This window comes from Streptomyces sp. NPDC102514 (assembly GCF_055584525.1).
In genome coordinates this window covers 230,975-273,185 of sequence record NZ_JBVJLW010000014.1, presented here as the reverse complement: position 1 = coordinate 273,185, position 42,211 = coordinate 230,975, and the positions used below count along the sequence as shown (strand labels likewise).

The 42,211-nt window shown below is 71.5% G+C and carries 35 protein-coding genes and 1 pseudogene (1 of these 36 only partly in view); 24 read left to right on the top strand and 12 right to left on the bottom strand.

From position 1 onward, the window contains the following. Nucleotides 1–918, bottom strand: a 918-nt coding sequence (locus ACZ60E_RS31910) for a HAMP domain-containing protein (protein WP_453793838.1), incomplete at its 3' end; no start/stop codon positions are given. Nucleotides 919–1,726: 808 nt separating this feature from the next. On the opposite strand from ACZ60E_RS31910, the gene ACZ60E_RS31905 reads away from it, so the two are divergent. Together ACZ60E_RS31905 and hemW are read left to right on the top strand one after the other, a co-directional pair. After that, nucleotides 1,727–3,640, top strand: a complete 1,914-nt coding sequence (locus ACZ60E_RS31905; protein ID WP_469444985.1) for a SpoIIE family protein phosphatase — start codon at nucleotides 1,727–1,729, stop codon at nucleotides 3,638–3,640. 55 nt (nucleotides 3,641–3,695) lie between these two features. Beyond that, nucleotides 3,696–4,928: a radical SAM family heme chaperone HemW gene (hemW, locus tag ACZ60E_RS31900; protein ID WP_384816236.1), complete on the top strand. Its 1,233-nt coding sequence runs from the start codon at nucleotides 3,696–3,698 to the stop codon at nucleotides 4,926–4,928. Nucleotides 4,929–5,075: 147 nt separating this feature from the next. Here hemW and ACZ60E_RS31895 read toward each other — a convergent pair whose 3' ends face one another. Together ACZ60E_RS31895 and ACZ60E_RS31890 are read right to left on the bottom strand one after the other, a co-directional pair. Further along, the gene (locus ACZ60E_RS31895) at nucleotides 5,076–5,879 is read right to left on the bottom strand and encodes a DUF3097 domain-containing protein (protein ID WP_384816582.1); all 804 of its coding nucleotides are present in this window, start codon (nucleotides 5,877–5,879) and stop codon (nucleotides 5,076–5,078) included. Between the two features lie 83 nt (nucleotides 5,880–5,962). Further along, on the bottom strand, nucleotides 5,963–6,745 hold the full coding sequence (locus tag ACZ60E_RS31890) for an MBL fold metallo-hydrolase (protein WP_469444914.1): 783 nt from the start codon (nucleotides 6,743–6,745) through the stop codon (nucleotides 5,963–5,965). Nucleotides 6,746–6,994: 249 nt separating this feature from the next. On the opposite strand from ACZ60E_RS31890, the gene hrcA reads away from it, so the two are divergent. The 9 genes from hrcA to ACZ60E_RS31845 all read left to right on the top strand — a co-directional run bounded on the left by hrcA (nucleotide 6,995) and on the right by ACZ60E_RS31845 (nucleotide 17,828). Further along, nucleotides 6,995–8,011 carry a heat-inducible transcriptional repressor HrcA gene (gene hrcA / locus ACZ60E_RS31885; RefSeq protein WP_107016317.1) on the top strand — a complete coding sequence of 339 codons (1,017 nt, stop codon included), beginning with the start codon at nucleotides 6,995–6,997 and terminating at the stop codon, nucleotides 8,009–8,011. Beyond that, complete coding sequence (gene dnaJ, locus ACZ60E_RS31880) at nucleotides 8,012–9,151, top strand: molecular chaperone DnaJ (protein ID WP_107016318.1); 1,140 nt, start codon at nucleotides 8,012–8,014, stop codon at nucleotides 9,149–9,151. Between the two features lie 109 nt (nucleotides 9,152–9,260). Further along, a complete protein-coding gene (locus tag ACZ60E_RS31875) occupies nucleotides 9,261–10,346 on the top strand; it encodes a nitronate monooxygenase (protein ID WP_384816576.1) in 1,086 nt (361 codons plus the stop codon). After that, a complete protein-coding gene (locus tag ACZ60E_RS31870) occupies nucleotides 10,343–11,089 on the top strand; it encodes a 16S rRNA (uracil(1498)-N(3))-methyltransferase (protein WP_384816573.1) in 747 nt (248 codons plus the stop codon). Before ACZ60E_RS31875 ends, ACZ60E_RS31870 begins: the two co-directional genes overlap by 4 nt. Nucleotides 11,090–11,462: 373 nt before the next feature. Beyond that, a complete protein-coding gene (locus ACZ60E_RS31865) occupies nucleotides 11,463–11,993 on the top strand; it encodes a hypothetical protein (RefSeq protein WP_384814801.1) in 531 nt (176 codons plus the stop codon). An 80-nt stretch (nucleotides 11,994–12,073) separates the two neighbouring features. After that, nucleotides 12,074–15,343 (top strand): S41 family peptidase, encoded by a 3,270-nt coding sequence (locus ACZ60E_RS31860; RefSeq protein ID WP_469444911.1) that lies wholly within the window; start codon nucleotides 12,074–12,076, stop codon nucleotides 15,341–15,343. 134 nt (nucleotides 15,344–15,477) lie between these two features. Next, nucleotides 15,478–15,831, top strand: a complete 354-nt coding sequence (locus ACZ60E_RS31855) for a histidine triad nucleotide-binding protein (RefSeq protein WP_384814796.1) — start codon at nucleotides 15,478–15,480, stop codon at nucleotides 15,829–15,831. A gap of 30 nt (nucleotides 15,832–15,861) precedes the next feature. After that, entirely contained in the window at nucleotides 15,862–16,767 is a 906-nt protein-coding gene (locus ACZ60E_RS31850) for a ribonuclease Z (RefSeq protein ID WP_469444908.1), read from the top strand. A 20-nt stretch (nucleotides 16,768–16,787) separates the two neighbouring features. Continuing rightward, nucleotides 16,788–17,828, top strand: a complete 1,041-nt coding sequence (locus ACZ60E_RS31845; protein ID WP_469444907.1) for an adenosine deaminase — start codon at nucleotides 16,788–16,790, stop codon at nucleotides 17,826–17,828. A 17-nt stretch (nucleotides 17,829–17,845) separates the two neighbouring features. Here the strand turns inward: ACZ60E_RS31845 and ACZ60E_RS31840 are convergent, their stop codons facing one another. Then, nucleotides 17,846–19,177: an MFS transporter gene (locus ACZ60E_RS31840; protein WP_469444905.1), complete on the bottom strand. Its 1,332-nt coding sequence runs from the start codon at nucleotides 19,175–19,177 to the stop codon at nucleotides 17,846–17,848. A gap of 333 nt (nucleotides 19,178–19,510) precedes the next feature. Between ACZ60E_RS31840 and ACZ60E_RS31835 the strand changes: the two genes are divergently transcribed. The 6 genes from ACZ60E_RS31835 (at nucleotide 19,511) to ACZ60E_RS31810 (ending at nucleotide 25,544) form a co-directional block, all read left to right on the top strand. Then, on the top strand, nucleotides 19,511–20,620 hold the full coding sequence (locus ACZ60E_RS31835) for a carbohydrate kinase family protein (RefSeq protein WP_469444903.1): 1,110 nt from the start codon (nucleotides 19,511–19,513) through the stop codon (nucleotides 20,618–20,620). Between the two features lie 213 nt (nucleotides 20,621–20,833). Next, nucleotides 20,834–22,972 (top strand): PhoH family protein, encoded by a 2,139-nt coding sequence (locus ACZ60E_RS31830; protein WP_469444901.1) that lies wholly within the window; start codon nucleotides 20,834–20,836, stop codon nucleotides 22,970–22,972. Nucleotides 22,973–22,984: 12 nt separating this feature from the next. Then, nucleotides 22,985–23,482, top strand: a complete 498-nt coding sequence (gene ybeY, locus ACZ60E_RS31825; protein ID WP_210882729.1) for an rRNA maturation RNase YbeY — start codon at nucleotides 22,985–22,987, stop codon at nucleotides 23,480–23,482. Continuing rightward, nucleotides 23,479–24,792, top strand: coding sequence for a hemolysin family protein (locus ACZ60E_RS31820; protein WP_469444899.1), 1,314 nt, complete (start codon nucleotides 23,479–23,481; stop codon nucleotides 24,790–24,792). Before ybeY ends, ACZ60E_RS31820 begins: the two co-directional genes overlap by 4 nt. Beyond that, the gene (locus ACZ60E_RS31815; protein WP_469444897.1) at nucleotides 24,789–25,148 is read left to right on the top strand and encodes an MmcQ/YjbR family DNA-binding protein; all 360 of its coding nucleotides are present in this window, start codon (nucleotides 24,789–24,791) and stop codon (nucleotides 25,146–25,148) included. The genes ACZ60E_RS31820 and ACZ60E_RS31815 overlap by 4 nt, the downstream gene beginning before the upstream one ends. 33 nt (nucleotides 25,149–25,181) lie before the next feature. Next, entirely contained in the window at nucleotides 25,182–25,544 is a 363-nt protein-coding gene (locus ACZ60E_RS31810; RefSeq protein WP_384814776.1) for a cytidine deaminase, read from the top strand. Nucleotides 25,545–25,646: 102 nt separating this feature from the next. Here ACZ60E_RS31810 and ACZ60E_RS31805 read toward each other — a convergent pair whose 3' ends face one another. Both ACZ60E_RS31805 and ACZ60E_RS31800 read right to left on the bottom strand, forming a co-directional pair. Further along, nucleotides 25,647–26,057, bottom strand: coding sequence for an ester cyclase (locus ACZ60E_RS31805; RefSeq protein WP_384814773.1), 411 nt, complete (start codon nucleotides 26,055–26,057; stop codon nucleotides 25,647–25,649). A gap of 37 nt (nucleotides 26,058–26,094) precedes the next feature. Further along, a complete protein-coding gene (locus tag ACZ60E_RS31800) occupies nucleotides 26,095–26,835 on the bottom strand; it encodes an SDR family NAD(P)-dependent oxidoreductase (protein WP_385838685.1) in 741 nt (246 codons plus the stop codon). 720 nt (nucleotides 26,836–27,555) lie between these two features. Between ACZ60E_RS31800 and ACZ60E_RS31795 the strand changes: the two genes are divergently transcribed. The 3 genes and pseudogenes from ACZ60E_RS31795 to ACZ60E_RS31785 all read left to right on the top strand — a co-directional run. Beyond that, complete coding sequence (locus tag ACZ60E_RS31795; protein WP_384814769.1) at nucleotides 27,556–28,029, top strand: hypothetical protein; 474 nt, start codon at nucleotides 27,556–27,558, stop codon at nucleotides 28,027–28,029. 261 nt (nucleotides 28,030–28,290) lie between these two features. Next, nucleotides 28,291–29,616 (top strand): WxL domain-containing protein, encoded by a 1,326-nt coding sequence (locus tag ACZ60E_RS31790; protein WP_469444893.1) that lies wholly within the window; start codon nucleotides 28,291–28,293, stop codon nucleotides 29,614–29,616. 97 nt (nucleotides 29,617–29,713) lie between these two features. Beyond that, nucleotides 29,714–30,787 (top strand): annotated as a pseudogene (locus tag ACZ60E_RS31785) (hypothetical protein); the annotation flags it as partial. Here ACZ60E_RS31785 and ACZ60E_RS31780 read toward each other — a convergent pair. Then, nucleotides 30,684–31,022: a P-II family nitrogen regulator gene (locus tag ACZ60E_RS31780; protein WP_210882736.1), complete on the bottom strand. Its 339-nt coding sequence runs from the start codon at nucleotides 31,020–31,022 to the stop codon at nucleotides 30,684–30,686. The pseudogene ACZ60E_RS31785 and the gene ACZ60E_RS31780 sit on opposite strands and share 104 nt — an antisense overlap. Continuing rightward, entirely contained in the window at nucleotides 31,019–32,296 is a 1,278-nt protein-coding gene (locus tag ACZ60E_RS31775) for an ammonium transporter (protein WP_469444983.1), read from the bottom strand. Before ACZ60E_RS31775 ends, ACZ60E_RS31780 begins: the two co-directional genes overlap by 4 nt. A gap of 286 nt (nucleotides 32,297–32,582) precedes the next feature. Between ACZ60E_RS31775 and era the strand changes: the two genes are divergently transcribed. Then, nucleotides 32,583–33,542 (top strand): GTPase Era, encoded by a 960-nt coding sequence (gene era, locus ACZ60E_RS31770; RefSeq protein WP_384814760.1) that lies wholly within the window; start codon nucleotides 32,583–32,585, stop codon nucleotides 33,540–33,542. Nucleotides 33,543–33,706: 164 nt separating this feature from the next. On the opposite strand, the gene ACZ60E_RS31765 is transcribed toward era, so the two are convergent. The 4 genes from ACZ60E_RS31765 to ACZ60E_RS31750 all read right to left on the bottom strand — a co-directional run bounded on the left by ACZ60E_RS31765 (nucleotide 33,707) and on the right by ACZ60E_RS31750 (nucleotide 37,817). Next, nucleotides 33,707–34,972 carry an MFS transporter gene (locus ACZ60E_RS31765; RefSeq protein WP_469444890.1) on the bottom strand — a complete coding sequence of 422 codons (1,266 nt, stop codon included), beginning with the start codon at nucleotides 34,970–34,972 and terminating at the stop codon, nucleotides 33,707–33,709. Then, complete coding sequence (locus ACZ60E_RS31760; RefSeq protein WP_469444889.1) at nucleotides 34,969–36,336, bottom strand: GH1 family beta-glucosidase; 1,368 nt, start codon at nucleotides 36,334–36,336, stop codon at nucleotides 34,969–34,971. The genes ACZ60E_RS31765 and ACZ60E_RS31760 overlap by 4 nt, the downstream gene beginning before the upstream one ends. 99 nt (nucleotides 36,337–36,435) lie before the next feature. Next, complete coding sequence (locus ACZ60E_RS31755) at nucleotides 36,436–36,702, bottom strand: protealysin inhibitor emfourin (protein WP_384814750.1); 267 nt, start codon at nucleotides 36,700–36,702, stop codon at nucleotides 36,436–36,438. A gap of 44 nt (nucleotides 36,703–36,746) precedes the next feature. Then, nucleotides 36,747–37,817 carry a M4 family metallopeptidase gene (locus tag ACZ60E_RS31750; protein WP_384814747.1) on the bottom strand — a complete coding sequence of 357 codons (1,071 nt, stop codon included), beginning with the start codon at nucleotides 37,815–37,817 and terminating at the stop codon, nucleotides 36,747–36,749. Between the two features lie 703 nt (nucleotides 37,818–38,520). On the opposite strand from ACZ60E_RS31750, the gene leuA reads away from it, so the two are divergent. The 3 genes from leuA to ACZ60E_RS31735 form a co-directional block, all read left to right on the top strand. Further along, nucleotides 38,521–40,242, top strand: coding sequence for a 2-isopropylmalate synthase (gene leuA / locus ACZ60E_RS31745; RefSeq protein ID WP_384814745.1), 1,722 nt, complete (start codon nucleotides 38,521–38,523; stop codon nucleotides 40,240–40,242). 173 nt (nucleotides 40,243–40,415) lie between these two features. Then, nucleotides 40,416–41,126 carry a tellurite resistance TerB family protein gene (locus ACZ60E_RS31740; protein WP_469444885.1) on the top strand — a complete coding sequence of 237 codons (711 nt, stop codon included), beginning with the start codon at nucleotides 40,416–40,418 and terminating at the stop codon, nucleotides 41,124–41,126. A gap of 551 nt (nucleotides 41,127–41,677) precedes the next feature. Beyond that, on the top strand, nucleotides 41,678–42,211 hold the 5' portion of the coding sequence (locus ACZ60E_RS31735; RefSeq protein ID WP_469444883.1) for an MMPL family transporter. It continues 1,599 nt past the right edge of the window; 534 of the gene's 2,133 nt are visible here — the first part of the coding sequence; it begins with the start codon at nucleotides 41,678–41,680; its stop codon lies off the right edge, out of view.

The window sequence follows — 42,211 nt, the reverse complement described above, 5'->3', positions numbered from 1 at the left end:
CTTCAGCTCCAGGATCTCGCCCTGGGCGCTGACGGTGATCTTCTGACTCAGATCGCCGTTGGCGACGGCCGTGGTCACCTGGGCGATGTTGCGGACCTGGGAGGTGAGGTTCGAGGCCATGAAGTTGACGTTGTCGGTGAGGTCCTTCCAGACCCCCGACACACCGCGCACCTGGGCCCGGCCGCCCAGCTCGCCCATCGTGCCGACCTCGCGCGCCACGCGGGTGACCTCGTCGGCGAACGCGGAGAGCTGTTCGACCATCGTGTTCACGGTCAGCTTCAGTTCGAGCAGCTCACCGGTCGCCTCGACCGTCACCGTGCGGGTCAGATCGCCGCGCGCCACCGCCGTGGTCACCAGGGCGATGTCACGGACCTGCGCGGTCAGCCGGGACGCCATCGTGTTGACCGCCTCGGTCACGTCCCGCCAACTGCCCGACAGACCGGTCACCTTCGCCCGGCCGCCGAGCCGGCCCTCGGTGCCGACCTCACGCGCGACCCGGGTCACCTCACCGGTGAAGAGGGACAGCTGATCGACCATCTTGTTGACGGCCCGCCCGAGGCGGCGCAGATCGCCCCGCAGCTGCCGGTTGCCGTCGTGCAGATCGACCCGCTGGGTCAGATCGCCGCCCGCCACCGCGTCCAGGACCCGGGTCGCGTTGGCGGCCGGGGCCACCAGGGCGTCGAGCAGCTGGTTCACGTCGTTGATCCTGGTCGTCCAGTGGCCCTGGCCCGGGCTCGCGGCGAGCCGCTCGTCCAGCCGGCCGTGCCGCACGATCTCGCGGCGGACGCGCTGGGCCTCCGCGTTGAAGTGCGTACTCCGGTCCACGATCTGGTTGAACACCATGCCCAGCTCGGCCACGATGCCGTGCCCCGTCGTCTCGGGCACCTTGCTGAAGTCGCCGTCCCGGGCGGACGTCATCGCGGCCAGGAGAGGGCGCAGATCCGATACGCGAATCTGTGCGTCTCCGAGCACATGCATAGCACTGTTCTCACTCATGGAGGCCCACTTCGGTAACTCGGTGCTTATGGGCGTAGCCAGTCTGTCACTCTGTCTGCATCGCTTGGGGCGTATTCGTCCGAACTGCTCAGGGAGACGCACAGTGGGGGCCATTCCGACGCAACGGGAGTCAGCGTCCCGTGCTCCTGGGGACGTGGCACGCCCGCACACGGTGGCCCGTACATCCTTCCCGGGCAACTCCCTCGCACCGGGCGCGGCCCGCAGGTTCGTCCGCGCGACGCTCGCGGGCTGGGCCGAACTCGGCGTGCCCGGCGCGGAGTTGGTCACCGATCAGCTAGTCGGGGACGCGATGGTGGTCGTCAGTGAACTGGTCACGAACGCCGTCGTACACGCGGGCACGGACGTGGAACTGCTGTGCCGCCTCGACAACTGCACGGAGGACTGCGCGGCGGGGATCCCGGGCGACTCGGGTCCTCTGACGGCGGCGCCGACGGTACGGGTACTGGTGCCGGGTACGGAGTCGGTAAACGGGTCGGGCGACGCGCCGGGCAACGGGTCGGGCTCGGCGCCCGGCGCCGTGCCGGACGGCGGACCGGGCCCGGCGTCGGGCGGCGCGGCGGGAACTGCGCCCGGCGTGGTGCCGGACGCCGTACCGGGCCCCACGTCGGACGGCGCGCCCAGCCCTGTGCCGGGCCTCGCACCAGGTGCCGTGCCGGAGGCTGCCGCGGGGCTCCGGCAGGCGGCGGCTCCTGGCGGCGCGGCGGGCGTCATGTCGGACGCGTCGGACGTCGTGCCGGAGGCTGCGCCGGACAGCGTGCCGGCCCGCACGTCCGGCCTTGTGCCGGCCCCGGCGCCGGGGACCGTGCCGGACAGCGGGCCGGGCCCCACGCCGGCCCTCACGCCGGCCCTCACGCCGGCCCTCACGCCGGCCCTCACGCCGGCCCTCACGCCGGCCCCCACGTCGGTCCCCGCACCGAGCGCCGTGCCGAGCGCCCCGCCAAGCCCAGCGGCAAGCGCCGTGGCAAGCGCCGTCGCAGGGGGCAACGGTGGGAGCCGGGACCCTGGGCCCGTCGTGGAGCGTCAGCGTGCTCTCGTCATAGAAGTGTCCGATCATCATCCCGAGCGGGTCGTGCGGGACGACAGTGCCGGGCGGCCGTACGACGCCATCGAGTACGGCCGTGGCCTGCGGCTCGTCTCCGCGCTCTCCGACGCATGGGGCATCACGTACCGCACCGGCACCAAGACCGTGTGGGCGCGGCTGCCCGCGGAGACGATCCCGACCGCCGAGGCGGCGGAGGCCTACGAGGGCGAGCGCGCGCTGCGGCGCGGGCAGCGGGCCGCCGAGATCCTCGCCCCCGCACCCCGGCGCAGCGTCCAGGACCAGGACTGGCTCAACCGCGGCGCCCTCTCCTTCCTCGCCGAGGCCTCCGACCTGCTCGGCGGGCAGCTCGACGAGGACCTGGTCGCCGCCCTCACCGGACAGCTGGTCGTGCCGCGGCTCGCCGACTGGTGCGCGGTGTGGCTGGAGGACGAGGCACCGGGCCGCTCCGACGGAGGCCTCGTCGGCGGACCGCGCCTCGCCCGCGTCTGGCACGGCAGCGAGAACCGCATGGAGGAGCTGCGCCGGCTGCTGGAGAAGGACCCGCCCGAACTGCCCGAGTCGGCGCGCTCCGGGCCCGTACCGATGCCCTGGCCCGCCGAGGCCCTGGGCGCGAAGGCGGAGGACGGATCGGCCCTCGCGTTCCGGCTGATCGCGGGCGGCAGACCGCTCGGCGCCCTCGTCATCGGACGGGCCGGACAGGACCACTTCCCCGACGAGATCACCGGACTCGTCGAGGACCTCAGCCGCCGCGTCGCGCTGGCCATCGGGGCGGCCCGCCAGTACGCCCGCCAGGCCACCATCAGCCGCGTACTGCAGCGCGGCCTGCTGCCCGGGGCGGTCGCCGAGATCCCCGGGGTGCGCAGCGCGCTCGTCTACGAGCCCTGCGACAAGGGCGGCCCGAGCGGCGACTTCTACGACCTCTTCCCCGCGGGCGACGGACGCTGGTGCTTCGCCCTCGGTGACGTCCAGGGCAAGGGCCCCGAGGCGGCCGTCGTCATCGGCCTCGCCCGGCCCTGGCTGCGCCTGCTGGCCCGCGAGGGGTACGCGGTGCCGGACGTCCTGGACCGGCTCAACCAGCTCCTCCTCGACGACGCCACCGAGACCGCGGACGCGGCGGCCCGCGCCCTGGTGGCGGAAGGCGGCCGGGGGCTCCCCGACGAGGGCCCGCAGAACCGGTTTCTCTCCCTCCTCTACGGCGAGCTCGTCCCCGTCGAGGGCGGCGTGCGCTGCACCCTGGCCTCCGCCGGACACCCGCTGCCGCTGCTCCTCCAGCCCTCCGGAGAGGTCCGCGAGGTGGCCCAGCCGCAGACCCTCCTCGGGGTCTTCGAGGACGCCAGCTACGGCTGCGGGACCTTCGAGCTGCGCCCCGGCGACAGCATCCTGTGCGTCACGGACGGCGTCACGGAGCGCCGCAACGGACACCGCCAGTTCGACGACGAGGACGGACTCGCCGCCGCACTCACCGGCTGCGCCGGACTGAACGCCGAACTGATCGCCGAGCGCATCCGCCGACTGGTGCACGAGTTCGGCGGAAAGCCGCCGGAGGACGACCTGGCGCTGCTGGTGCTGCAGGCCGAGTGACGGCCCTCCGGCCGCGCGGAGGGGGCACCTGCGTGCGTGCGGGACAATGGAGGACATGCCTTCCGCACTCCCCGACGGCGAGCCCGTCCCCGACGACGGGGCGCTGCCCGCGCACGCCCTCGCCGACGCGGCCGACCGCCCGCTCGGGTTCTATCTCCACGTCCCGTACTGCGCGACCCGCTGCGGCTACTGCGACTTCAACACGTACACGGCGACGGAGCTGCGCGGCTCGGGGGGCGTGCTCGCCTCCCGCGACAACTACGCCTCGACCCTCATCGACGAGGTCCGTCTCGCCCGCAAGGTCCTCGGCGACGACCCGCGGCCCGTCCGCACGGTCTTCGTCGGCGGCGGTACGCCCACCCTGCTGGCCGCCGACGATCTCGTACGGATGCTGGGGGCCGTCCGGGACGAGTTCGGGCTCGCGGACGACGCGGAGATCACCACGGAGGCGAATCCGGAGTCGGTGGACCCCGGGTATCTGGCCACGCTCCGGGCCGGCGGGTTCAACCGGATCTCCTTCGGGATGCAGAGCGCGCGCAAGCACGTGCTGCAGATCCTCGACCGCACCCACACCCCCGGCCGGCCCGAGGCCTGCGTCGCCGAGGCCCGCGCGGCCGGCTTCGACCATGTGAACCTCGACCTCATCTACGGCACCCCCGGCGAGAGCGACGACGACTGGCGGGCCTCGCTCGACGCGGCGATCGGCGCCGGGCCCGACCACGTGTCGGCGTACGCGCTGATCGTCGAGGAGGGGACGCAGCTCGCCCGGCGCATCCGGCGCGGCGAGGTCCCGATGACCGACGACGACGTCCACGCGGACCGCTACCTGATGGCCGAGGACCGACTGTCGCAGGCGGGGTTCTCCTGGTACGAGGTCTCCAACTGGGCCACCTCGGAGGCCGGGCGGTGCCTCCACAACGAGCTGTACTGGCGTGGGGCCGACTGGTGGGGGGCCGGGCCCGGGGCGCACAGCCATGTGGGCGGGGTGCGGTGGTGGAACGTCAAGCATCCGGGCGCGTACGCGGGGGCGTTGGCGGGTGGGCGGTCGCCCGGCGCCGGGCGTGAGCTGCTGTCCGAGGAGGACCGGCGGGTCGAGCGAATTCTGCTGGAGCTGCGGCTGGTGACGGGGTGTCCGTTGTCGCTGCTGCGGGCGGATGGGCTGGCGGCGGCTTCGCGTGCGCTGGCTGGGGGGTTGTTGGAGGCGGGGCCCTTCGGGGAGGGGCGGGCCGTGCTCACCCTCCGGGGGCGGTTGCTGGCGGACGGGGTGGTCCGGGACCTGGTGGATTAGCGGGCTTTCCCCCGCCCCCGCCGCCCCTGCCCGTTCCCGTCCACGCATGGGGCTGCGCCCCTCGCCCCCTTTGTCCTCAAACGCCGGACGGGCTGAAAGGCATCTTTCAGCCCGTCCGGCGTTTGAGGACAAAGGGGGGAAGTGTTTCTACTCCGGGGCCGTGACGAAGTCGATCAGTTCTTCCACTCGGCCCAGGAGTTCCGGCTGGAGGTCGCGGTACGAGTGGACCGAGTCCAGGATCCGCTGCCACGCCGCTCCCGTGTTTTCCGGCCACCCCAGAGACCGGCAGACACCCGTCTTCCAGTCCTGCCCGCGCGGCACCCGCGGCCAGGCCGCGATGCCCACGGACGACGGCTTCACGGCCTCCCAGACGTCGATGTACGGGTGGCCCACGACCAGCGCGTACTCGCTCGTCACGGCCTCCGCGATACGCGATTCCTTCGTGCCGGGGACCAGGTGGTCGACCAGGACCCCGAGCCGCGCGTCGGGCCCGGGGGCGAACTCGTCGACGATGGCGGGCAGGTCGTCGATGCCCTCCAGGTACTCGACGACGACGCCCTCGATGCGCAGGTCGTCGCCCCAGACCCGCTCGACGAGTTCGGCGTCGTGGCGGCCCTCCACGTAGATGCGTCCCGCACGGGCCACCCGGGCCCGCGCCCCGGGCACGGCGACCGATCCCGACGCCGTGCGCGTGGGGCGTACCGGCGCGGCCGACGGGCGTACGAGGGTCACCACGCGCCCTTCCAGGAGGAAGCCGCGTGGCTCCAGCGGGAACACCCGGTGCTTGCCGAAGCGGTCCTCCAGCGTCACCGTCCCCGCCTCGCAGCGGATCACGGCACCGCAGAACCCGGTGCCGGGCTCCTCGACCACGAGCCCCGGCTCCGCCGCGACCTCGGGCACGGGCTTGGGCTTCTTCCACGGAGGGGTGAGATCCGCTGAGTACTGGCGCATTCGGATGACGATAGGAGAAGCCCGGGCCCCGCACGTACACCGACACCCCGGAGCGGCGCTCGCGGCAGGACTTGCGGCACGACTCACGGCACGTCGAAACGCCGTGCCAGCGCCTCCCGTTGGGCCCGTACGAACGTCGCGTCCACCACCGCCCCGTGCCCGGGCACGTACAGCGCGTCCTCGCCCCCGAGGGCCAGCAGGCGGTCCAGCGCGGCGGGCCACCGGGAGGGCACGGCGTCCGGTCCGGCCTGGGGTTCGCCGGACTCCTCGACCAGGTCGCCGCAGAAGACGATCTCAGGCGAACCGGGCCCGGCGACCAGGACCGCGAGGTCGTGGCCGGTGTGCCCGGGGCCCACGTTCGCCAGCAGGACCTGCCGGCCACCGCCCAGGTCGAGCGTCCACTCGCCGGAGACGAGATGCCGGGGCCGCACCAGGAGATCCGCCGCCTCGGCCGCCTCCGCGGGATCGGCGCCGTTGCGCACCGCGTCCGCGAGCAGTTCCTCCCGCCCCTCGCCCAGGACCCTCCCCCAGTCCCGGCCTCGCTCGACCGGGGGGACCCCCACGGCGCCCGCCGCGGCGAACACCTCGGCCCCCGTGAACGCCGCCGCCCCGAAGACATGGTCGAAGTGCGGATGCGTGAGCGCGAGGTGCGTGACGCGCCCGCCCCCGAGCAACTCGTGCGCCCGCGTGCGCAGCCGCGCGCCCTCCCGCACGCTCGATCCCGCGTCGATCATGAGCGCCGCGTCCTCGCCGACCACGAGCCCGGCCGTGCAGTCCCACCCCGGGAGCCGGCAGCGCCCCGCGTACGGGGACAGCTCCTCCCAGCCGGTCCCGTCGCGCCCGGACCCTTCCCATGTCACGTTCATGCGCCGACGCTAACCCCGTCGGCCGCGCCTGCATGTTCCCGACAGAGCGGGACACCCTCGTACACGTCGCCTGTCCGATGTGCCCGGCGTCACGACATCGCAGGCCCGCCCTTGCCCGGCCCGTACCCACCGGCCGTACACTTGGCGCGGGGATGCTGGCACTCGCGCGCGCTGAGTGCCAGGCGACACCGCCGATGACGACCGACTGACGACCGATGACCGCGCGGAAGACCACGGGAGGTGTGCGCGATGCTCAGTGAACGCAGGCTCGAAGTGCTGCGCGCCATCGTCCAGGACTACGTGGGCACGGAGGAGCCGGTCGGCTCGAAGGCGCTCACGGAGCGCCACCGGCTGGGGGTGTCACCGGCGACCGTCCGCAACGACATGGCGGTCCTGGAGGACGAGGGGTACATCGCGCAGCCGCACACCAGTGCGGGGCGCATCCCCACGGACAAGGGCTACCGCCTCTTCGTAGACAAGCTCGCGGGCGTCAAGCCGATGACCGCGCCCGAGCGGCGGGCGATCCATCACTTCCTGGACGGTGCCGTCGACCTCGACGACGTCGTGGGGCGGACCGTGCGGCTCCTCGCACAGCTCACCCGCCAGGTGGCCGTCGTCCAGTACCCGTCACTGACCCGCTCGACCGTGCGTCATGTGGAGCTGCTCGCGCTGGCCCCGGCCCGCGTCATGCTCGTCCTGATCACGGACACCGGGCGGGTCGAGCAGCGCATGGTGGACTGCCCGGCCCCCTTCGGGGAGGTCTCCGTGGCAGATCTGCGCGCGCGGCTCAACAGCCGGATCACGGGGCGCCGTTTCGCGGATGTCCCCCAACTGGTGCAGGATCTCCCCGACGCCTTCGAGTCGGAGGACCGGGGGACGGTCACGACCGTGCTCTCCACCCTCCTGGAGACTCTTGTCGAGGAGACCGAGGAGCGGCTGATGATCGGCGGCACCGCCAATCTGACGCGCTTCGGACATGATTTTCCCCTCATGATCCGTCCGGTGCTCGAAGCGTTGGAGGAGCAGGTCGTGCTCCTCAAACTCCTGGGCGAGGTCAACGATTCGGGCATGGCCGTACGGATCGGTCACGAGAACGCCCATGAGGGACTCAACTCCACTTCTGTGGTCTCGGTCGGCTACGGTTCGGGCGGCGAAGCAGTCGCCAAACTCGGCGTGGTCGGACCGACGCGCATGGATTACCCCGGAACGATGGGAGCGGTACGAGCGGTGGCACGGTACGTAGGACAGATCCTGGCGGAGTCGTAAGTGGCCACGGACTACTACGCCGTACTCGGCGTGCGCCGCGACGCGTCCCAGGACGAGATCAAGAAGGCATTCCGGCGGCTCGCCCGCGAGCTGCACCCGGACGTCAATCCCGATCCGAAGACGCAAGAGCGCTTCAAGGAGATCAACGCCGCGTACGAGGTGTTGTCGGACCCGCAGAAGAAGCAGGTCTACGACCTCGGCGGCGACCCGCTGTCCCAGGCGGGCGGCGGTGGCGCGGGCGGCTTCGGAGCCGGCGGCTTCGGCAACTTCTCGGACATCATGGACGCGTTCTTCGGCACGGCGTCGCAGCGTGGACCCCGGTCCCGCACGCGGCGCGGCCAGGACGCGATGATCCGGCTGGAGATAGAGCTCGACGAGGCCGCCTTCGGCACGACGAAGGACATCCAGGTCGACACGGCCGTCGTCTGCACCACCTGCAGCGGTGAGGGCGCGGCCCCCGGCACGTCCGCGCAGACCTGTGACATGTGCCGCGGTCGCGGCGAGGTGTCCCAGGTCACGCGGTCCTTCCTGGGCCAGGTCATGACGTCCCGCCCGTGTCCCCAGTGCCAGGGCTTCGGAACGGTCGTCCCGACGCCGTGCCCCGAGTGCGCGGGCGACGGACGGGTGCGCTCGCGCCGGACCCTGACCGTGAAGATCCCCGCCGGTGTCGACAACGGCACCCGGATCCAGCTCGCGGGCGAGGGCGAGGTCGGCCCCGGCGGCGGCCCCGCAGGCGACCTGTACGTGGAGATCCACGAGCTGCCGCACAACATGTTCCAGCGGCGCGGCGACGATCTGCACTGCACGGTCACCATCCCGATGACCGCGGCGGCACTCGGCACCAAGGTCCCGCTGGAGACGCTCGACGGGCTCGAAGAGGTCGACATCCGCCCCGGGACGCAGTCCGGGCAGTCGATCCCCAAGCACGGGCGCGGCATCACCCATCTGCGGGGCGGCGGACGCGGCGACCTCATCGTGCACGTCGAGGTCATGACGCCCACGAAACTCGATCCCGAGATGGAGCGGGTCCTGCGGGAGCTGGCCCAGATGCGCGGCGAGGAGCGGCCCACCGGGCAGTTCCAGCCCGGTCAGCAGGGCTTGTTCTCCCGGCTGAAGGACGCCTTCAACGGCCGTACCTGACGGGCGAACCGCTGGTGACCGCCGGGCGTGCCACAGGATGATTCCTGTGGCTTATGCCCGGCGGACGGCCGGATTCGGACTTGTAGGGAGGACGTGACAACATGCCGTCATGTCCTCCGCGCTGACCGATCTTTTCCCTCTCCCGATCGTGCAGGCCCCGATGGCGGGCGGCGTCTCCGTGCCGCAGCTCGCCGCGGCCGTGTCCGAAGCCGGAGGGCTCGGGTTTCTCGCCGCCGGCTACAAGACCGCCGACGGCATGTACCAGGACATCAAGCAGCTGCGCGGGGCCACCAGCAGGCCGTTCGGCGTGAACCTCTTCATGCCGCAGCCCGAGTACGCCGACCGGTCGGCCGTCGAGGTGTACGCCCACCAGCTCGCCGGTGAGTCCTCCTGGTACGAGACCGAACTGGGCGACCCCGACAGCGGACGCGACGACGGCTACGACGCCAAGCTCGCCGTCCTCCTCGACAACCCGGTGCCGGTCGTCTCCTTCCACTTCGGCTGCCCCACCCGTGACGTCCTGGACTCCCTGAGCCGGGCCGGCACGCTCACCCTCGTCACCGCGACCACCGCCGAGGAGGCGCAGGCCGTGCAGTGGGCGGGCGCCGACGCGGTCATCGTGCAGGGCGTCGAGGCCGGCGGCCACCAGGGCACCCACCGCGACAACCCGGAGACGGACGGCTCCGGCATCGGACTGCTGTCGCTCGTCGCGCTGGTCCGCGAGACCGTGCAGATCCCGATCGTCGCGGCCGGCGGCATCATGCGCGGCAGCCAGATCGCCGCGGCGCTGGCCGCCGGCGCGAGCGCCGCCCAGCTCGGCACCGCCTTCCTCGCCACCCCCGAGTCCGGGGCCAACGCCCTCCACAAGCAGGCGCTGACCAACCCCCTCTTCGTGCGTACGCAGCTGACGCGGGCGTTCTCCGGCAGGCCCGCGCGCGGGCTGATGAACCGCTTCATGCGCGAGCACGGGCCGTACGCGCCCGCCGCCTATCCCGAGGTGCACCACCTCACCTCCGCGCTGCGCAAGGCCGCCGCCAAGGCGGGGGACGCGCAGGGCATGGCGCTGTGGGCGGGACAGGGGCACCGGCTCGCCCGCGAACTGCCCGCCGGACAGCTGGTGGAGGTGCTGGCCGCCGAACTCGCCGCCGCCAGGACAGCGTTGTCGGCCGAGCAGGGCGGGGGCGTCGGGCGATGACCGCGCCGGTGTTCGTGGTCGACGAGGTGCCCGGCGGGCCGCAGTTCGTGCTCGACGGGCCCGAAGGGCGGCACGCGGTGTCCGTGAAACGGCTGCACACCGGTGAGGACGTCGTCCTCACCGACGGGCGGGGCCGCTGGGCCGAGGGCGTCGTCATGACGGCCGAGGGCAAGGACCGGCTCGTCGTGGCGGACCTCCACGTCGTGCACGAGGAGCCGCCGCCCGCGCCCCGTATCACCGTCGTGCAGGCGCTGCCCAAGGGCGACCGGGGTGAACTCGCCGTCGAGACCATGTCGGAGACCGGCGTCGACGCGATCGTCCCCTGGGCGGCGTCGCGTTGCATCACGCAGTGGAAGGGCGAGCGGGGGCTCAAGGCACTGGCGAAGTGGCGGGCGACCGCGCGTGAGGCGGGCAAGCAGTCGCGGCGGGTGCGGTTCGCGGAGGTCGCGGACGCGATGTCGACGAAGCAGGTTGCGGCGTTTCTCGCCAAAGCGGAGTTCGCTGCGGTGCTGCACGAGGACCGGGGGTACCCCGGTGAGCCCCTCGCCACCGTCGAGTTGCCCGCCGCCGGGTCGATCGTGCTGGTCGTCGGGCCCGAAGGGGGTGTCTCCCCGGAGGAGTTGGCGACGTTCACCGAGGCCGGGGCGCGGGCCTGCCGGCTGGGACGCAGCGTGTTGCGGACGTCCACGGCGGGGACGGCAGCGGTGGCGCTGCTGCTGGGCCGGACGGGGCGCTGGTCGTAGCACCGGCCCGGCTGCGGGCCCGGTGGGCGTGGGCGTACGTGATTGCGCAGTTCCCCGCGCCCCTGGGTACCTCGGCCCGTCCGGGGTTCGCGGTGCGGCGAGTTGGGGAACTGCGCGATCAGCCCCCACCGGCGCGCAGTCGACAGTGAACGGTGCGGTGGGGGCGGGCCTCAACGATTGCGCAGTTCCCCGCGCCCCTGAACCCCCGCGCCGTCAGGCGCTCAGGGGCGCGGGGAACTGCGCGGCCAGCCCTCGTCGGCCCGCAGTCGGCAGTGAGTCGTGCCGCGGGGGTTCGGGGGCCGCGTCCCCGGGAGGGTGAGCGTGGCCGCATGGGGGCTACCGCGGGGGCGTCAGTGGTGGCACGCTGCCGTGCATGGGGGCACTGAGGCGTATACGGCACCGCGGCCCGGCGATCGCACTGACCGCCGTCTCGGCCGTGTTCGCGCTGGTCGCGTGTGAACCGGGCGACGGCCTGAACACCGCGGCCGTCGCGATCACCACCGACCAGAAGGGCACGAGCGAGCTGGAGAAGCGGGGCATCGACGTGCAGTGGCTCACCTGCACCGCCTCGTACGGCGACAAGGGCGAACCCACTCCCTCGGCGAGCGTCCACAGCGTGGCGTCCGTCGACTGCACGGGCGAGACCAAGGACGGCCAGGACATCAGCATCAAGGGCCAGGTGACCCAGGAGGTCAACGGCACCTGCGTACGCGGCGATCTCACCGCGACGGTGGGCGGCAAGGAGGTGTTCCGGCTGAACGTCCTCGGCAATTGCCAGGCGAATACACCGCCCGCCAACAACCCGACGACCCCGCCGCCCGACCAGCCGGGGGCGACCGTCACCGTCACCCGGACCGTGACCGTGTATCCGAACCCGAGTTGCTCCTGCATCTCGGGAAAGTGATCAATGCGACGAAGCGGCCGGCCCGGGGAAGTGATCGAAAGCTCTGGTCGCGGCCGGGGACGGCTGCATAGGGTGATCGGGTGACACAGCCTGCATCCGCCGCATCCGCATCCGCCGCATCCGCCGCGACCTCCGCGTATCTCCGGTATCCGCACCTGCACGGTGAGTTGATCGCCTTCACCGCCGAGGACGACGTCTGGGTGGCGCCGCTCGACGGCGGCCGTGCCTGGCGGGTCAGTGCCGACAACGTTCCCGTGAACCATCCACGGATCTCCCCGGACGGCGCGACCGTCGCCTGGACCTCGACCAGCGACGGCGCCCCCGAGGTGCACATCGCCCCCGTCGACGGAGGCCCCGCCAAACGCCTCACGTACTGGGGCAGTTGGAAGACCCAGGTGCGCGGCTGGACACCCGAGGGCCAGGTGCTCGCGCTCAGCACGCAGGGCCAGGCCAGCCTGCGCCGCAGCTGGGCCCGCGCGATCCCGCTCGACGGCGGACCCGCGACGACCCTCCCGTACGGGCCCGTCGGCGATGTGGCCCACGGCCCCGGCGGCACCGTACTGCTGTCAGCGCCCATGGGCCGCGAGGCCGCCTGGTGGAAGCGCTACCGGGGCGGCACGGCGGGCAAGCTGTGGATCGACCGGGCGAGCGACGGGGAGGGGGAGCGCGGCGAGTTCGTACGGCTGCACGCCGACCTCGACGGGAACCTCGAATACCCCTCGTGGGTCGGGGAGCGGGTCGTCTTCCTCTCCGACCACGAAGGCGTGGGAGCCGTGTACTCGTCCCTCGCCGACGGGTCGGACCTGCGGCGGCACACCGGGATCGAGGGCTTCTACGCCCGGCACGCCTCCACCGACGGGACCCGCGTCGTGTACGCGTCCGCCGGTGAGCTGTGGATCCTCGACGACCTCGACGGGGCCGAGCCGCGCCGGCTCGACATCCGGCTCGGCGGACAGCGCGTCGACCTGCAGCCCCATCCCGTGAACGCCGCCCGCTGGTTCGGCGCCGCCGCGCCCGACCACACCGGACGCGGCAGCGCGGTCGCCGTGCGCGGAGCCGTCCACTGGGTCACCCACCGCTCGGGACCCGCCCGCGCGCTCGCCGCCGAACAGGGCGTACGGGCCAGGCTGCCCCGCACCTTCCGCGCCGACGGCGAGGAACACGTGGTGTGGGCGACCGACGCGGAGGGCGACGACGCCCTGGAGTTCGCCCCGGCGACCGGCGTGGCACCCGGCGCGACCCCGCGCAGGCTCGCCGCCGGACAGCTCGGCCGCGTCCTCGGACTCGCGATGGCACCCGACGGCAGCCGGGCCGCGGTCGCCTCGCACGACGGTCGTGTCCTGCTCGTCGAACGCGAGACCGGCGAGGTCCGCGAGGTCGACCGCAGCGAGGACGGCGAGGTCTCCGGGCTCGTCTTCTCACCCGACTCGGCCTGGCTGGCCTGGTCGCACCCCGGCCCGCGCCCGCTGCGCCAGCTCAAGCTCGCCAACACCGCCGACCTGTCGGTGACCGAGGCGACACCGCTGCGATTCCGCGACTACGCGCCCGCGTTCACCCTCGACGGGAAGCATCTGGCCTTCCTGTCCGCACGGTCCTTCGACCCCGTCTACGACGAGCACGTCTTCGACCTCGCCTTCGTCGGGGGCTCCCGGCCGCACCTCATCACTCTCGCCGCCACCACCCCCTCGCCCTTCGGACCCCAGCGGCACGGACGGCCCTTCGAGGCCCCCGACAAGGACGAGACCCCCGACAGCGAGGGCTCCCCGGCCACCCGGATCGATCTCGAAGGGCTCGGCGACCGCATCGTGCCGTTCCCCGTCGAGGCCGCCCGCTACACCGGGCTGCGCGCCGCCAAGGACGGGCTGCTGTGGCTGCGGCACCCCGTGCGCGGTGTACTGGGCGCCTCCCGTGCCACCCCCGACGACCCGGACCCCAAGACCGACCTGGAGCGTTACGACCTCGCCCAGCAGCGCATCGAGCACCTCGCCTCGGACGCCGACGGCTTCATGGTCACCGGCGACGGCAAGCGGATCCTCCTCTGGACCGACAGCAAACTGAAGGTCGTACCGAGCGACCGGCGCGCCTCGAACGACGACGAGAGCGACACCAACATCACCGTCGACCTGTCGCGCATCCGCCAGAGCGTCGACCCGGCCGCCGAGTGGCGCCAGATGTACGACGAGACCGGCCGCCTCATGCGCGACAACTTCTGGCGGCCCGACCTGGGCGGCACCGACTGGGACGGCGTACTGGACCGCTACCGGCCCGTCCTCGAACGGGTCGCCACCCACGACGACCTGGTCGACCTCCTCTGGGAGGTGCAGGGCGAACTCGGCACCTCGCACGCGTACGTCATGCCGCGCGGCGGATTCGGGCACGGCGATCGGCAGGGGCTGCTCGGCGCCGACATCTCCCGCCACGACGACGGTCCGCAGGGGGCGCCCCTGTGGCGTATCGACCGCATCCTGCCGTCGGAGACCTCCGACCCCGACGCGCAGTCGCCGCTCGCCGCACCCGGGGTCGCGGTCCGCGCGGGCGACGCGATCGTGGCCGTCTCCGGGCAGCCCGTCGACCCGGTCGCGGGACCCTGGCCGCTGCTCGTCGGCACGGCCGGCAAGCCCGTCGAGCTGACCGTCTCCCCGGCGGGCGGCGGTGATCCGCGGCACGCGGTGGTCGTGCCGATGTCCGACGAGGAGCCGCTGCGCTACCACGCGTGGGTCGCCGACCGGCGTGCCTACGTGCACGAGAAGTCCGGCGGACGGCTCGGCTATCTGCACGTGCCCGACATGCAGGCGCCGGGTTGGGCGCAGATCCACCGCGATCTGCGGATCGAGGTGGCGCGGGAGGGGCTCGTCGTGGACGTCCGCGAGAACCGTGGCGGGCACACCTCGCAGCTCGTCGTCGAGAAGCTCGCCCGGCGGATCGTCGGCTGGGACCTCGCGCGCGGGATGCGGCCGACGAGTTACCCCGAGGACGCGCCTCGCGGGCCCGTCGTGGCCGTCGCCAACGAGTTCTCCGGGTCGGACGGGGACATCGTGAACGCGGCGATCAAGGCGCTGGGGATCGGGCCCGTCGTGGGCACGCGCACGTGGGGCGGGGTCGTCGGGATCGACAGCCGGTACCGGCTGGTCGACGGGACGCTCGTCACCCAGCCCAAGTACGCGTTCTGGCTCGAGGGATACGAGTGGGGGGTGGAGAACCATGGCGTCGACCCTGACGTCGAGGTCGTCCAGGCTCCTCAGGATTACGCCGCCGGGCGTGATGCCCAGCTTGACGAGGCCGTCCGGATCGCGCTGGCGGCGCTCGCCGACAACCCGTCGAAGGTGGCTCCGGAGTTGCCGGGGGCGTGACGGGTGGTCGTCGGGTGCGGGTGCGTGGGGGCCGGCCGCGCATTTCCCCGCGCCCCTGATGGGGCGCCCCTTACGGGGCACCCTCCCTCGGTACCATGCCGGGGCATCGATCAACTCAGGCCGAGGAGGCTGTGATGGCAGGGGAACCGCAGGACGACTGTCTGTTCTGCAAGATCGTCGGGGGGAAGATTCCGGCGACCGTCGTGCGCGAGACCGGGACGACGCTGGCCTTCCGCGACATAAATCCGCAGGCGCCCACCCACATCCTGGTGATCCCGAAGGTCCATCACCCGGACGCCGCCTCCCTCGCCGCCGCCGAACCGGCGATCCTCGCCGACGTCGTGCGCGAGGCCGGCGAGGTCGCCGCCGAGGAGAAGCTCGACAGCTACCGTCTCGTCTTCAACACGGGGAGTGGAGCCGGGCAGACCGTCTTCCACGCGCACGCCCACGTACTGGGCGGTCGCGGTCTGCAGTGGCCCCCCGGATAGTCGGACAGCGAAGAAGCCGGATAACTCGACGTGTCCGTACGTGAATTGGTGGTCCTCGGGACCGCCAGCCAGGTTCCCACCCGGCACCGCAACCACAACGGCTATCTGCTGCGCTGGGACGGCGAGGGCATCCTCTTCGATCCCGGCGAGGGCACGCAGCGGCAGATGCTGCGGGCCGGGGTGGCCGCGCACGACCTGCACCGGATCTGCGTCACGCACTTCCACGGCGACCACTCGCTGGGTCTGGCCGGGGTGATCCAGCGGATCAACCTCGACCGGGTGCCGCACGGGATCAGCGCGCACTACCCGCGCTCCGGGCAGAAGTTCTTCGACCGGCTGCGGTACGCGACCGCCTACCGCGAGACGGTCGCGCTCACCGAGGCCCCGGTGGACGCCGACGGGGTGCTCGCCACCTCGACGGCGTACACGCTGGAGGCCCGGAAGCTGTCGCATCCCGTCGAGTCGTACGGCTACCGGCTCGTCGAGCCCGACGGGCGGCGGATGCTGGGCGACCGGCTCGCCGCGCACGGGATCAAGGGCCCGGACGTGGGGCGGATCCAGCGGGAGGGGGTCCTCGGGGACGTCCTGCTGGACGACGTCAGTGAGGTGCGGCGCGGCCAGCGGTTCGCGTTCGTCATGGACACCCGGCTGTGCGACGGCGTGTACGCGCTCGCCGAGGGCTGCGACCTGCTCGTCATCGAGTCGACCTTCCTGGACGAGGACGTGCGGCTCGCCGTCGATCACGGGCACCTGACCGCCGGGCAGGCGGCCACCGTGGCGCGGGACGCGGGCGTACGGCATCTGGTGCTCGCGCACTTCAGTCAGCGGTACTCCGATCCGGCGGAGTTCGAGCGGCAGGCGCGGGCCGCCGGGTTCGAGGGGGAGCTGACCGTGGCGCACGATCTGCTGAGAGTGCCGGTTCCGAAGCGTCGGTGAAACACCCGTACCATGCTTCGATGCCCCTCCCCAAAGCTGAACTGCACCTGCACATCGAAGGCACGCTGGAGCCCGAGCTGGCTTTCGCCCTGGCGGCCCGCAACGGGATCACGCTCCCGTACGCGGACACGGACGAGCTGCGCAAGGCGTACGAGTTCGCCGATCTGCAGTCGTTCCTGAACCTGTACTACGGGCTCATGGCCGTGCTGCGGACCGAGGACGACTTCGCGGACCTCGCCGACGCGTATCTCGCGCGCGCCGCCGCCCAGGGAGTGCGGCACGCGGAGATCTTCTTCGATCCGCAGGCGCACCTCGCGCGGGGCGTCGGCATCGGGACGGTGGTGGAAGGGCTCGGGAGGGCGCTCGACCGATGGGGGTCCCCCCGCTCGAGCGAAGCCGAGAGCGGGGGAGAGGCCGCGCACGGCATCTCCACCCAGCTGATCATGTGCTTCCTGCGCGACGAGTCCGCCGGGTCCGCGCTGGAGACCCTGGAGGCCGCGAAGCCGTACCTGGCGCCGCACGGCCCGATCGTCGGCGTCGGACTCGACTCCGCCGAGGTCGGGCACCCGCCGGCGAAGTTCCGCGAGGTGTACGAGGCCGCCGCCGCGCTCGGCCTGCGACGGGTCGCGCACGCGGGCGAGGAGGGGCCGCCCGCGTACGTCACCGAGGCGCTCGACGTGCTCGGGGTCGAGCGGATCGACCACGGACTGCGCTGCATGGAGGACCCGGAACTGGTGGCCCGGCTGGTGCGGGAGCAGGTGCCGCTGACGCTGTGCCCCCTGTCCAACGTACGGCTGAGGGCCGTCGACGTGCTGGCGGAGCACCCGCTGCCCGCGATGCTCGACGCGGGACTGCTGTGCACGGTCAACTCCGACGATCCCGCGTACTTCGGCGGGTACGCCGGGGACAACTTCGACGCCGTGCGGGAGGCCCTCGGGCTCGCCCCCGAGCGGCTGCGTGAGCTGGCCCGGAACTCGTTCACCGCGTCGTTCCTCGAACACGACGAGGAACGACGGGCCCGGTACCTCGCCGAGGTGGAGGCGTACGAGTTCGGGGCCTGACCGTGGTGGGTGGTCGTTCAGGGCGCGGGTGCCGACGGTGACGTGCCCGAGTTCTGGGGGCCCGCCGTGTCGAACTCCTGCCGCGCGGGCTGCGGGTGGTCCACGGTGATCTCCACCACCGGCTGCTCCACGGGGTGCTGTACCTGTTGCGCCGGCTGCTCCGCGGGGCCACCGCGCAGGACCGGTTCCGGGCCCCGGAGCACCGGGCCGCCCGTGGTGCGTACGGCCACCGCGGCCAGTGGTACGGCCAGCAGGAGCAGGGCCGTCGCGAGGACCCAGCCCATCGCGGGATAGCCCGCCGCGGCCGACAGCAGGCTGCCCGCCAGGGGGCCGCACGCCGTGCCGAGCGAGGACGCCGAGCCCGCCAGAACGGCCCAGCGGCCGTGCGGGTCGAGCGACGCGGCCAGGCTGATCAGGTAGGAGAGGACCACCGGGTAGAGGGCGTTCCAGGCGATCTCGCCCACGGCGAAGCTCGTCAGACCGTCCGCGCCCGCGCTGACCACGATGCAGACCGCGATCAGGACGGTGCCCGCGCCGACGGGCAGCGTCCGGCCGATCCGGGGTCCGAGCGCACCCGCGCACAGCACGCCGAGCAGGCCCGCCCCGAGCGCCGCCGCGAAGACCACCCCGACCGTCGCCTCGCCCAGGCCCGCCTGCCGGGTCCCGATGTGGCTGCTGACGCCCCAGAGGGAGTTCTGGGCCAGGGACCAGCAGAGCATGGCCGCGGCGAGCACCAGGCCGGGCCGGCGGTACGGCAGCGGGGGCGGAGGCGTCGCAGCGGGGCGGTGCGCGGTCGCCCGGACCGCACCGGAGCCGGTGGGCAGCTGGGCCGTCGCGGGCCATACGAGGGCCGCGGTGAGCGCGACCGCCGCAAGGGGCAGACCGTGGCCCGGGCCCAGGTGGGGGACCGTCAGATAGACGGTCGCCGCGAGGGCGGAGACGCTCAGCAGACCGAGGGTCGTGGTGCGGTGGGGGTCCCGCCGGGCGGCCGTGCCGGCCGCGGCGACCGTGGTGGCCGTACCGGAGCCGAGACCGCCGACGAGCGCGCCGGCGATGACGACGGGCACGCTGGTCGACAGCGCGGCCGTGCCGTAGCCGAGCACGGCGAGCAGCAGACCCGCGCGGGCCAGCCGCCGGGCGCCCAGCCGGTGGATCCGGGATGCGAGGGCGAAACCCGCCGCGGCCGAGCTGAGCAGCAGCAGACTGCCGACGGCACCGGCCTGGGTGGCGGAGAGGGGGAGGGCCGCGTCGAGTCTGCCGACGGTGGTGGGCAGCAGGTACGGGGCCAGATAGCCCGCCGTGAAAAGGGCGACGAGGGGCCAGGACGGAGCGGTGGTGCGGGCGGACACGGGCGTTCCCTGGGCGTGCGGACGGAAAGGGGGGCCAAGCGAAGGGGAGTTGGTGCGGCCGTCGACGGACAGGAACGCGCGGGCAATTTGTATCAAGCGGAAGGGTGGATTCGATAAGGGAGAAGGTGTGATCTGGACCACTTGTTGTTTGGGAGATGGCGGCCCGGGTAGCAGAGCGCGATTTCGACCCGTCCTGAGCCTGAACCGGAGCCCGGACGAGAGCGGGAACCGGCCTGTTGCCGACGGGACGCGAGGGCCCGGCGTGACCCTCCCCGCCCTGAAGAGCGTTTGGTGCACACTGGCCTGAATCCGCACCACTCAGGGGAGCGCACCGTGACCGCGTCCAACGGGAAGGGACCGTACCGACAGGCCCAGTTCGACCCACTCGCCGAACTGCGCCGCTCCGACGACCCGCCCTGGGACGTCTACCTCACCGGCACCGTCTTCCTCGACATCATCTTCACCGGACTCGACTCCGCCCCCGTCCGCGGGACCGAGTCCTGGGCCCGCGGCATGGGGTCCAGCCCCGGCGGCGTCGCGAACATGGCGACCGCGCTGGCCAGGCTCGGCCTGAAGACCTCGCTCGCGGCGGCCTTCGGGGACGACCACTACGGGGAGTACTGCTGGGACGCCCTGGAACAGGGCGAACGCATCGACCTCTCCGCGTCCCGCACCGCGCCCGGCTGGCACTCCCCGGTGACCGTCTCGATGGCGTACGAGGGCGAGCGGACCATGGTCAGCCACGGCCACGAACCGCCTCCCGAGGAGCCCGCGCCCGACTGCTCGCCCCGCGCGCGGGCGGCCGTCGCCTCGCTGACGCCGGGCACGAGCGCGCACTGGATCGCCGGGGCGGCACAGCGGGGCACCCGGATCTTCGCCGACGTGGGCTGGGACGACACCGGCCGCTGGGACCTCGCCGGGCTCGCCGACCTGCGGCACTGCGAGGCGTTCCTGCCGAACGCCGAGGAGGCCATGCGGTACACCGGCGCCTCATGTCCCCGCGCCGCCGCGCACGCGCTCACCGAGCACGTACCGCTCGCCGTCGTCACGCTGGGTGCCGAGGGCGCGTACGCCGTGGACCGCAGGACCGGTGAGACCGCGGAGGTTCCGGCCATCGAGGTCGAGGCGATGGATCCGACCGGTGCGGGGGACGTCTTCGTGGCGGGGTTCGTGACGGGCACGCTGGCCGGCTGGCCGCTCGCCGACCGGCTCGCCTTCGCGGGACTCACCGCGGCGCTGTCGGTCCAGGAGTTCGGCGGCTCGCTGTCCGCGCCCGGCTGGTCGGAGATCGCCGCCTGGTGGCGCCGCGTGCAGTCCTACGACCATCAGGACCCCGCGGCGCTCGGCCGGTACGCCTTCCTGGAACCGCTGCTTCCGGAGAGCGCCCGGGCCTGGCCCCTGAGACGGGCCGTACCGACGATCGGATTCCGCAGATCCGCGTGAGACCGGATGCGGGCGGCCGGACGGGGGGCAGGGGACGCGAGACGGAGGACCGGGGGACGGGGGTCGGCACCCGGGGCCGCCCCTGGTGCCACAGGTGCGGCGGAAAAGTCCTACGGTGTTGTCGGTGCCCCGACGTACTCTTGGAGACACAAGGCTGCCGTACCGGCAAGCGTGCCTCACCGAGGAGGATGAGCAGGCCTACAGAGCCGGCCCATGACGCAGACACCCACAGCTCACAGCCCCGCGCAGGGGCAGTCACGAGCCCAGTTCACCGTCCCCGCGGCGCACCCCATGGTGACCGTGCTGGGATCGGGCGACGTCCTCCTGCGCGTGATCGAGAAGGCCTTCCCGGCGGCCGACATCCACGTCCGGGGCAATGAGATCAGCGCCATCGGCGACGCCCGTGAAGTGGCCCTCGTCCAGCGACTGTTCGACGAGATGATGCTGGTGCTCCGCACCGGACAGCCGATGACGGAGGACGCGGTGGAACGCTCGATCGCCATGCTGCGGGCGACTGAGAACGGGGAGGGCGACGGCCCGGAGACCCCGGCCGAGGTCCTCACCCAGAACATCCTGTCCTCGCGCGGACGCACCATCCGCCCCAAGACGCTCAACCAGAAGCGGTACGTCGACGCCATAGACAAGCACACCATCGTCTTCGGCATCGGCCCCGCCGGTACGGGCAAGACCTACCTCGCCATGGCCAAGGCCGTCCAGGCCCTCCAGGCCAAGCAGGTCAGCCGCATCATCCTGACCCGCCCGGCGGTCGAGGCGGGAGAGCGGCTCGGCTTCCTGCCCGGCACGCTCTACGACAAGATCGACCCCTACCTGCGCCCGCTCTACGACGCCCTGCACGACATGCTCGACCCGGACTCGATCCCGCGCCTGATGGCGGCGGGCACGATCGAGGTCGCACCGCTGGCGTACATGCGGGGCCGCGCCCAGCCGGTCTTCACCAATGTCCTGACGCCGGACGGCTGGCGCCCCATCGGTGACCTTGAGGTCGGCGACCTGGTCATCGGCTCGAACGGCGAGCCGACTCCGGTCCTCGGCGTCTACCCGCAGGGTGAGAAGGACATCTACCGCGTCACCGCCCAGGACGGCTCGTGGACCCTGTGCTGTGGTGAGCACCTGTGGACCGTCCGGACCGCGTCGGACAGGCGCCGCGACAAGCCGTGGCGGGTGTTGGAGACGAAGGAGATGATCGGCAACCTTCGCGCCGCGCATGCCCGGCGGTACGAGTTGCCCATGCTCACCGCGCCGGTTTCGTTCCCCGAGCGCGAGATCCCCATGGATCCGTACGCCTTGGGACTTCTCCTGGGCGACGGCTGCCTGACGGGCTCCACCACTCCTTCCTTCGCCACGGAGGACCCTGAGCTGGCGGAAGCGCTGGAAGCCGCCCTTCCGGGTGTGGTGCTGCGCCACCGTGGTGGACCCGACTACGTCCTCAACCGGATCAAGAGCCCCGGTGACGTGATCACGCTTGAGAATCCGGTCACCCGGATCCTGCGTGAGTTGGACCTGCTGCGGAGTCGTTCGCACTCCAAGTTCGTCCCTGACGATTACCTGCACAACTCTGCCGGCGTACGGCTGGCGGTCCTGCAAGGTCTGCTCGATTCGGACGGCGGTCCGGTCGTCCAGACCGATCGCACGTGCCGGATCCAGTACTCCACGACATCGATCCTGCTCCGCGACGACGTCATCGCTCTGGTGCAGTCGTTGGGCGGTGTCGCGTACACCCGCCGTCGTGCCGCTGAGGGGCGGGCGCCCGGCAGGGCCAACGGTCGTGATGTCGTCCACAACCGTGACTCCCACATCGTCGACATCCGGCTCCCCGAAGGCATCGAACCCTTCCGCCTCGCCCGCAAGCGCGACAAGTACCTGGCGGCCGGAGGAGGCGGACGGCCGATGCGCTTCATCGACAGCATCGAACCCGCGGGCCGTGAGGAAGCGGTCTGCATCCAGGTCGCGGCGGAGGACTCGTTGTACGTGACGCAGGACTACCTGCTCACGCACAACACGCTCAACGACGCCTTCATCATTCTGGACGAGGCGCAGAACACCAGCGCCGAGCAGATGAAGATGTTCCTCACCCGGCTCGGTTTCGATTCGAAGATCGTGGTCACGGGTGATGTGACGCAGGTCGACCTGCCGAGCGGCACCAAGTCCGGTCTGCGTCAGGTCCAGGACATCCTGGAGGGCCTCGACGACGTCCACTTCTCGCGGCTCACGACCCAGGACGTCGTCCGGCACAAGCTGGTCGGCCGTATCGTCGACGCGTACGAGAAGTACGACAGCCAGAACGGCACGGAGAACGGCACCCACAAGGGCGCCCGTACCAAACGGAAGTAGACCAGCGCGACCATGTCGATCGACGTCAACAACGAGTCCGGGACCGAGGTCGACGAGCAGGCGATCCTCGACATCGCCCGCTACGCCCTCGCGCGGATGCGCATCCACCCGCTCTCCGAGCTCTCGGTGATCGTCGTGGACACCGACGCCATGGAGCAGCTGCACATCCAGTGGATGGACCTGCCGGGCCCCACGGACGTCATGTCGTTCCCGATGGACGAGCTCCGGCCGCCCGCGAAGGACGACGAGGAGCCGCCGCAGGGGCTGCTCGGTGACATCGTGCTGTGCCCGGAGGTCGCCGAGCAGCAGGGCAAGGACGCCGAGACGCAGCACTCCATGGACGAGGAACTCCAGCTCCTCACCGTCCACGGAGTGCTGCACCTGCTCGGGTACGACCACGAGGAGCCCGACGAGAAGGCCGAGATGTTCGGTCTGCAGGCCGCCATCGTGGACGGCTGGCGTGCGGAGAAGGGCCTCGAAGGCCCCTCCCCGGCCCCGACCGTCTCATGAGCCCGCAACTGGTCCTGGGCGCCATCGCCCTGGTCGTGATCGCCTGGCTCGCCGCCTGCGCGGAGGCCGGCCTCGCCCGCGTCTCCAGCTTCCGCGCCGAGGAGGCGGTACGGTCCGGCCGCCGCGGCAGCGCCAAGCTCGCCCAGGTCGCCGCCGACCCGACCCGCTATCTGAACGTGGCCCTGCTGGTGCGCGTCGCGTGCGAGATGGCGTCCGCCGCCCTCGTCACGTACGCCTGCCTGAAGGAGTTCACCGAGACCTGGCAGGCGCTGGCCGTCGCCATCGGCGTGATGGTCCTCGTCTCGTACGTCGCCGTCGGGGTCTCGCCGCGCACCATCGGCCGCCAGCACCCCCTGAACACGGCGACGGCGGCGGCGTACGTGCTGCTGCCCCTGGCCCGGATCATGGGACCGGTCCCGCCGCTGCTCATCCTCATCGGCAACGCGCTCACGCCCGGCAAGGGCTTCCGGCGCGGACCCTTCGCCTCCGAGGCCGAGCTGCGCGCGATGGTCGACCTGGCGGAGAAGGAGTCGCTCATCGAGGACGAGGAGCGCCGCATGGTGCACTCCGTCTTCGAACTGGGCGACACGCTGGTCCGGGAGGTCATGGTCCCGCGCACCGACCTGGTGGTCATCGAGCGGTACAAGACCATCCGGCAGGCGCTGACCCTCGCCCTGCGCTCCGGGTTCTCGCGGGTGCCCGTCACCGGGGAGAGCGAGGACGACATCGTCGGGATCGTGTACCTGAAGGACCTGGCCCGCAAGACGCACATCAGCCGGGACGCGGAGAGCGAGCTGGTGTCCACGGCCATGCGGCCCGCCGCGTTCGTCCCGGACACGAAGAACGCCGGTGACCTGCTGCGCGAGATGCAGCAGGACCGCAATCACGTCGCCGTCGTCATCGACGAGTACGGCGGCACGGCCGGCATCGTCACCATCGAGGACATCCTTGAGGAGATCGTCGGCGAGATCACCGACGAGTACGACCGTGAGCTGCCGCCCGTGCAGGACCTCGGCGACGACCGCTACCGGGTGACCGCCCGGCTCGACATCGGTGACCTCGGCGAGCTGTACGGCTTCGAGGCGTACGACGACGAGGACGTGGAGACGGTCGGCGGGCTCCTCGCGAAGGCGCTCGGCCGCGTGCCCATCGCCGGCGCGTCCTCGGTCGTCGAACTGCCCGACGGCCGCGAGCTGCTGCTGACGGCCGAGGCGTCGGCGGGACGCCGGAACAAGATCGTCACGGTGCTGGTCGAGCCGGTCGTTCCGGCCGACGCCGGTGCCGACGCCCCGGAGGAGAAGCCGGAGTGACCCCGAAGGAGCTGCGCGCGCTCTGTCTGTCCTTCAACGCCGCCGTGGAGGAGTTCCCCTTCAACCCGGAGACCTCCGTCTTCAAGGTGCTGGGGAAGATGTTCGCGCTCAGCTCCCTGGAGGGCAGTCCGCTCACCGTCAACCTGAAGTGCGACCCCGAGGACGCGGTGCGGCTGCGCGGGGAGCACGAAGGGCTGATCGTTCCGGGCTGGCACATGAACAAGCGCCACTGGAACACGGTGACCGTGGACGGCCCGCTGCCCGCGCGGCTGGTCCGGGAGCTGGTCGAGGACTCGTACGACCTGGTGGTGGCGGGGTTGCCGCGGGCGGAGCGGTTGCGGCTCGACCGGCCCTGAGCTGCCGTGCGACGCCCTACGTATGCTCTGGGCATGACCGACAGCACCGCGCTCGAACCCGAGGACCGCAAGATCGTCACCCTGGCCCGTGCGGCCCGGGCCCGCAACGGGGTGCCCGAGGGGGCTGCCGTACGGGACGACAACGGCCGTACGTATGTGGCGGGCACCGTCGCACTGCCCTCCCTGCGGCTGAGCGCGCTGCGGACCGCGGTGGCGATGGCCGTGGCGTCCGGGGCGACGTCCCTGGAGGCGGCGGCGGTTGTGGTGGGCGAGGGGGAGTCCGCGTCCCTGACGGACGACGACCTCGCGGCGGTGCGGGATCTCGGCGGTGCGGCTACGCCGGTGTTCGTCGCGGGGGCGGACGGGGTGGTGCGGTCCGTGGTGACCGCGGGTTGAAGGTTTTCGCCTGCGGGCCCGGTGGGGGCTGGTCGCGCAGTTCCCCGCGCCCCTGGGTATCTGGGGGCGCGGGGAACGGCTCAATCTTTTGCCGTGGTGGGGTCAGGGGGTCAGTTGTTGTTGGACCGCCTGGGCGTCCATCAGGTAGTTCATCTCGTAGAACCTGCCGTCACGCACCTTGTGGAAGGCGAACTCCGCGTACTCCACCGTGGCGCCGGTCGGCTGCACGCCGAACCATTCCTTCGCGGGCGTACCCCTGTTGAACAGCCGGGACGCCACCCGGTCACCGTCGACGGCCAGGTCCTCGACCCGCCAGGTGAAGTCCGGGACCGCGTCGGTGTGTTCCGTCTGGGCCGCGATGACATCGTCCCGCGTGACCGGCCGGCCGTTCATGAGGACTTCGTCGTGGACGAACTCGGTCATGCGGTGGAACTCGTGCGCGTTGAGCGCGTCGATGTAGCGCTGGAAGAAGTCGCGCAGTTCGGTGTCGGACATGGCTGGCACAGCTGACATGGCTGCCTCTCGGTCATCCGGATCGGGGGGTGTTCGGTCAGATCTGGTTCATGCCGCCGTCGACGTAGAGATTCGCGCCGTAGACGAAGCTGCTGTCCGACGAGGCGAGGAAGGCCACCGCGGAGGCGATCTCGTCCGGGTCCGCGAACCGCTTCGGGGGCAGCCCGGCCGCGACGGTCTCCAGCATCTCCTTGGCGCGGTCACCGAAAGCCGCGTCCCACATCGCGGTGTTCACCGGGCCCGGTGAGATCGCGTTGACCCGGACACCCCGGCTGCCGAGCTCGTCGGCCCAGGCGCGGGCGTACGCCCGGACGGCCGCCTTCGACGCGCCGTAGGCGCTCATGCCCGCGCCGCCTCCTTCGGCGGCGGTGGAGGAGGTGAGGATCACCGAGGCGCCGTCGTTGAGCAGCGGGAGGGCCTTCTGCACGGTGAGGAAGGTGCCCTTGACGTTGATGTCGAAGATCGCGTCATGGGTGGCCTCGGTGAGTTCGTCCAAGGTGGCGATGTGGTTGATGCCGGCGTTGGCGAACAGCACGTCCAGGCCCTGTCCGTGCTCCCGTACGCGCTCGTACAGGCGGTCCACGTCGGCCGCGACGCTGACGTCGCCGGGGACCGCGGTGGCGTTGCCGATGGTGGCGACGGCCTTCTCCAGTTCGGTCCTGCGGCGGCCGGTGATGAAGACGTGCGCGCCTTCGGTTGCGAGTCGTCTTGCGGTCGCCAGGCCGATTCCGGTGCTGCCGCCGGTGACGACTGCGGTCTTGCCCTCAAGCTTCCCCATGGCTTTGACCTTCCCAAAGTTCGGTACCGATCGATACTGAAGAGGACTGTAGCACCTTCTGCACCGACCAGTACGGAAAGGTGGCGTGCGGCCGTTGGGGGTTCCGCCTGCGGGCCCGGTGGGGGCTGGTCGCGCAGTTCCCCGCGCCCCTGAAAGCCAAAAGACTGCGCAGTTCCCCGCGCCCCTCGGAGCGGGGCTGCGCCCCAGCTCTCGGCCGCGCGTGTGCGACGGCGAGTGGGGTGGTCGTTTTTAGGGGCGCGGGGAACTGCGCAATCTTTGAGGCGCGGCGTGCGACGGCGGGTGAGGTGGTCGTTTTTAGGGGTGCGGGGAACTGCGCAGTCCGTGAGGCGCGGCGGGCGGCGGCGGGTGAGGTGGTCGTTTTTTGGGGGCGCGGGGAACGGCGCAGTCTTTGAGGTGCGGCGGGCGGCGGCGAGTGGGGTGGTCGTTTTTTGGGGGCGCGGGGAACGGCGCAGTCTTTGAGGTGCGGCGGGCGGCGGCGGGCGGCCGGCCCGCCAGGGGTGTGGGGGCGGAGCCCCCGTGGGGAGCGCCGCTCAGGGCGGAAGAATCACCACCGTTTCTCTTGCAATCGTGAGGCGCTCGCGCCTCAATAGACGCCAGCTCTTCCGACGGACCGTCAGATCCGCGTCGGCAGCCAGTCGTCGGCGAAGCGCCCGTCGGCCGTCCCCACACGGCAATTCCCGTACTAGGGAAGGAAAACCAATGATCAGTAAGCGACTCGGAATCGGTGCGGCGTTAGCCGCCGGCACCCTCGCCGCCGGCCTCGCGCTCGCCCCGGGCGCCGCGGCCGTGGCACCCCAGACCGCCACGATCGTCGCGGACTGCGGTATCTACGGCGGTGGTGAGGCCACCCTCACGGCCACCCAGAGCGGCACCGCCGCCACCCTCACCGTCAGTTCCTCCGAGATCACCACCCCGCTCGCGCTCTCCGCGGACTCGGTCTCCTCCACCCTCACCCTGGCGAAGGCGGGCGGCGGCACGACCGTCTTCGCCGGCACCGAGAACCCCGCGATCCCCGCCGGTGGCGGCGTCACGGTCGGCCCGCTGCCCGGTACCGTCGCGGCGGGCGACAGCCTGGAGGCCTTCGGTGGCTCCCTGAAGATGACGGTCTTCGGGATCACCATCACCTGTACGGCGGACGGGCCGCAGTCGCCCGGTCCGTTCGTGTTCGAGTGAGCACCGGAACGTAGGCGCGTCAGGCGCACAGTCCCCCCACGGGCAGTGGCCCGGTACGGACCGGTGCCGCCCTGCGCGCGGCGGCACCGGTCCGTCCGCCGATCCGACGTTTCGACGTCAACTCGCGGACGCACGAGGCAAGTTGACAGAAGCTGATGGCCCATCAGTTGATGCTTCAGGGTTCCATTGACTTCTCACACAACCCGCACATCAATGACCTCCTGTCGGCGCACAGCGCCCACATCCACAGGAGGGGCACCCATGGGTTCAGGAACCCGAAGACGCCGCCGCTGGGCGGCACTTCTCGGAACGGCCGCACTCGCGGTCACCGCGGGAGGCGCGTTCGCCTGCCCCGCGAACGCGGATCCGCAGCAGGTCGACTTCGCCACGCACTGCGTCCCACCGCCCATCGCGGGCATCCCGCCGATCGACGGCACCACCAGCGCCAAGATCACCGTCGACAACGCGGCGCCCAAGGTGGGTGACACGGTCACCGTCACGTACACGGTGGTCAAGCCCGCCGCGAGCAACCCCGTCGACATCGCGCTGCCCGCCGACATCATGACGCCCACCGGCAAGGTGACCCTGGGCGGCGCACAGAGCGGTGACCTCACGGTCGCGGGCCCGAAGAAGAACGACCCCGTCCCGGGCAAGGGCGCCTTCCCGTCGTTCTCGATGACCGGCACCTTCACGGTCACCGCGCCCGGCTCGATCACCCTGTCGCCCGGCGACTACAACATCCACACCAGCTATCTCCTGGAGCTGGACACCCCGTGCACGGTCATCACCCCGCCCGCCCCCGTCTCCGAGACGATCACCGCGACCGGTGGCGGCCAGACCAACAACCGTGCCATCAGCCTCGGTACGGCCTCCGGGAATCCCGGTGACAGCGTGACCGTCACGGGGTCGAACTTCGCCCCGGGCGCGGCCGTCACCCTCGCCGGACGGGCCGGCGCCGCCGAGACGGCCGACAAGGCGACCGTCACCGCGAACGCCCAGGGCTCCTTCAGCGGCAGCCTGGCCGTCAGCGACAAGGCGACCACCGGTGTGGTGGCGTACGAGGGAAGTGCCTGGAGCGACGACAAGGGCGCGGGTCCCGCCGCCTACGTCGTCATCGACGACACGCCTCTGCCCGCCGACAGCCAGAAGGTCAACTCCTCGGTCAAGGCGGGGACGTTGTCCATGACCCAGGCCGGCGACACCGTCGAACTCGCGGCGGTCGACTACGGCAAGGGCGGCTTCTCCCGCGGCTCCCTGCAGACGGTGACCGTCAAGGACTTCCGCGGCGGACCCGCGGGCTGGTCCCTGACCGGCAAGGTCACCGACTTCACCGGCCCCGCGGGCGCGAAGATCGACGCCGCCAAGCTGGGCTGGACCCCGGTCTGCCTCACCAAGACCGGCAGCCCCAGCACCTGCCAGGCCGGTTCGCCCGGTGCGGTCGGCAGTGCGGGAGCGACGCTCGCGTCCACCCCCAACGGCACGCTCACCGGTGGTGAGTTCACCGTCGACGCCCGGCTCTCGCTGAACGTTCCGGCGTTCGCCCCGCCCGGCGCGTACTCCGGCGTGCTGACGCTCACGCTCACCTAGAGCCGGCGGTACGCCGGAAGCCGACCGATCGACGGAGGTTGGGCGCGCACCCGCCCGGCCTCCTCCTCCGTCCCACCCGCCCCGGGGGTCCGCACCCATGCGCAAGTCGTTCTGCTCCATCCTCCTGCTGCTTCTGGCCGTGGCGGTGACCGGCGGGACACCCGCGCGCGCCGCCGACAACGGCAGCTGGTCCGTCTTCCCCGTCGCGTCGGAACTCGCCTCGCGGCCGTACTTCCTTCTCTCCGCCGACCCCGGCACGACCATCGAGGACGAGGTCGCCGTCACCAACAGGACCGGGGGCCCGCTGACGTTCCGGCTCTACGCGGCCGACGCGTACAACACCGCGCGGGACGGCGGATTCGCCGTGCGGACCGTCAAGGAGAGACAGCGGGGCGTCGGCGCCTGGGCGAAGCCCGCCAAGGACCGGGTGACCGTTCCCGCGCACGGCAAGGTCACCGTGCCGTTCACGCTGAAGGTGCCCGAGTCGGCCGAACCCGGCGATCACCCGGGTGCCCTGGTCGCCCTGGACGAGCGGATCGACGCGGGGGAGGGCGCGGTCGAGGTCGGGGTCCAGCGGGCCGTCGGCGCCCGGATCTATCTGCGGGTGGGCGGGCCGACCGTTGCCGCCGTCGCCGTGGAGAAGGTCCGCATCAGCCACCACCAGCCCCTGTTCCCCGGCGCGGGCGACAGCACGGCCACCGTCTCGTACACCCTCCACAACACCGGCAACGTCACCCTGGACCCCAAGGTGCGGCTGACGGCGGAAGGGCTCTTCGGCCGGACGCTGCTCTCCCGCGACCTGGCCGGGATCCCCTCCGAGCTGCTGCCCGGCCAGCGGGTGCGGCTCAGCGCGAAGTGGCGCGGCGCGCCCCAGTTCGACTGGGGTGATGTGACGTTGACGGCCAGCGCGCGTGACACCCGCGAGTCGGCGAGCACGTCGTTCTTCGCCCTGCCGTGGCTGCTCGCGGTGGTGCTGGGAGCGGGCATCGCGGCAGCCGTGGTGGTGATCAGGGTCAGGGGGAGGGGCAGGAACGGGCGGAGGGGCGAGAAGGGGAGCGAGGGCGGGATCAGAGAGCGTCCGGGCCGCGCTCGCCCGTCCGTACCCGGACCACCGTCTCCACCGGAACCGCCCACACCTTTCCGTCGCCGATCTTCCCCGTCTGCGCGGCCTTCACGATCGCCTCGATGACGGGCTCCGCGTCCGCGTCCCCGACGACGACCTCGATACGGACCTTCGGTACGAGGTCGACGCGGTACTCGGCGCCGCGGTACACCTCGGTGTGGCCGCGCTGACGCCCGTACCCGCTGGCCTCCGTGACGGTCAGCCCGTGCACGCCGATCTCCTGCAGAGCGGTCTTCACCTCGTCGAGGCGGTGCGGCTTGATGATCGCGGTGATGAGCTTCATGCCTGGGGCCCGGCCTTCTGCGCGGTGGAGGAAACGGAGGAGGAGACCGGGGCGCCATGGCCCAGGACTCCGTGATCGTAAGCGGTCTCGGCGTGCACCGTAAGGTCCAGACCGGTCTGCTCGTGCTCCTCGTCGGCCCGCAGTCCGACGATCCGGTCGATCAGTTTGGCGATGCCGTACGTGACGGCGAAGGCGTACGCGCCGACGGCCAGGATCGCCACCAGCTGCCGGCCGAGCTGCCCGAACCCGCCGCCGTACAGCAGACCCTCGGCCCCGCCGGTCATGGTCTCCGTGGCGAAGACCCCGATGAGCAGGGTGCCGATGACACCGCCGACCAGGTGCACGCCGACGACGTCCAGCGAGTCGTCGTAGTCGAACCTGAACTTCCAGGCCACGGCGTACGAGCAGACGACACCGGCGGCCAGGCCGATGACCAGCGCGCCGAGCAGCGAGACCGAACCGCAGGACGGGGTGATGGCGACCAGACCCGCGACCGCGCCGGACGCCGAGCCCAGGGTGGTGGGGTGGCCGTCGCGCCGCTGCTCCACGAAGAGCCAGCCGAGCAGCCCGGTGCATCCCGCGGCCAGGGTGTTGAGGAAGGCGGCGGCCGCGAGACCGTTCGCGCCGAGCGCCGAACCCGCGTTGAAGCCGAACCAGCCGAACCACAGCAGACCCGCGCCGAGCATCACCATCGGCAGGTTGTGCGGGCGCATCGCGTCCTTCTTGAAACCGAGCCGCGGGCCCAGGACCAGGCACAACGCCAGTCCGGACGCCCCCGACGTGATCTCGACGGGCAGTCCGCCCGCGAAGTCCAGGGCGCCCAGGTCCGTCAGGATCCAGCCGCCGGGACCCCACACCCAGTGGGCGACCGGAACGTATACGAGCAGTGCCCACAGCGGGACGAACACCAGCCACGCCCCGAACTTCGCGCGGTCCGCGACCGCGCCGCTGACCAGCGCGGCCGTGATGATCGCGAAGGTCAGCTGGAAGGTGGCGAAGAGGAGGGTCGGGACCGTGCCCTGCACGCTGTCCGGGCCGAGGCCCGCCATGCCCGCGTGCTCCAGGCCGCCGATGAGCGCGCCGATCCCGGAGCCGGCGTGGTCGTCGCCGAACACGAGCGAGTAGCCGACGGCCAGCCACACGACCGTGACCAGCGCGATCGACACGAAGCTCATCATCAGCATGTTCAGGACGCTCTTCGTCCGGACCATGCCGCCGTAGAACAGGGCCAGGCCCGGGGTCATGAGCAGGACGAGCGCGGTGGCGGCGAGCAGTCAGGCGGTGTCACCGGTGTCCAGGGACGCGGCGACGGTCGTGGCGGGTCCGGCGGCCAGGGTCACGGGGTCTCCAACAGGTGGGGGCTGGTGGGGGCTGGCTGGTGGGGGCTCGTCAGAGGGTCACGGTTCCGCGTTTCCGGTCGCGTACAGGTGTGTTTCCGTCACGTTTCGTGTTGCGTGGGGGTTTCCGGAAGCTCACGGCGGGCCCGGCCGGCCGTCGATCCGCGGTGGGGGCCGGAATCCTGGTACGGCGGGGCCCCGACGATCAGGGACAATGGGCGCCATGAGCGTTCGTACCCAGTCATCCGAGCCGCCGGAATCTTCGGGGGCACCCCACCGCGCCGGCTTCGCCTGCTTCGTGGGCCGCCCCAACGCGGGCAAGTCCACCCTCACGAATGCTCTGGTCGGCCAGAAGGTGGCGATCACCGCGAACCAGCCGCAGACCACGCGGCACACGGTACGCGGCATCGTGCACCGGGCCGACGCCCAGTTGATCCTGGTGGACACCCCCGGGCTGCACAAACCGCGCACGCTCCTCGGCGAGCGGCTCAACGACGTCGTCCGCACGACGTGGGCCGAGGTCGACGTGATCGGGTTCTGCCTGCCCGCGAACGAGAAGCTCGGTCCCGGCGACCGCTTCATCGCGAAGGAACTGGCGTCCATCAAGAAGACGCCGAAGATCGCGATCGTCACGAAGACCGACCTCGTCGACAGCAAGACCCTCGCCGAGCAGCTCATCGCCATCGACCAGCTCGGCAAGGAGCTCGGTTTCGAGTGGGCCGAGATCGTGCCGGTGTCGGCGGTCGCCGACCAGCAGGTCGGCCTGCTCGCCGACCTGCTCGTGCCGCTGCTGCCGGAGGGCCCCGCCCTCTACCCCGAGGGCGACCTCACCGACGAGCCCGAGCAGGTCATGGTCGCCGAGCTGATCCGCGAGGCCGCGCTGGAGGGCGTGCGGGACGAGCTGCCGCACTCCATCGCCGTCGTCGTCGAGGAGATGCTGCCGCGGGAGGACCGGCCGGCCGACAAGCCGTTGCTCGACATCCACGCGTTCGTCTACATCGAGCGGCCCAGCCAGAAGGGGATCATCATCGGTCCCAAGGGGAAGCGGCTGAAGGAAGTGGGGATCAAGTCGCGCAAGCAGATTGAGGCGTTGTTGGGTACGCCCGTCTTCCTCGACCTGCATGTGAAGGTCGCGAAGGACTGGCAACGGGACCCTCGCCAGCTCCGCAAACTTGGCTTCTGATCCTGTCCCTGGGGGCTGCGCCCCCAGACCCCCCTGTCGCGCTTGCGCGCTCGTCCTCAAACGCCGGACGGGCTGGAGAGTCGCGGACGGTCCGCGAATTCTTCAGCCCGTCCGGCGTCTGAGGACCGGGGGTTCGGGGGCGGAGCCCCTGAGTGGGTCACCCCTCAGTCCACGCCCCTGATCCGGTTCACCAGGACCGCCCCCGCCAACCCCACCACCGCCGCCACGGCGTACAGCACCCGGTATCCCCCCAGATACGTCACGATCGGCGCGGCCAGCACCGGCGCAGCGACCTGCGGAACGGCATTCGCCGCGTTGATCACGCCGAGATCCTTCCCGCGGTCCCGCGCCTTCGGCAGTACGTCCGTCATCAGCGCGAAGTCCACCGACGCGAATACGCCGAAGCCGAGGCCCAGGAGTGCCGAGGCGACCACCGTGCCGGTCCACGTCGGCCAGGCCGCGATCACGCCGGCCGCGATCGCCATGACGACGCCCGAGCAGGTCACGAACGGTTTGCGGCGGCCCACGCGGTCCGACCACATGCCCGCGACGACGACCGTGGCGAGCAGCATCGTCGCGTTCAACGAGGTCAGGATCAGGACGCCCTGTTCGGGATCGGAGTGGTGCAGGCGGTCCCGCAGGAAGTACAGGAGATACATGACTCCCAGGCTGTTGCTCAGGTTGACCAGGAACCGTGTCAGCCAGGCCCAGCCGAAGTCCGGGTAGCGGCGCGGGCTCAGCCAGAAGGAGCCCAGGAAGCGGCGCCAGGACCAGGGCGGCCGGGCCGCGCGGGGCAGCCGGATGTCCCGGTGGCGCAGCACGTACGGCAGGACGCCCAGCACGGTGAAGGCCGCACAGGCCGCGTAGCCCGCCGTGACGCCCCCGGCCAGCGTCGCGAGGCCCGTGCCGCCGACCACGCCCAGGATCTGTGCCGCGCCCAGCCAGCCGCCCACCGCGCCCCGCTGCCGCCGCGGCACCCGGTCCGGTACGGCGGCCGTCACGGCGGCCCAGGCCGCGTTCAGGGTGAGCTGCGCCAGGCACCAGCCGAGCGCCATGGTCCACGGGCCGCCCGCGGCCCCGAGGAGCAGCAGCGACAGCGCGCCGCCCGCCGTACCCGCCACGATCCACGGGGTGCGGCGGCCCCAGGGGGACGTCGTACGGTCGGACAGGGCGCCGAACACCGGGTTCGCGAGCAGTGACACCAGCGCGCCCGCGCCCGTCACCCAGGCCAGGACCGCCTCCTTCGACAGGCCCGTACCGGGTGCGAAGTCCTCCGCCTGGGAGGCGAGGAGGATCTGCAGGGGGCCGAACCAGCCCACCCAGATCGCCCCGTTGGCGAGCGAGAGGGTCGCCGTCCAGCCCCGGCCCACCCGCTCGACGGGCTCGGAGAGCGCCAATTCGGGTGCGGGGCCGTGCGTGGGCCCCGTCACCCCTGGGCCCGTGGAGCGGTCCGTTGTGTCCGCAGTACGTCCCGCAGCCAGTGGTACGACGCCTTCGGGGTCCGTTCCAGCGTCTCGAAGTCGACGTGCACCAGGCCGAAGCGGCGCGCGTACCCCTCGGCCCACTCGAAGTTGTCGAGGAGGGACCACACGAAGTATCCGCGGACGTCCACACCCTGCTCGTACGCCCGGTGCAGGGCCCGCAGATGACCGTCCAGGTAGCTGATCCGCTGCTGGTCGTCGAGACCCTCGTACGAGCAGCCGTTCTCCGTGATGACGACGGGCGGGAGCCGGTCGCCGTACCGCTCGCGGAAGTCCACCAGCAGTTCGGTGAGTGCTTCCGGGACCACCGGCCAGCCGAAGTCCGTGACCGGGTGGCCCTCGATCTCCCTTACGGAGAAGGGGAGTTCGGCGGGCATGGTCAGTCCGCCGAACTCGATCTCGGAGCCCTGCGGCGCGCCCACCCTGGTCGGCGCGTAGTAGTTGATGCCGTACCAGTCGACCGGCTGTCCGATGATCTTCAGGTCCGCCGCGAGGTCCTCGGCGTCGCCGGGCATCAGTTCGCCGATGCCGTCCGGGTACTGCCCGAGGAGCACCGGGTCGGAGAACAGCCGGTTGAGGAGCAGGTCGTAGAAGCCGGCCGCCTCCAGGTCGGCGGGTTCCTGCGAGGCGGGCCAGGTCGGGCCGTGCGAGTTGGCGATCCCGATGTCCGTGGCCCCGGCCGCCCGCAGGGCCTGTACGGCGAGACCGTGGGCCAGCAACTGGTGGTGGGCGGCGGGCAGCGCGTCGAAGAGGAGCTGCTTGCCGGGCGCGTGCGCACCCAGGGCGTGGCCCAGCAGGGTGTGTTCGGCGGGCTCGTTGAGAGTGATCCACTTGCTGACCCGGTCGCCGAGGCGGGCGGCGACCAGCGCGGCGTACTCGGCGAACCGTCCGGCCGTGTCCCGCTCAAGCCAGCCGCCCGCCTCCGCCTCCGACACCGGCAGATCCCAGTGGAAGAGGGTCGGGACGGGGCGTACGCCCGCCGCGCACAGTTCGTCGGCCAGCCGGTCGTAGAAGTCCAGGCCGCCGGGGGAGTTCACCCGCGGCCAGGAGACGGAGAAGCGGTACGCGTCCACCCCGAGGCCGTGCAGGAGCGCCACGTCCTCGGGGTAGCGGTGGTAGTGGTCGCAGGCCACCGCGGCCGTCGAACCGTCCTTCACACGGCCCGGTTCGGCCGTGAAGGCGTCCCACACGGAAGGGGTGCGCAGGTCCGCCGCGCCCTCGATCTGATGGGCCGAGGTGGAGACCCCCCAGAGGAAGCCGGCCGGGAACGGGGGTATCGGGTTCGTCGCCGCGTCAGTCATGCGCGCGATCATCGGTACCGGCGGTGAGCGAAGTCAACGGCGTTGCGTGAACTGGCCGTTACTGGTCCCGTACTGGCCTCGTACCGGCTCCGTCCTGGCCTCGCCGGAGGCCTACGCGCCCTCCTTCAGGACCCTTGAGATCAGTTTCCGCTGCTCGTCCGTCAGCCGCGGGTCCGCGCAGTAGACCGTCTTCCCGTCCACCGTGATCTGGTAGCTGAAGCCGTCCGGAACGCCTATGGGGGGCGTGCCCCGGCCGGCGGCGACCGCCTGCTCGGCCAGGGCGTGCCAGTCCTGGGCGTCGGCGCGGCCCGAGGTGTTCACCTCGGCGTGCCGCTCGATGCCCGCGAATCCGCCGGTGCGTCGTACCTGAATACGCATGGGTCCCTGTCTAGTACGAATCGCGGGCCCGAGCGACGGTCCGTTCAGCCGGTCGGTACCCCGACCTGCTCCCAGGCCTTGGTGACGGCCTGCAGTTCCTCGCCCTCGCCGAACAGCGTGCGGGCCTGGGTCAGGGTGAGGGCCGCGAAGTCCGCGAAGCTCGCCTGCGACCCCAGCTCGCCGCCGGTCAGCACGCTGTACCAGACCTTTCCGGCCTTCTCCCAGGCGTTGCCGCCCAGCGCGGTCGCGGCCAGGTAGAAGGCGTGGTTGGGGATGCCGGAGTTGATGTGCACCCCGCCGTTGTCGCGGCCCGTGCGGACGTAGTCGTCCATCGTGGCGGGCTGCGGGTCCTTGCCGAGCACGTCGTCGTCGTACGCCGTGCCCGGGGCCTTCATCGACCGCAGGGCCGTGCCCGTGACGCGCGGGGCGAGCAGGCCCGCGCCGATCAGCCAGTCGGCCTCGGCGGCGCTCTGGCCGAGCGTGTACTGCTTGATGAGCGAGCCGAAGACGTCGGACATCGACTCGTTGAGCGCGCCCGGCTGGCCGAAGTACGTGAGGTTCGCGGTGTACTGCGTGACGCCGTGCGTGAGCTCGTGGCCGATGACGTCGACGGGGATGGTGAAGTCGAGGAAGATCTCGCCGTCGCCGTCGCCGAACACCATCTGCTCGCCGTTCCAGAAGGCGTTGTTGTACTCCTCGTCGAAGTGCACGGTCGCGTTCAGCGGCAGCCCCTCACCGTTGATCGAGTTGCGCTCGTACGCCTTCAGGAACAGGTCGAAGGTCGCGCCGAGGCCGGCGTAGGCGCGATTGACCGTGGAGTCCTTGCCGGGCTTGTCGCCCTCGCCGCGCACCTTCTTGCCGGGCAGGTCCTGCTTGTGCCTCGCGTCGTAGATGGTGCGGCTCGGCTTGTCCGCGGCGGCGCCGCTCGGCGGGGCGAGGGCGGGTGCGCCGAGGACTGTCGTCAGCCGGCGGTGGGTGCGCTCGAAGGCGTCCCGCTCCAGGGTGCGGCGGGCCTTGCCGGCGAGCGCCCGGTCCTCTGCCTTTGACAGGGTGTCGAGGACGTGGGGCGGAATGATGGTGCAGAAGACGGGCTCGAAGCCCCCGTATGTCGTCATGACCGGCACCATTGCACTGTGTGACGTGACTGTCACTAGGGGCAACCATGATTGGTGAAATGGGGGCATAAGGGGGGCGTCGTAGTCCGGTTTCGTGTACGGGTGCGGCTCCGGCGGGGGCTGGCCGCGCAGTTCCCCGCGCCCCTAGGGGGATGGGGGTGACCGTGCGCTGTCGGCTGCGGCCCCCCGGTCACCCCCCCCAGGGGCGCGGGGAACGGCGCAATTCCTGACGCGCGCGTGCGACGGTGGCTGCGGGGGCGTTTTCAGGGGCGCGGGGAACTGCGCGATCTTTGACGCGCGCGTGCGACGGTGGCTGCGGGGGCGTTTTCAGGGGCGCGGGGAACTGCGCGATCTTTGACGCGCGCGCGACGGTGGCTGCGGGGGCGTTCTTGGGGGCGCGGGGAACGGCGCGATCTTTGGCGGGCGAGGGGGGCGTTTTTAGGGGCGCGGGGAACTGCGCAGTCTTTTTGAGGGGGATGCCTCGTCCCGCATAGTGATACGGGGGATCGGGCGCCGCGCCACTCCGATAACATGCGGAGCATCATGCGTTTCGGGCTGCTTCTCCTTAGCTGCCGCGGCGAGGGCCTGTAGTCGAGGCCGACCCCCTCCCCGCGGAGTTTTGGCGTTGCGCCGTCGGCCGTCCCTCGGATTCGAGAACCCACCGGTTCCGAGGATCAAGCGGACCAAGAGGAGCCCTCGCATCATGGCGAACCGCCAGCAGCCCACTTCCATGCCGATCCACAAGTACCGCCCGTACGACCAGGTCGACATCCCCGACCGTACGTGGCCGGACAACCGGATCACCTCCGCTCCCCGCTGGCTCTCCACCGACCTGCGTGACGGCAACCAGGCTCTGATCGACCCCATGTCGCCCGCGCGCAAACGCGAGATGTTCGACCTGCTGGTGTCGATGGGCTACAAGGAGATCGAGGTCGGCTTCCCGGCCTCGGGGCAGACCGACTTCGACTTCGTGCGCTCGATCATCGAGGAAGAGGGCGCGATCCCCGACGACGTCACGATCTCCGTACTGACCCAGGCCCGCGAGGACCTGATCGAGCGGACCGTCGAGTCGCTGAAGGGCGCCAGGCGCGCGAACGTCCACCTGTACAACGCCACCGCCCCCGTCTTCCGCCGCGTGGTCTTCCGCGGCTCCAAGGACGACATCAAGCAGATCGCCGTCGACGGCACCCGCCTGGTCGTCGAGTACGCGGAGAAACTGCTGGGCCCCGAGACGACCTTCGGGTACCAGTACAGCCCCGAGATCTTCACCGACACCGAGCTGGACTTCGCCCTGGAGGTCTGCGAGGCCGTCATGGACGTCTGGCAGCCGGGCCCGGACCGCGAGATCATCCTGAACCTGCCCGCCACCGTGGAGCGCTCGACCCCCTCCACGCACGCGGACCGCTTCGAGTGGATGTCGCGCAACCTGTCCCGCCGCGAGTACGTCTGCCTGTCGGTCCACCCGCACAACGACCGCGGTACGGCGGTGGCCGCCGCCGAGCTGGCGCTGATGGCCGGCGCCGACCGTATCGAGGGCTGCCTGTTCGGGCAGGGCGAGCGCACCGGCAACGTCGACCTGGTCACCCTGGGCATGAACCTGTTCGGGCAGGGCGTCGACCCGCAGATCGACTTCTCGAACATCGACGAGGTCCGGCGCACCGCCGAGTACTGCAACCAGATGGAGGTCCACGCCCGCCACCCGTACGTCGGCGACCTCGTCTACACCTCCTTCTCCGGCTCCCACCAGGACGCCATCAAGAAGGGCTTCGACGCGATGGAGGCCGACGCCGCCGCCAAGGGCGTCACGGTCGACGACATCGAGTGGGCCGTCCCGTACCTGCCGATCGACCCGAAGGACGTCGGCCGTTCGTACGAGGCCGTCATCCGGGTCAACTCGCAGTCCGGCAAGGGCGGTATCGCGTACGTCCTGAAGAACGACCACAAGCTGGACCTGCCGCGCCGGATGCAGATCGAGTTCTCGCGGATCATCCAGGCGAAGACGGATGCCGAGGGCGGCGAGGTCACCCCGAAGGACATCTGGGCGACCTTCCGGGACGAGTACCTGCCGAACCCCGACAACCCCTGGGGCCGCGTCCAGGTCCGCAACGGCCAGTCCACGACGGACAAGGACGGTGTGGACACGCTCACCGTCGAGGCCGAGGTGGACGGCGCCGAGACCACCCTGGTCGGTACCGGCAACGGCCCGATCTCCGCGTTCTTCCACGCACTGCAGGGCATCGGGGTCGACGCCCGGCTGCTGGACTACCAGGAGCACACGATGAGCGAGGGCGCCTCCGCGGTGGCCGCCTCGTACATCGAGGTCGCGATCGGCGACAAGGTTCTGTGGGGAATCGGCATCGACGCGAATACGACACGCGCGTCACTGAAGGCTGTCGTCTCCGCGGTCAACCGCGCCACCCGATAAGGCCGTTCACCTGCGTTTCTGTGGTCCCGTCCGCCTCACAGGCGGGCGGGACCGCTGCGTTTATCCAGCCATGTCGACAGGTGGCCTCTCCCGGGGTACTGACTCCGCATCAACAATGTGGCTAACATCACGCCAACGCGGCGATGTTGCCGTGGGGTTACGGAGGTGCGAACGTGCTGCCAGGATGGGGTCGAAACGGCCGGTTTGTCCGCGCCGACACCATGGGCGTTTCGCGCATCCTCGGAACCAGGACGGCGTGGACCACCGTCGGCGACGGCGAGTTCTTCTGCCCGGGGTGCGGTGGTGACCGCAACTACCAGCGGCTCACCGGACGTCGCCGTTTCACCTGCCTCGGCGTGCCGGTCATGCCGCGCGGGGAGACCGGGCCCGTCGTCGAGTGCGCGGCCTGTGGCCACCACTACAGCGCGGACGTCCTCGACCATCCGACGACGACGCGCTTCTCGGCGATGCTGCGGGACGCCGTGCACACGGTCGCTCTCGCCGTGCTCGCGGCGGGGGGTACGTGCGCCCGTACGTCGCTGGAGACGGCCGCGGGGGCGGTTCGCTCCGCCGGGTTCGACGACTGTACGGAGGAGCAGCTGGCCGCGCTCGTGGAGGCGCTCGCGGCGGACACCGGGCGGATCTTCGGGGAGCCGTGCGGGCCGGGGCTGTCCATAGAGCTGCACGAGGCGCTGGATCCGCTGGCTCCGCACCTCGCGCCTGCCGGGCGGGAGGCGATCCTGCTCCAGGGGGCGCGGATCGCTCTCGCGGACGGGCCGTACACGCCGGCTGAGCGGGAGGTTCTGACGACGGTGGGGGCGGCGCTCACGATCTGCACGGACGACGTGATCCGCCTCCTCACGGCGGCCCGCACCCCATCATGAACCTGTGCCCCGACGGGGGCGGGCCGCGCCCCTGAGGGGCAAAAGCCCCCGCTGACCGAGCGCTTGAACCTGCGGCCCCGGTGGGGGCTGGCCGCGCAGTTCCCCGCGCCCCTTAAAGGCAAAGGCCCTGCTGGTCGAGCGTTTGAGCCTGCGGGCCCGGTGGGGGTTGGCCGCGCAGTTCCCCGCGCCCCTTAAGGGCAAAGGCCCTGCTGGTCGAGCGTTTGAGCCTGCGGGCCCGGTGGGGGTTGGCCGCGCAGTTCCCCGCGCCCCTTAAGGGGCAAAAGCTGGGGCGCAGCCCCGTTTTTGAGGGGCGCGGGGAACTGCGCGAACGGCCCCCACCGGGCCCGCAGGTGTGGACGCGCGAGTGCGAGGGCCCCCACCGGGCCGCACCCGGATGCGCGCCACTACTCCCGTGGGAGTAATCCCCGGCCCCCGCCACCCCCGGCAGTACCCGCCCGCTCAGACTCACGTCCGACGCATGTCGCCGCCCGCACCGAAAGGCTGAAGGGGCAACGGAAGCGGAAGCGGAAGCGTCGAGAGGGAGATCGTCCATGGGGGCTGGGAAAGCAACAAGAACGGGCAAGCGGCGCAGGCGAGCCGTCCCCTGGGCGGTGCTGGGGCTGTGGATCGCCCTGTTCGCCCTGGCCGGCCCGTTCGCGGCGAAGCTCGCCGACGTGCAGCACGACCGGGTCACCGACTACCTGCCGGCGAAAGCCGACTCGACCCAGGTGGCGAAGGTCCAGGAACGGCTCCCCGGAGGCGAGAGCACCGAGCTGGTGATCGTGTACCACCGGGAGGGCGGACTGAGCGCCGCCGACCGGGACACCGCGGCCGGGCAGGTCGGGGAGATCGCCGGGAAGCATGAGCTGGTCGGCCGGACCGACGTACCGGAGGGGGTTCCGTCCAAGGACGGGACGACCCTGATGTACCCGCTCGTCAGCAACGAACCCGGCACCGACGAGAAACTGCGCGACGCATTCGTCGAGGACGTCCGGGGCATCGCCCACGGCCAGGACGCCCGGGACGGGCTGAGCGTCGAGGTCGGCGGCACCGGCGCCCTCGCCACCGACGCCGGCAAGGTCTAC

Excerpts from the sequence above, each read along its gene's own strand:
- ACZ60E_RS31905 (WP_469444985.1), top strand. The coding sequence starts at position 1,727 with ATGTCGGACGCGTCGGACGTCGTGCCGGAGGCTGCGCCGGACAGCGTG.
- hemW (WP_384816236.1), top strand. The coding sequence starts at position 3,696 with ATGCCTTCCGCACTCCCCGACGGCGAGCCCGTCCCCGACGACGGGGCG.
- ACZ60E_RS31895 (WP_384816582.1), bottom strand. The coding sequence starts at position 5,879 with ATGCGCCAGTACTCAGCGGATCTCACCCCTCCGTGGAAGAAGCCCAAG.
- ACZ60E_RS31890 (WP_469444914.1), bottom strand. The coding sequence starts at position 6,745 with ATGAACGTGACATGGGAAGGGTCCGGGCGCGACGGGACCGGCTGGGAG.
- hrcA (WP_107016317.1), top strand. The coding sequence starts at position 6,995 with ATGCTCAGTGAACGCAGGCTCGAAGTGCTGCGCGCCATCGTCCAGGAC.
- ACZ60E_RS31875 (WP_384816576.1), top strand. The coding sequence starts at position 9,261 with ATGTCCTCCGCGCTGACCGATCTTTTCCCTCTCCCGATCGTGCAGGCC.
- ACZ60E_RS31870 (WP_384816573.1), top strand. The coding sequence starts at position 10,343 with ATGACCGCGCCGGTGTTCGTGGTCGACGAGGTGCCCGGCGGGCCGCAG.
- ACZ60E_RS31865 (WP_384814801.1), top strand. The coding sequence starts at position 11,463 with ATGGGGGCACTGAGGCGTATACGGCACCGCGGCCCGGCGATCGCACTG.
- ACZ60E_RS31855 (WP_384814796.1), top strand. The coding sequence starts at position 15,478 with ATGGCAGGGGAACCGCAGGACGACTGTCTGTTCTGCAAGATCGTCGGG.
- ACZ60E_RS31845 (WP_469444907.1), top strand. The coding sequence starts at position 16,788 with ATGCCCCTCCCCAAAGCTGAACTGCACCTGCACATCGAAGGCACGCTG.
- ACZ60E_RS31830 (WP_469444901.1), top strand. The coding sequence starts at position 20,834 with ATGACGCAGACACCCACAGCTCACAGCCCCGCGCAGGGGCAGTCACGA.
- ybeY (WP_210882729.1), top strand. The coding sequence starts at position 22,985 with ATGTCGATCGACGTCAACAACGAGTCCGGGACCGAGGTCGACGAGCAG.
- ACZ60E_RS31820 (WP_469444899.1), top strand. The coding sequence starts at position 23,479 with ATGAGCCCGCAACTGGTCCTGGGCGCCATCGCCCTGGTCGTGATCGCC.
- ACZ60E_RS31810 (WP_384814776.1), top strand. The coding sequence starts at position 25,182 with ATGACCGACAGCACCGCGCTCGAACCCGAGGACCGCAAGATCGTCACC.
- ACZ60E_RS31805 (WP_384814773.1), bottom strand. The coding sequence starts at position 26,057 with ATGTCAGCTGTGCCAGCCATGTCCGACACCGAACTGCGCGACTTCTTC.
- ACZ60E_RS31800 (WP_385838685.1), bottom strand. The coding sequence starts at position 26,835 with ATGGGGAAGCTTGAGGGCAAGACCGCAGTCGTCACCGGCGGCAGCACC.
- ACZ60E_RS31795 (WP_384814769.1), top strand. The coding sequence starts at position 27,556 with ATGATCAGTAAGCGACTCGGAATCGGTGCGGCGTTAGCCGCCGGCACC.
- ACZ60E_RS31790 (WP_469444893.1), top strand. The coding sequence starts at position 28,291 with ATGGGTTCAGGAACCCGAAGACGCCGCCGCTGGGCGGCACTTCTCGGA.
- ACZ60E_RS31780 (WP_210882736.1), bottom strand. The coding sequence starts at position 31,022 with ATGAAGCTCATCACCGCGATCATCAAGCCGCACCGCCTCGACGAGGTG.
- era (WP_384814760.1), top strand. The coding sequence starts at position 32,583 with ATGAGCGTTCGTACCCAGTCATCCGAGCCGCCGGAATCTTCGGGGGCA.
- ACZ60E_RS31760 (WP_469444889.1), bottom strand. The coding sequence starts at position 36,336 with ATGATCGCGCGCATGACTGACGCGGCGACGAACCCGATACCCCCGTTC.
- ACZ60E_RS31755 (WP_384814750.1), bottom strand. The coding sequence starts at position 36,702 with ATGCGTATTCAGGTACGACGCACCGGCGGATTCGCGGGCATCGAGCGG.
- ACZ60E_RS31750 (WP_384814747.1), bottom strand. The coding sequence starts at position 37,817 with ATGACGACATACGGGGGCTTCGAGCCCGTCTTCTGCACCATCATTCCG.
- leuA (WP_384814745.1), top strand. The coding sequence starts at position 38,521 with ATGGCGAACCGCCAGCAGCCCACTTCCATGCCGATCCACAAGTACCGC.